40 protein-coding genes, 1 tRNA gene and 1 pseudogene are annotated in these 52258 nt (G+C 67.3%); 24 read left to right on the top strand and 18 right to left on the bottom strand.

The features are described 5' to 3' along the window. Window positions 1–213: 213 nt before the first annotated feature. Window positions 214–4911 (bottom strand): hypothetical protein, encoded by a 4698-nt coding sequence (locus DI605_RS19990; protein WP_293977311.1) that lies wholly within the window; start codon window positions 4909–4911, stop codon window positions 214–216. Window positions 4912–4924: 13 nt separating this feature from the next. Then, window positions 4925–9445, bottom strand: coding sequence for a hypothetical protein (locus DI605_RS19985; RefSeq protein WP_293977309.1), 4521 nt, complete (start codon window positions 9443–9445; stop codon window positions 4925–4927). Between the two features lie 565 nt (window positions 9446–10010). On the opposite strand from DI605_RS19985, the gene DI605_RS19980 reads away from it, so the two are divergent. The 6 genes and pseudogenes from DI605_RS19980 (at window position 10011) to recN (ending at window position 15424) form a co-directional block, all read left to right on the top strand. Beyond that, a complete protein-coding gene (locus tag DI605_RS19980; protein ID WP_293977307.1) occupies window positions 10011–11123 on the top strand; it encodes a sensor histidine kinase in 1113 nt (370 codons plus the stop codon). After that, a pseudogene (locus DI605_RS21525) lies at window positions 11120–11395 on the top strand (LytR/AlgR family response regulator transcription factor); the annotation flags it as partial. The gene DI605_RS19980 and the pseudogene DI605_RS21525, both read left to right, overlap by 4 nt. A 190-nt stretch (window positions 11396–11585) precedes the next feature. Beyond that, window positions 11586–11903, top strand: a complete 318-nt coding sequence (locus DI605_RS19970) for a LytTR family DNA-binding domain-containing protein (RefSeq protein ID WP_293977303.1) — start codon at window positions 11586–11588, stop codon at window positions 11901–11903. Window positions 11904–12044: 141 nt separating this feature from the next. Further along, window positions 12045–12743 carry a PEPxxWA-CTERM sorting domain-containing protein gene (locus tag DI605_RS19965; protein WP_293977301.1) on the top strand — a complete coding sequence of 233 codons (699 nt, stop codon included), beginning with the start codon at window positions 12045–12047 and terminating at the stop codon, window positions 12741–12743. Window positions 12744–12848: 105 nt separating this feature from the next. Beyond that, window positions 12849–13652, top strand: a complete 804-nt coding sequence (locus DI605_RS19960; protein WP_293977299.1) for an outer membrane protein assembly factor BamD — start codon at window positions 12849–12851, stop codon at window positions 13650–13652. A 113-nt stretch (window positions 13653–13765) separates the two neighbouring features. Continuing rightward, on the top strand, window positions 13766–15424 hold the full coding sequence (gene recN / locus DI605_RS19955) for a DNA repair protein RecN (protein WP_293977297.1): 1659 nt from the start codon (window positions 13766–13768) through the stop codon (window positions 15422–15424). 698 nt (window positions 15425–16122) lie between these two features. On the opposite strand, the gene DI605_RS19950 is transcribed toward recN, so the two are convergent. Continuing rightward, window positions 16123–16199, bottom strand: a tRNA-Pro gene (locus tag DI605_RS19950). A gap of 71 nt (window positions 16200–16270) precedes the next feature. Continuing rightward, window positions 16271–16393 (bottom strand): hypothetical protein, encoded by a 123-nt coding sequence (locus DI605_RS19945; protein WP_293977295.1) that lies wholly within the window; start codon window positions 16391–16393, stop codon window positions 16271–16273. Here DI605_RS19945 and yajC point away from each other — a divergent pair. From yajC to secF, 3 genes are read left to right on the top strand one after another with little or no spacing between them, the layout of a single operon-like run. Beyond that, on the top strand, window positions 16392–16733 hold the full coding sequence (gene yajC / locus DI605_RS19940) for a preprotein translocase subunit YajC (RefSeq protein ID WP_293977293.1): 342 nt from the start codon (window positions 16392–16394) through the stop codon (window positions 16731–16733). The genes DI605_RS19945 and yajC overlap by 2 nt on opposite strands. A 16-nt stretch (window positions 16734–16749) precedes the next feature. Then, window positions 16750–18348 carry a protein translocase subunit SecD gene (gene secD / locus DI605_RS19935; RefSeq protein WP_293977291.1) on the top strand — a complete coding sequence of 533 codons (1599 nt, stop codon included), beginning with the start codon at window positions 16750–16752 and terminating at the stop codon, window positions 18346–18348. 16 nt (window positions 18349–18364) lie between these two features. Next, window positions 18365–19327: a protein translocase subunit SecF gene (secF, locus tag DI605_RS19930; protein ID WP_293977289.1), complete on the top strand. Its 963-nt coding sequence runs from the start codon at window positions 18365–18367 to the stop codon at window positions 19325–19327. Window positions 19328–19414: 87 nt separating this feature from the next. Here the strand turns inward: secF and DI605_RS19925 are convergent, their stop codons facing one another. The 4 genes from DI605_RS19925 to DI605_RS19910 all read right to left on the bottom strand — a co-directional run bounded on the left by DI605_RS19925 (window position 19415) and on the right by DI605_RS19910 (window position 26006). Beyond that, a complete protein-coding gene (locus DI605_RS19925; protein ID WP_293977287.1) occupies window positions 19415–22669 on the bottom strand; it encodes a S41 family peptidase in 3255 nt (1084 codons plus the stop codon). Window positions 22670–22786: 117 nt separating this feature from the next. Next, window positions 22787–23632, bottom strand: coding sequence for a dienelactone hydrolase family protein (locus tag DI605_RS19920; protein ID WP_293977286.1), 846 nt, complete (start codon window positions 23630–23632; stop codon window positions 22787–22789). A 62-nt stretch (window positions 23633–23694) separates the two neighbouring features. Continuing rightward, the gene (locus DI605_RS19915) at window positions 23695–24480 is read right to left on the bottom strand and encodes a WecB/TagA/CpsF family glycosyltransferase (RefSeq protein ID WP_293977285.1); all 786 of its coding nucleotides are present in this window, start codon (window positions 24478–24480) and stop codon (window positions 23695–23697) included. Next, window positions 24477–26006, bottom strand: a complete 1530-nt coding sequence (locus tag DI605_RS19910) for a tetratricopeptide repeat protein (RefSeq protein ID WP_293977284.1) — start codon at window positions 26004–26006, stop codon at window positions 24477–24479. The genes DI605_RS19915 and DI605_RS19910 overlap by 4 nt, the downstream gene beginning before the upstream one ends. 218 nt (window positions 26007–26224) lie before the next feature. Between DI605_RS19910 and DI605_RS19905 the strand changes: the two genes are divergently transcribed. From DI605_RS19905 to DI605_RS19880, 6 genes are all read left to right on the top strand, one after another. Continuing rightward, window positions 26225–26884, top strand: coding sequence for a polysaccharide biosynthesis/export family protein (locus DI605_RS19905; protein ID WP_293977317.1), 660 nt, complete (start codon window positions 26225–26227; stop codon window positions 26882–26884). Further along, on the top strand, window positions 26881–28029 hold the full coding sequence (locus tag DI605_RS19900; protein ID WP_293977283.1) for a hypothetical protein: 1149 nt from the start codon (window positions 26881–26883) through the stop codon (window positions 28027–28029). The genes DI605_RS19905 and DI605_RS19900 overlap by 4 nt, the downstream gene beginning before the upstream one ends. Before the next feature lies 1 nt (window position 28030). Continuing rightward, window positions 28031–29467, top strand: a complete 1437-nt coding sequence (locus DI605_RS19895) for a Wzz/FepE/Etk N-terminal domain-containing protein (RefSeq protein ID WP_293977282.1) — start codon at window positions 28031–28033, stop codon at window positions 29465–29467. Further along, the gene (locus DI605_RS19890) at window positions 29464–30279 is read left to right on the top strand and encodes a CpsD/CapB family tyrosine-protein kinase (protein WP_293977281.1); all 816 of its coding nucleotides are present in this window, start codon (window positions 29464–29466) and stop codon (window positions 30277–30279) included. The genes DI605_RS19895 and DI605_RS19890 overlap by 4 nt, the downstream gene beginning before the upstream one ends. Window positions 30280–30356: 77 nt before the next feature. Further along, complete coding sequence (locus DI605_RS19885) at window positions 30357–31277, top strand: DMT family transporter (RefSeq protein WP_293977280.1); 921 nt, start codon at window positions 30357–30359, stop codon at window positions 31275–31277. A 77-nt stretch (window positions 31278–31354) separates the two neighbouring features. Beyond that, window positions 31355–31672 carry a hypothetical protein gene (locus DI605_RS19880; RefSeq protein WP_293977279.1) on the top strand — a complete coding sequence of 106 codons (318 nt, stop codon included), beginning with the start codon at window positions 31355–31357 and terminating at the stop codon, window positions 31670–31672. A 65-nt stretch (window positions 31673–31737) separates the two neighbouring features. Here the strand turns inward: DI605_RS19880 and DI605_RS19875 are convergent, their stop codons facing one another. The 5 genes from DI605_RS19875 to hpnI all read right to left on the bottom strand — a co-directional run bounded on the left by DI605_RS19875 (window position 31738) and on the right by hpnI (window position 37140). After that, entirely contained in the window at window positions 31738–32721 is a 984-nt protein-coding gene (locus DI605_RS19875; protein ID WP_293977315.1) for a lysylphosphatidylglycerol synthase domain-containing protein, read from the bottom strand. A 23-nt stretch (window positions 32722–32744) separates the two neighbouring features. Further along, on the bottom strand, window positions 32745–33635 hold the full coding sequence (locus DI605_RS19870; protein ID WP_293977277.1) for a ferritin-like domain-containing protein: 891 nt from the start codon (window positions 33633–33635) through the stop codon (window positions 32745–32747). Window positions 33636–33648: 13 nt separating this feature from the next. After that, window positions 33649–34485 carry a hopanoid biosynthesis-associated protein HpnK gene (gene hpnK, locus DI605_RS19865; RefSeq protein WP_293977275.1) on the bottom strand — a complete coding sequence of 279 codons (837 nt, stop codon included), beginning with the start codon at window positions 34483–34485 and terminating at the stop codon, window positions 33649–33651. 91 nt (window positions 34486–34576) lie between these two features. Next, window positions 34577–36004: a hopanoid biosynthesis associated radical SAM protein HpnJ gene (gene hpnJ / locus DI605_RS19860; RefSeq protein WP_293977273.1), complete on the bottom strand. Its 1428-nt coding sequence runs from the start codon at window positions 36002–36004 to the stop codon at window positions 34577–34579. Beyond that, window positions 36001–37140, bottom strand: coding sequence for a bacteriohopanetetrol glucosamine biosynthesis glycosyltransferase HpnI (hpnI, locus tag DI605_RS19855; protein ID WP_293977271.1), 1140 nt, complete (start codon window positions 37138–37140; stop codon window positions 36001–36003). The genes hpnJ and hpnI overlap by 4 nt, the downstream gene beginning before the upstream one ends. 90 nt (window positions 37141–37230) lie before the next feature. Here hpnI and hpnA point away from each other — a divergent pair, with 90 nt between their 5' ends. The 7 genes from hpnA to DI605_RS19820 are packed head-to-tail and all read left to right on the top strand — an operon-like array spanning window position 37231 to window position 44898. Continuing rightward, window positions 37231–38220: a hopanoid-associated sugar epimerase gene (gene hpnA / locus DI605_RS19850; RefSeq protein WP_293977269.1), complete on the top strand. Its 990-nt coding sequence runs from the start codon at window positions 37231–37233 to the stop codon at window positions 38218–38220. Further along, entirely contained in the window at window positions 38217–39353 is a 1137-nt protein-coding gene (locus tag DI605_RS19845; RefSeq protein WP_293977267.1) for a glycosyltransferase, read from the top strand. The genes hpnA and DI605_RS19845 overlap by 4 nt, the downstream gene beginning before the upstream one ends. Continuing rightward, window positions 39353–40189, top strand: coding sequence for a squalene synthase HpnC (hpnC, locus tag DI605_RS19840; protein ID WP_293977265.1), 837 nt, complete (start codon window positions 39353–39355; stop codon window positions 40187–40189). The genes DI605_RS19845 and hpnC overlap by 1 nt, the downstream gene beginning before the upstream one ends. Next, the gene (hpnD, locus tag DI605_RS19835; protein WP_293977263.1) at window positions 40186–41025 is read left to right on the top strand and encodes a presqualene diphosphate synthase HpnD; all 840 of its coding nucleotides are present in this window, start codon (window positions 40186–40188) and stop codon (window positions 41023–41025) included. The genes hpnC and hpnD overlap by 4 nt, the downstream gene beginning before the upstream one ends. Beyond that, window positions 41022–42275: a hydroxysqualene dehydroxylase HpnE gene (gene hpnE, locus DI605_RS19830; RefSeq protein WP_293977261.1), complete on the top strand. Its 1254-nt coding sequence runs from the start codon at window positions 41022–41024 to the stop codon at window positions 42273–42275. Before hpnD ends, hpnE begins: the two co-directional genes overlap by 4 nt. 8 nt (window positions 42276–42283) lie before the next feature. Continuing rightward, the gene (gene shc, locus DI605_RS19825) at window positions 42284–44236 is read left to right on the top strand and encodes a squalene--hopene cyclase (RefSeq protein WP_293977259.1); all 1953 of its coding nucleotides are present in this window, start codon (window positions 42284–42286) and stop codon (window positions 44234–44236) included. Continuing rightward, window positions 44233–44898 (top strand): phosphorylase, encoded by a 666-nt coding sequence (locus tag DI605_RS19820; RefSeq protein ID WP_293977258.1) that lies wholly within the window; start codon window positions 44233–44235, stop codon window positions 44896–44898. The genes shc and DI605_RS19820 overlap by 4 nt, the downstream gene beginning before the upstream one ends. 99 nt (window positions 44899–44997) lie before the next feature. Here DI605_RS19820 and hpnH read toward each other — a convergent pair whose 3' ends face one another. Both hpnH and ispH read right to left on the bottom strand, forming a co-directional pair. Further along, window positions 44998–46149 carry an adenosyl-hopene transferase HpnH gene (gene hpnH / locus DI605_RS19815; RefSeq protein ID WP_293977256.1) on the bottom strand — a complete coding sequence of 384 codons (1152 nt, stop codon included), beginning with the start codon at window positions 46147–46149 and terminating at the stop codon, window positions 44998–45000. Between the two features lie 8 nt (window positions 46150–46157). After that, on the bottom strand, window positions 46158–47108 hold the full coding sequence (gene ispH / locus DI605_RS19810; RefSeq protein WP_293977313.1) for a 4-hydroxy-3-methylbut-2-enyl diphosphate reductase: 951 nt from the start codon (window positions 47106–47108) through the stop codon (window positions 46158–46160). A 217-nt stretch (window positions 47109–47325) separates the two neighbouring features. Here ispH and DI605_RS19805 point away from each other — a divergent pair, with 217 nt between their 5' ends. Both DI605_RS19805 and DI605_RS19800 read left to right on the top strand, forming a co-directional pair. Beyond that, complete coding sequence (locus DI605_RS19805; RefSeq protein WP_293977254.1) at window positions 47326–47925, top strand: ABC transporter substrate-binding protein; 600 nt, start codon at window positions 47326–47328, stop codon at window positions 47923–47925. Continuing rightward, entirely contained in the window at window positions 47922–48884 is a 963-nt protein-coding gene (locus DI605_RS19800; RefSeq protein ID WP_293977252.1) for a VacJ family lipoprotein, read from the top strand. Before DI605_RS19805 ends, DI605_RS19800 begins: the two co-directional genes overlap by 4 nt. Here DI605_RS19800 and DI605_RS19795 read toward each other — a convergent pair. The 3 genes from DI605_RS19795 to DI605_RS19785 form a co-directional block, all read right to left on the bottom strand. After that, window positions 48857–51454 carry an MMPL family transporter gene (locus DI605_RS19795; RefSeq protein ID WP_293977250.1) on the bottom strand — a complete coding sequence of 866 codons (2598 nt, stop codon included), beginning with the start codon at window positions 51452–51454 and terminating at the stop codon, window positions 48857–48859. The genes DI605_RS19800 and DI605_RS19795 overlap by 28 nt on opposite strands. Before the next feature lie 6 nt (window positions 51455–51460). After that, window positions 51461–51907 (bottom strand): DUF2141 domain-containing protein, encoded by a 447-nt coding sequence (locus tag DI605_RS19790; protein ID WP_293977248.1) that lies wholly within the window; start codon window positions 51905–51907, stop codon window positions 51461–51463. Beyond that, window positions 51904–52258 (bottom strand): transketolase C-terminal domain-containing protein (locus DI605_RS19785; protein WP_293977246.1); only part of this gene is annotated, 355 nt, incomplete at its 5' end. The genes DI605_RS19785 and DI605_RS19790, both read right to left, overlap by 4 nt.

Here is a 52258-nt window from a genome sequence, read left to right as displayed (position 1 = left end):
CTCCCAAGCACCTTGGGCGGTGAGGTCAGCTACCGATTTAGCGGTGAACCGCGCTCCGACTGGCGAAGCGCCGTTGACGAGGCGCTATCTAGGTGGGGCGATTGCGGTAGTCAACAACAATTCGTCTCAAAAATGTAAGATAGTTCGCCGCCTTCGCGCGGACCGCTCCGCACCCTTCTTCGGCACCCCGCCACGGCCCCGTCTCCCCCGCCATCACAGCGGCACGACGTGGACGAAAACCAGCCTTTCCTCGATCACGTGCCGGTAACGCGTCCTGCCACCCTGGCGTTCGGTCATCACCTCATCGCTGTAGAAGCGCTCGAATTCGCGCAGCATCAGCCGGCGACTCCGCGTGCCCGCCGTCGCCAGAGTCGCGCTCGCTTCCCAGAAGGGCGTGTCGATCAGGATCGGCGGAAGCTGGACGATGTCAGGCAGCCGTCCAAGATCCACCGCCGGCCCGAGCGTCACCGATCCGCCGGCCCGCGTTTCCACGTGCTTCGTGCCTGCGGCGCTCGCGGCCTTGGTCGTCGCCGTCTTGCCCTTGGCCGTCGTCAGGACGGCCGTTTCCGCCACGAGATTGCCGATGCCCGGCACGGTCGGGGGCACCGCGCCCACGACATGATTCGCCAGGATCACGCTATCCTCCCAGCCCAGATCGCTGCCGATCGCCGGATCGCAGGTCTGGAGGACGAGTTCGACCCGGTTGCGCCCCTTTTCCTGCGCATTCTGCGGCGTCGACAGCCCCTGATAATCGCCATCGTTGGAGGCGGTCATCGGCCCGTAAGCGGGATTCGGCCCGCGCAGCGCGGCGGAGACACGCCCGTTCTGGACGCTGATCGTCGCGCGACGGCGCGGCAGCACCTGCGCGAAATCGCTGAGCACCACCCGGGAGATCTTCGCGCCGTCGATCGCATTGGGCTGATAGCGCACCAGCGCCAGCCGCACGAAAGGCATGTAGGTCGAGCCCGGATCCAGCTCGATATCGCAATACCAGAGATGGCGCGCCTCATCCCAGTGGACGCGATGGCCGACCACATGGACGAACGGCGCATTCTGCTCCGGCTTTTCCTGCAACCGCAGCGATTCGGATGTCACGCGAGCGGGAAAGTCGGTGACCCTCGTCTGGGTCTTGGGCAGGGCGCTGTCCCAGAAGGGATCGACGCCCCATTGCGTAACAAGCGTCTGATATTCGCGCGGAATATCCGTGAAGCGCCCGCCATCGTTGAAGATCACGACCCCCAGCAATTCGCCGTCGCCCGACGAGAACCAGGGGCGATCCAGCCACACGCGCAGGCCGTTGCCGTAGCGCACCACATCGCCCGGATCGGGCCGCGCGCCGGTCTGCTGCCAGCGGAACGTCGGCACGATATACAGCAGGCGCGGATCGCGCGGCGGCGCGCTGGCCGGCACGAGCGACTGCTGGTCCGTGCCTGCCGAATCGGTCAGCACCGGGGCACCGGCATCTTCTTCCGCCGGCAGCTTCACCTTCGGCCCCGTCGCCACCGGGCCAAGCCGCGTGACCGCATCCATCTGCGCATAGACGGAAGGCGGCAGATATTCGCGGAAACGCGTCGTCGCGCGCAGGCGATAGCGGATCAGGCGGAAGCGCGTGTCGCCCAGCGCGTGCACGTCGCCGCGCTGCGCCTTGGGATCCACCATCTGTTCGGCCACGGCCTGGGCGAGCGTGAATTCATTGGCGTGATTCTCGCCGAGCTTGATCTCGCCGAGCTGCCCCTTGTGATGGACGCGCTCCGGCCCGGGCTTGGTGAGATCGTCGACCCATTCGTCCCATTCAGCCTCCACCTCGAACTTGCCGGTGGAGGGCCCGTGGAGGCGGATGCCACGCGTGGAGAGGGTCGTATCGTGCGATCCGGCCTTCCGCTGCGGGAAGAGATAGACGAATTCCGGCTCGCAGACCGGCGCCTGCGTGGCGTGGACGAGCGTGAGATCGCGGAAGGGCGTCAGCAGCCAGTTCGCGCCCAACGCCGCCGTTCGATAGACGAAATCGCGCTGCGCGCCGACCGGCGTCCATTGCGGGATGCCGAACGTCTCGAGCAGCCTCTTGTCCGCGAAGCTGGAATAGACGAGCCGCACGATCCAGCCCTTCGATACAAAAAGGGTGAGCGTCCTCTCTTTCTCGTCCCACAAGGGCGCGCCATCGTCGGGGAAGCTTTCCGAACAGGGAAGCGAGGTCACCGTCTGCTTGCGCTCGGCAAGGATGATGCGGAAGCCGTTGCTGTCCGGCCAGGCCTGCCCGTTCCGCACCAGGATCACGAACTGCTCGGTCGGTGTCCTGCGGATCGCGCAGGACGGGCCGAGCACCACCTCCTGCGTCACGCCCGGCAGGGCATGCCCCGGTGCGGCGCGCAGCGCGACGCCGCCCGCCGCGCCATCGGGCAGCCACGGCGTCGTCACCTGCTTCTCGCCGTGGATCACATATTGGCCGCCGGACAGACGATCGCCCCCCGGATTGGTCTCGCTCGGCATGGCCGGCGGTACGGATGTGGTGGTGGCGATCTGGCCCAGCCCCACAGGCGTGATGAGGTGTACGTCCGCGCCGGGCAGCGGATCGTAAAGCGTCCCCTCCTCCCGCGCGGCGATCTCATAGCCTTTCTTGATCTGCTGCCAGTCGCCGAAATAGGGATCGAACAGGCCGTGCGTCTCGCATTGCTGCTGCGAGGATTTGGGCGGCACGAGGTGGCGCTCGTTGATCTCGCCATAGGCGAAATCCTGCGACACAGGCAGGCCGGTGGCGCCCTTGAAGGGCTCGGTCTTCAGATACTCGCCGGCCGAAACGTCGTAATTCGAGCGGATCACCATCCGCTCCAGCGATTCCCCCTCCGATACGCGGGTGCGGTGGACGACGACCGGCGGGTCGATCGGCTCGAACCGCCAGTAGCCGACCGCGTCGCTCGCCTGTTCCAGCTTGCCGAGCGTGGGATCGTCCACGGCGAGGCTGTTGCCCGCCAGATCGACGATGCGCGCGCGGAAGCGATAGAGCTGGCCGAAACGCAGGCGCGGCAGCGTGCCCTTCTGCGCCTTGAAGGTGGCGATCACGCCATTCCCACCCTCGGCATGATCGGTGACGGTGCTGGGCACCTCCGCCTGAATCTGGCTGTCCGCCGCCTGTTCGGATTTGATGACGAGGCCCGGCCGCGGCGTGCACAGGCTCCAGCCCGCCCAGCGGAACATCGATTCGTGCAGATAATGATCGTCGGGATTGTCGGCCCCCTCCCCGCCCGAGGTGGTGGAGGCGCCGGAGACATAGCCCTCGTCGGGCGGCAGATCGATTGCCTCCCCGCTCTTCACCAGCCGATAATCGCCGACGCGCGCGCACAGGGTCCGCCACGGCGCCGCATCGGCCGCATCGGGCACCAGCGCCACATCGACGCGATAGCCCTTGTGCACATCCTCGGCGAACAGCGTCACGTCATTGCCGCCGCCGCCCGCGATCGCGTCATTCTTCAGCGTCGCGGCGGCCGCCGCCGTCGCCACTTCCACGGCGCGGCCGTGGCGGGAGACGCCCAGCCCGCCGCTGCGCAGCGCCGCCACGCCCTGCCGGTCGCCGGTCGTGTAGGTCACCTCCCCATATTTCTGCCTGGGGTTCAGCGACTTGCCGACCAGATTCTGGGCGGTCAGCGTGAAGTTCACCGTCTTCAGCGCGGCGCCGTCGGGATCGACCTGATAGAGATCGAACAGCCCCTCCTTCTTCACGCTGTGGCTGTCGTCCGAATGGAGCAGGCGCAGCAGCCCGCGATCCTGATCGTCCCCGCGCGGGCGGGCGACGAAGCGCTCCTTGTCCGCGAAAAAGGCGGTGTAGGGCGTCACGTCGCCGGTTCTGTCGTGGTTGCGGGCCAGCCCCACGCGCAGGCGCATCCGGCCTTCCGCCTTGCCGCCCCCCGCCGCGATCCGCTCGTCCAGCCACTTGTCGTCCTCGAAGGTGAAATCGAGGACGAGGCCCAGCCGGCGCATCAGCTCGGGATAGTTGGAAAGGGACGAGACGATCCGGTGAAAGTCATAGTCCGGCGCCTTGGGCGGCGCAGGCACGGCTTCGTAGGACGGGCGCCGCATCCTCTTCTCGTCGTCGGTGGGGCGTACGCGCCGATAGAAGCGGTCCGCCTGGTAGAGCATATATTCCTCGGCCGAACGGAACTCGTCCATCAGCTCCGCATCCTTCTGCGCCACCAGCGGGGTGCCGGGGCCGCCGGGGCGGGGATTGTACCAGTCCGGCTCCATCGTCCGCCGCCGCCTGCGCCCGCCCGAGGCCGGGCCGCCCGTATCCTTGGCATCGGCACCCGGCACGTCGCCGTCATAGATTCCGTCCGGCCCGAACACCTGCTTGTCGAGCTTCTGTTCGAAGCCCTTGTCGAAGAAGCGGTCGAAGCCCGGCATCGCCACCTCGATCGTCTCGTGCCCGGTCTGGTATTTGAAAGTGCGCGTGCCCGCGTCGGATACCATCTGCTTCAGATCGGGGTGCGCATCCTTCCACGGCAGCAGGCTGGGATGGTTGGAGGCCGATTGCACGGCGAGCTTGCCGTAATGACGCTTCACATAGCCCAGCATGTTGCGCACCGAATAGCTGCGCAGGTTCGCCTGACTCATATCCTTGTAGACGAAGCCTGCGACGGGCGTCTGCTCGCCGAACAGCCGTTTCCACAGATCGGGATCGGGTTTCGATGCGAGCTTCAGCGCGATCGTCCTGCCGCCGCTCTGCACCGCGAACTTCGCGCCCTTCAGCGCCTCCGGCCAGTTCAGCCACTCGGGAAACTTGCCGAGAATTTGCTCGTTCGCCGCCTCCGGCGTCAGGCGCGGCGACACGACGACGCTCACCCGCCTCCTGCCCGCCCGCGTTCCGGGCTTGCCCGCGAAACCGAAGGGCAAAACGGTCCAGACGATCTGCTGCTTGGCCATGATCTGCCCCCCCTCAGGCGAAAGCCTCGATATGATCGCGCCATGCATAATCGGCGCTCTCGTCGATCTGCTGGAGCTCCTGCGCGAGCGGCACCGCGGGCTCGTAGCCGAGCATCTGGCGCAGCGACGGATCGCCATTCGATCCGGCGAACTTCTTCTCGCAGGTGATGGTGACGCTGCCCGAGAAGATGAACAGCGAGATCTCGATCGTCAGCTCGGCCTTGCCCACGCATTTGCCGGAGCTGAACTCGTAGCGCAGCTCCAGATAGAGTTCGATCGAGGCCGTGATGAGCCCGAGCACGTCGACATGCCCGCCCAGCCGGAAATAACCGGTGAGCGAGGCATCATTGCCCTCCATCCGGTAATAGATGCCGGCCATCACGTGCACGCCGCCGGACGCGACGCCGAAATCGATCGAGAAGGCCGCGCCGAACTCGAACGACGCCTCCAGGATCTGCACGCCGTGCGGATCGATCGTCACACCGAAGAAGCCGCCGCCGCCGAAGATGTAGACGGTCAGCAGGAAAGGCTGGTCGCGCCGGCAGAAATTGAAGCGCACGCTCAGCGGCTGGCCGATGAAGGGCACGGTGAAACCCGCCCCCAGGCTGACATTCGCGATGTTGAGCACGCCGCAGGTGATCGAGGGCAGCGAGACGTCGAAGCCCGCGTCGATGCCCTGCGGCGTGATGTCGAGATAGGGCGGGTCCGAGAAGCCGTCGAGCGGGATCACATCCTTCAGCGTCTCGACGAAGCTCAGCGGGCCGACGAACTTGATGTCCGAAAGCAGCACGTCGACATCCATCTTCGCCGCGCTGTCGATCGAGAATTCGATCTTCTCGAAATTCAGCTCCATGAAGCTGGCCGGCGCGATCAGCACCAGATCGAAATGCTTCAGGCCGCAGACCACGCTGATCTTCGGGCTGGACGATCCGTTCTTCTTCACCTTGGCTTCGACGGCGACCATCAGCCCGCGCTTGTTGTTCGCGCGGAAGATCGGATCGTCCGTGGCCTTGTTCGCCCCCGGCAGCCACCAGCTGGCGATCTCGGGCGTCCAGTCGAACCGGATCGTGAGTTCGTCGCCGGTCAGCATCTCGACCAGCTGGAGCAGATCGTCGACGCCGCCCAGGACCTGCTCCACTGCGGTCAACGCATCCAGCACGGCCTTGCGCGGTGCCCCGTCCAGCAGTTTGAAGCCGGCCAGCGCCGTCTTGAACGGCCCGATCGCGGCGATGAGCGCCTCGATCTTCGCCTTCAGCGCGGCCGGATTGCTGAAGAGGTTGGAGAGGACGGACGGATCGCCGACGATGCCCGAAAGCGCATCCCACAGCCCCTTTCCGGCGGTGATGATCGCCTGGAGCTGCTGGAGATCGACGAGCAGCGCATCCAGCTTGTCCGCCGCGTTGAGCACGGATTGCCGGAAGCCGGAGGGCAGCGACACGCCCCCCACGGAGGCGTTGGCCTTCGCCTTCATGTCCGCGATCGCGGTGCGCGCCTCGCCGATGCTGCCGGGCAGATCCGCCAGCTGAGGCGCGGTGGCGGCCGCGTCGATCGTCTTGGCGATCAGCGCCTGCAGCTTGCCCGCAATCTCCTCGACCTTCGCGATCACATCCTGCGCGGCGGCCACCACCGGCCCCACCTGTGCGGCGGCATAGGTCTTGGCCTGATCGATCAGATCCTCGAGAGTCGCCTTGAAGGCCGCCATCGCCGCATCGGCGATGCCCGCCGGGTTCGAGGCGAGATCGGTCACGAATTCGTAGAGGCGGACGAGGCCGTTCACGAAGCTTTCGATCTTCGTGCTGGCCTCGCTCACGAATTTCGGAACCTTGTCGGGCGATCCCGCCAGATCGGCCACCGCCTCGATCAGTTCGCCGAGCGGAATGCAGCCGAACAGAAGTGGCAGGGGCAGATCGGAAATGGATGTCGGAAAGCCGGCGCCCGCCGGCATCTCGCCGGTGATGAACTTGGCCGGATCGCTCATGATCGGCCCCGCCAGGCGGGAAAGCGCCGCCGGCTTGATGTTGGGCTGCATGAAGCCGCCCGATTTGTCGCCCTGGGACGAGAAATCGAGGTTCGGCCCCGATCCCGCCGCCACATCCACGAACACCTCGCCGCGATTGCCCGAAGGCGCGGGATCGAAGCCCGCCCGCAGGAATTGCTGGTTGAACGTCAGCGAATGCGGCTCCTGGCTGCCGGAGAGATGCGCGATCGGCCCGATCCGCGCCGCCACCTGCACCACCTTGGGAACCCAGATGGGCCGGTTCAGATTGTCGCTGACCGCCTTCAGGCTCGCGCTGTTCTTCTCGACGAAGCCACCAAATTCCACGCGATCGGCCTGGACGGAGGTGTCGCCGGCCTTCAGGCTGGGTGCCAGCGCGATCCGCTGCCAGTCCAGATAGGCGCAATTATAATCGTCGGTCGCATTGCCATAGGCGATGGCGGCCGCGATGCCGGCATCCTCCGCCACGCCGAAATTGGGCACCAGCTTCTTGGTGCTGCTGTTCAGCTTGCGCGGCGCGGCCAGCGTATTGTCGACGAAGATCATCGGCAGGTCGAAGGTCACGCGCCGCCCGTCCAGATCGGTGCCCGCGCACTGGAAGCGGAAGGGTTTGCCGCCGACATGCGGCCAGAACATCTTCTGCCCGCGCCCGCCGATCGAGGAGGGCGCGATGCCGGGATCGTCGAGATCCGGCGTTGTCTCGGTCAGGATCTTGATCCGCGAGAAGGGGAATTGCCTCGCGAGGCGGATGCCGGAACTGGATGTGGCATTGAGGAAGGCCGTGTCGTCATAGGCGCGTTCGCGCTCGCGGATGACGATGAAGAAGCGCTGGCGCAGATAGGCGACATTGCCCGGCATCTGTTCGGCCGTGGCGTTGCCATTGTGGAACTTGCGCTCGCTCACCTTGATCAGCGACACGCGATGGCCGAACGGAAACAGGAAGCCGCGATAGACGACGCGAACATAATGATCGCGCCCCATCGTCGCGCGATGCACCCATTCCTCCACGCTCAGGCCCGGCGGATCCCACGCACCGCGAGAATCCAGCCAGCCGCCCAGCGAGGTCAGCATCATCATGTTCGTGTCGAGCGGCTCGGGCGTGTAGCCGCTCACGCTGAAGTTCGAGCTGAGCTGCGCGATCTGGTAGCGATCGAAATTGTCGAGCGTCGTGCGGAAAGGGTTGGCCGCCGTGGAGGGCAGCTGGTCGCTATCGATCCAGTTGCTCGTCATCGGCTTGTCGGCCGCCTCGCCCCCCTTGCCGGAGAGGGCCCACACCGCGCGCGTCGTGCGCCCCGCATCGGGATAAGGCGGCTCGATCTCGGTGCCGTCCGCGCGCGGCGCCACGAGCCGTGAATGCCATAGCTCCGTCCGCTGCGTGGCGGCGGAGGTCACCGCATCCGGCGAATGGCGCCAGCGCGTGCCGGAATGCGGCGAAAGGATCAGGCGCCACGGCATCTCGATCGCCGTCACCGCGGCGCCGGGCAGCGCCGGCTTGGCGGCGACGATCCGCACGCCGGGCACGGCGGTGATCGATCCGGGCCGGAGGATGTCGATCGAAAAGCCCGCGCCGGCCGAAAGCTGGCGCGCACGCACAGTCGTCACGTCACCCGCCGCCACGCCGATGCGCAGCGTGCTGGCGACAGCACCCGCCATGGCCGCGCGGCGCTTGATCGGAAGCTCGCGCACAGCCTTCAGGTTCAGCAATTCCTCAAAGTGGAAGCGGCTCGGCGGATTGGCGCGGGGCTTGGCGGCGGCCGCCACCCTGGGCTCCAGCGTGCGGGCGGCGGCCAGCACCGCAGCCAGCGAATATTCGATGTCGAACCCGTCCGGCACGGCGAAGGCCAGCCGCGATTCCCCGGCGATGCGCGCGCGCACCGGCGGCGGCTTCAGCGTCTCCGATCCGCCGCCGACCGGCTCGGGCTTCTTCTTCTCGCCGGGCTTCGGCGTATCGTCGGGCTTCGGCGCATCATCCAGCTTGGCCGGCTTGCGCTCGAAGAACGTCTCCTCCGCGAAGGACTGGGGCGGGAAATGCAGGATCAGTGTAGCGGCGCCCCGCGCCGTCTTGCGCAACCGTGGCGGCGTGCCGGGCACGATGGTGAGATTCTGCGTCTCGATCCGCAGCGCCACGAGATCGTCGGCCCGGACGACAGGGCGGCCCGGCCGCGCGCGTTCGAAAATGTTGCGGATATGATCCTGCAGGAAGAGCGGCGGCAACGTCGGCACGATCTCGAAATCCGGCCGCGTCGCCACGGCATCGGTAACCTTCGTTCCCGCCTTGGTCGCCGCCCCAACCTTCGTCGCGCCGCTCGTCTTGGCCGTGCCGGCCGCCTTCGTCGCAGCGGCAAGGTCCGTCGCACCGGTCGCTGCCCTGGCGGTCGTGATCGTCTCGGCGATCTTCGTGCCGGCCTTGGACACCGCGGCGGCGGCCTTCGATCCGGCTACGGCCACCTTCGCGGCCGTGACCTTGGCGGCCGCGGCAACCTTCAAGCGACTCGCGGCATCCGCCTTCGAATCGGAGCCCTTAACGCCCTTCGCCATAGCTCTCTCCCCAAGCCCGGACCGGCATTCGGTTTGGTCTGCTTTTGGACCTTTCGTAACAGTTTGACGACAATTTGAGAAGCTTGCCGTCGCCGCCCCGCCACGATGCCCTCGACGATCCATGTGATAGAACAGGAATGGAAGAATTCGCCGTGAAATCTCCGTCAAAAAATATGGACTGCCCACGAGTCCTCGTTTCACACGGATTCCCGATTTTTCGGGCTCGTTTTACGAGATTTGGGACAGCATATTTGCCCCTTCTTTAATCGATCCGGGATCATCGGCATGAACATGCCGATTTACTGTTATCGATCGTTCACAGTTCGGGCGCCGGGCGAGACCAAAAACACGGCGGCCTTTCGGCTGCGGAGGGCCGCCCCACGCCGATTTCGGGATGGGTGCGCGTCGTTCGTCGAGCGATCCTGATCGTTCGTCGCGGCGCCATTGCCCGGCGGGGCCACGATTGCTTGCCCCCGCACGGGCGCTTCCCGGGGCGTCCGTGTGAAACGGCGGTCGCAGGTGGGAAATCGCAAATGATCGAGACACGATGGTGGGCTCCGGTCACATGAAATCGGCTGACGGCCAGCGCGCCCTGCCGCCCCCGGGCGAAGGGGGGGCCGTGCGGGCCTTCGCCCTGCTGCTGCTGTTTCAGGCCCTGCTGCATGTGATGATCTTCGCGATCAACACGCTGGCGATGCCGGATCCGATGGCCCAGCCCCTGGGCACTCTCGTGATGCTGTTCGTCCGGTCGAGTCTCGCCTGGGACGAACTCGCCTTGATCGCACTGGAACTGCTGATCGGCATGAGCATCTATGCCGCGATGGAGCGGATGGACGAACGCTCGCTCGCGCTGCGCATCGCAGTCGGCGCCGCTGCCACGGTCGCCGCCGCCGCGCTCCTCGCCCTGGCAGCCTGGGGCCAGATCGTCTGGGCGGGCCTTCCCACCAGGCGGCCGCCGCATTTCACGGCGATGCGCACCTTCGTCATGGCCCTGATGCCCGTGGCGCTCTGGACCGTCACGGTGATCGCGCTGCTGCATGGTCGGGCGCTACGCCGTCGGGACAGGATGCTGGCGGAACTGCGCATCGCCACGCAGGCGGCCGAGATGCGGGCGCTGCGCTATCAGCTCAATCCGCATTTCCTCTTCAACAGCCTGAATTCCCTTTCCGCGATGATCTGGGATCGGGATCTGCGCGGGGCGGAGGCGATGGTCCTCGCCTTTTCCGATTTCCTGCGCGAGGTGCTTTCCAGCGACCCCGCCGAAGACGTGCCGCTCTATCGCGAGCTGGAATTGCAGCGGAAATATCTCGCCATCGAGGAAATACGCTTCGCCGATCGGCTGCGCGTCACGATCACGGTCGAGGCGGGGCTGGAAAAAATGGCGGTGCCGAATCTTATCCTGCAGCCGTTGATCGAGAACAGCATCAAGCATGGGGTGGGGCCGAGCGGCCGGCCGGTGGAGGTTCGCATACGCGCCCGGGGGGTGGATGGCGCCGTGGTGCTGGTGGTCGAAAACGGTCGCGATCCGGAGGCAGAGCCCCGGCCGGGCACGGGGCTTGGTCTGCAGAATGTCCGTCACAGGCTGGCCGTCCGGTTCGGTGAAGCAGCGACGCTCGCAACCCGCGAAACCGCCGCCCGGTTCGTCGCCGAGCTTCGCCTGCCGCCGGTGCCGGCATGACGCTGCGTGTCCTGATCGTCGATGACGAGCCCGCCGCGAGGCGAAGGCTCGCCGCGATGCTGCGGACGATCGGGCAGGCGGAAATGGTGGGCGAGGCCGGGGACGTGCATGCGGCGCTGACGCTCGCCGGACAGTCGCATCCGGATCTGATCCTGCTCGATATCGACATGCCCGGCCCAAGCGGGCTCGATCTCGCGCGATGGCTGGGCAAACCGGGCGGGCCGCTGGTGATCTTCGTCACGGCCTTCGCGGATTTCGCGGTCGATGCGTTCGGGATCGCCGCCACCGATTATCTGCTGAAACCCGTGCCGCTGGATCGCCTTTCGGGCGCGCTCGATCGCGTGCGACATGCGCTGGCATCGCGCTCGGCCGGGGAACGCCTGTCGGAAATGGCGTCCGTCATCGATGCCCTGCGCCGGGGGGGTGACGCGCCGGCCGGGCCGCGCGGTCGAGGATTTTTGGGTGCAGTCGGGTGCCAATCGGCTGCGCCTGCCGGTGGAGCATATACGCTGGATCGCGGCGGAGGAGGATTATGTCCGGCTTCATGTCGCGGGCGGCAGCCACCTGATCCGCGATCAGATCGGCCGGATCGAAAGCGTGCTCGATCCCGCCGGCTTTGTCCGCGTCCACCGGTCCACGATCATCCGCCGCGACATGATCGCGGCCGTGCGTTCGGTCGCGCCGGGTATCCAGGCGGTGGTGATGGAGGATGGAGCCTCGTTCCGCGTCGGCCGCAAATATGCCGCCAGCGTGCGCGCGATCCTTCAGGCCGCGCGCTGATGGCCGTTCGTCGCGGCCCGTGGGTCGTTCGTCCCGGCCACGCTTCGTTACCCGCAGGGGCCGGAGCGTTTGCCGCAATGCCGCCGATCGCCTTGCTCCGCGCGCCTAACGCCGCCGCGCTGATGATAAGGAGCAAGACGAATGATGATGATGATGCGGGGCCGCGCCGGATTCCGGCTGGCGATGATGGTGGGAACGATGGCGCTCGGCGCGCTGCCGACCGGCGCGATGGCGGCCACGATCGTAAGCTATACCGGCAGGGCCGTGTTCGACGCGGCAGTGGGCACAAGCCAGATCGAGACGTTCGATTCGCGCGCCGAAAACACGGTGGCCAATTCGATCGATTTCGGCGCTTTCACACTCACCTACCAGCGCACGGCAGGCACGCCCCTGAACAGCTATTTCAGCAGGGGGGCGAACAGTCTGGGCGGCTCGATCGGCGTGTTCGGGCAGACCTATTCGGATAGTCTGCGCGGCTGGTATAGCAGCTACGTGATCGAATTCGACGAGGAGGTCACCTCTTTCGGCGCCAATTTCCGCAGCGGATCCCTGGGCCAGGTCGCCTTCAGCCTGCTGGATACCACGATCACCTCGGGCAATCTGGCCGAGACCGGGGATCTCTTCTTCGGCGTGCAATCGGATACGGCCTTCAAGCGGATCGAGTTCCGGGCGCCGGGCAGCGCCTCCTTCGGATTCGACAATGTGACCTATGCGAGCGCGGCGGCCGCCGTGCCGGAGCCCGTGACCTGGGCAATGATGGTCGTCGGCTTCGGCGCGATCGGCGCCAGCCTGCGTGGCCGGCGTCGCACGATCGCGCACGGGATGGTCGGAGCGAACTGAGCGACGCCGGGATGGGGACGACGGCGCCCGCCGCGGGCGCCGCCGCCCTTCACCCCGCCGCATGCCCCTTCCCGCGCCTCCGTCGCTCGGCTAAGGCCCGCCGTCATGCGCCTGTCTGCCCTTCGCTCCTCCGCCCTTCGCCCGGCCATCCTGATCGGGATCGCGCTCGCCACCCTGCCGCTCGCCGGCTGCGCGGGGCGTTCGAAGAAAGGGCAGGACAGCAATCGCTACGTCGCGCGCGACGTCGATACGCTCTACAATGCGGCCAAGGATGCGCTGGACAAGCGCCAGTATCGGCTGGCCGCCGGCCTGTTCGACGAGGTCGAGCGCCAGCATCCCTATTCGCCCTGGGCGCGCCGGGCCGAGCTGATGAGCGCTTTCTCTTATTATCTGGCGCATTCCTATCCGGAATCGATCCAGGCCTCGCAGCGCTTCCTGTCGATCCACCCCGGCAATCGCGATGCGCCCTATGCGCTCTATCTGATCGCCGTCGACTATTACGAGCAGATCACGGACGTCACGCGCGACCAGAAGATCACCGGTCAGGCGCTGGATGCGATGGGCGAGCTGATCCGTCGCTATCCGGACAGCAAATATGCGGCCGATGCGCGCCTGAAGGTGGATCTCATCAACGATCACCTCGCCGGCAAGGAAATGGAGATTGGCCGCTTCTATCAGCGGCGGGGCGAGTGGCTGGCTTCGGTGATCCGCTTCCGCACCGTGATCGATCAGTATCAGACGTCCAGCCACACGCCCGAAGCGCTGATGCGCCTCACCGAAAGCTATATCGCGCTGGGCGTGGTGGACGAGGCGAAGAAGTCCGCCGCCGTGCTGGGCGCCAATTATCCCGGCACCGAATGGTATAATCACGCCTACGAGCTGATCCAGAAGCGCGAGAAGAAGGGCTGACACTCCTTCGGGCGGCGGCGGAGGAAGGCCGGTTCCGGCGCGTGGAGCGGCGGTTCTGCGGCGCGATCCCGTCCACCTTCCGTTCCGGCTGATCCTCCCGTAGAGAAAGCGCGATGCTGACCCGCCTCGCCATTCGCGATGTCGTGCTGATCGAGGCGCTGGATCTCGATTTCGGGGCCGGCCTGGCGACGCTCACGGGGGAGACGGGCGCGGGCAAATCCATCCTGCTCGTTTCGCTGGGGCTCGCGCTCGGCGCGCGGGCCGATGCCGGGCTGGTTCGCAGCGGTGCCGCGCAGGCCAGCGTTTCCGCCAGCTTCGATCTGCCGGCCGATCATCCCGCCCGCGCGATCCTCGATGAAGGCGGGCTGGAGATCGAGCCGGGCGAGCCGCTGGTGATCCGGCGCCAGCTGCGCGGCGACGGCGGCAGCCGCGCCTTCGTCAACGATCAGCCGGCCTCGGCCGGGCTGCTCCGCGCGCTGGGCGGCACGCTGGTGGAGATACATGGCCAGCATGATGATCGCGGCCTGCTGAATCCGCGCGGCCACCGCGCCCTTCTGGATGCCTTCGCCCGATCGCGGACCGCCCCCGTCGCGGCCGCGCATGCGCGCTGGAAGACGAGCGAGGAGGCGCTCGCGCAGGCGGAGGCGGAGCTGGAAGGCGCCGCGCGCGATCGCGAATGGCTGGAGCATGCCGTCGCGGAACTGCGCAAGGCCGCGCCCGAGCCGGGCGAGGAAGCGAGCCTCGCCGAGGCCCGCGCCGATATGCAGAAGGGCGCCCGCCTGGCCGACGAGCTGGCGGCGGTTTCCGCCCATCTCGATGGCTCCGAAGGGGCGCTCGCCCAGTTGCGGCAGGCGACGCGGCGGCTGGATCGCATCGCATCGGAGGATGAAAGGCTGGCGGAGGTGCTCGCCGCCCTCGATCGGGCGCTGGTGGAGGCAAGCGAGGCCGAGGATCGGTTGGCCGCCGCCGGTGATGCGTTCGCCTTCGATCCGGCCCGGCTGGAGGCGATCGAGACGCGCCTGTTCGATCTGCGCGCGCTGGCCCGCAAGCATCGCGTGGAGCCGGACGATCTCGCCGCGCTGGCGGAGGATCTTGCCGCCCGGCTGGATCGGATCGAGGCCGGCGGCGCCGGCATCGCCGGCCTGAGGCGCGAAGTGGCGCTCGCCCGCGAGGAATATCGCGAGGCGGCCGAGGCGCTCTCCGCCACGCGCATGGCCGCCGCAGCAAGGCTGGACGCCGCCGTCGCGGCCGAACTCGCGCCGCTGAAGCTGGATGCGGCGCGCTTCCGCACCGTGGTGGAGCCGCTGCCCGAAGCGCAATGGGGGCCGGCCGGGCGCGATCGCGTGGAATTCGAAATCGCCACCAATCCCGGCGCGCCCTTCGCGCCCATGATGAAGATCGCCAGCGGCGGCGAGCTTTCGCGCTTCATCCTCGCGCTCAAGGTGGCGTTGGCCGAGGAGGGCGGCGCCGGTACGATGATCTTCGACGAGGTGGATCGCGGCGTTGGCGGCGCCGTGGCCAGCGCGATCGGGGAGCGGCTCGCCCGGCTGGCGGGCGCCACGCAACTGCTGGTCGTCACGCACAGCCCACAGGTGGCGGCGCGCGCGGATCGCCACTGGCTGATCGAGAAGAGATCGGACGGTCTGGTCGCGCGCACCGGCGTCCACGTGCTCGGCGCGGCGGAGCGGCGCGAGGAGATCGCCCGCATGCTCTCCGGCGCGGAAATCACCGACGAGGCACGCGCGCAGGCGGATCGGCTTCTGGCGGCCTGACGCGGATATGGCTGGGCGGCCGGAGAGACCATAATCGCATCTGGATAGGGGCGCGATTACATAGGATGGACGGCGGCTATCGCCCCAATCTCGGTCGCAAGGAGGTGATCGACGGTTGCCACAAAGTCGACGTTAGTTCAGCTTCGGCGAATGGTGTCAGGAAATTACAAGGGTGTGAAGGCTGGCGCGATCGCGTCCGGCTTCTTCGTCGCGGCGACCTCCTTCTTGATGTTCTATTTCATCGCGGTGTTCCTCGTCGTCGCGCCGGAAGGTCGGCCAGACGATGCTAATCGCGCAGGTTTGGCTTTCGACCTCTGCTTGGTCGCGAGTGCGTCGGTCGCCCTATGGCTTGGGTGGCGAACGAAGCGGTATTTCGATCGGCGAGCAGGTCGCCGGTAGGTCCGGCTACAAACTGACTTTGCCCGAAAGTTGCCAGTCCGCTTTCCACCCACTTCCAGCCGTTCCCCTACGCGTGAATGGATGCCGAAAGCGGACACGCTGCAATCGCCCCACTAGCGCCCACGTTTGGCTTTCCCTCCGTTGATGGCCGATTCGGCAAGGGAGCCCCGCTAAGCGCAGCGCCTCGCTGATCCTGGGGTTACAAGGCGTGCGAGTTAGGAATGCGTTAGAACGCACCTAGTGGCGAGCTGGGGAAGCCAAGCCGGACCGCCCTAAGTGACTGGGAGTAAGGGAATTTCTGGTCGGGGCGACAGGATTCGAACCTGCGACCCCCAGACCCCCAGTCTGATGCGCTACCAGGCTGCGCTACGCCCCGACCAAGGCCGAGCCCCCTAGTGGCAGGTTGCGGGCTTGGCAAGCGGTGGCGAACGGATTGCGCACCGCTCATCATATTGTCCGCACGGCGCGGCCATTGCGCCCAAAGTGCCGATCGTGATAGGCGCGCGCCTTCTTCCCGGTGCCGCCCGCCTGCGTGGCCGCGCCCCATTCCGGACGCTTGAGAGACTGCATGTTCGCATCCCCCGCTTTTGCCCAGTCCACAGGCGCCGCAGCCCAGGGCAGCGGCGGCTTCATGCCGCTCCTGCTGCAGATGGCGCCGCTGATCCTGATCTTCGGCATTTTCTATCTGCTCCTCATCCGCCCGCAGCAGAAGCGGATGAAGGAACAGCGCCAGCTGATCGACAGCGCCAAGAAGGGCGATGTCGTCGTCACCGCCGGCGGCCTGATCGGCAAGGTCGTGAAGGTCGATGGCGAGGAAGTGGAGCTGGAGCTGGGCCCGAACGTGAAGGTCCGCGCCGTCAAGTCGACGCTTTCGGATGTCCGCTCGGGCTCCAAGCCCGCCAACGACTGATCGGGAAAGCCGCACCGTGCTCGATTTTCCGCGCTGGAAGGTCTGGGGGATCCTCCTCGTCCTGCTCGCAGGCGTGCTGGTCGCCATTCCCAGCCTCATGCCCGAATCGACCGCGAAGGGCCTCGGCCTGGGCGGGATGCCGCGCATCAATCTCGGCCTCGATCTTTCCGGCGGCAGCCATCTGAAGCTGGAGGCGGACACCGCCGATCTCGCCAAGCAGAATCTGGCGAAGATGGAAGACACGATCCGCACCGAGATGCGGCGCGGCGACACCAAAATCGGCATCGGCGACATTTCCACGGCGAACGGCCGCATCTCCTTTTTCGTGCGCGATATCGCGCAGCTGGATGCGGCGGTGGAACGCGCCCGCCAGCAGACAGCGGCCGTGGGCGTGACCGGCCAGCGCGACTGGAATGTCGCGGTGGTGGATTCCACCCGCATCGTGATGACGCCGACGCAGGCCGGCCTCGACGCCGCCGTAGACAGCGCGATGAACACCGCGACCGAAGTGGTGCGCAAGCGCATCGACGAACTCGGCACGCGCGAGCCGACGATCGTGCGCGAAGGCAAAGATCGCATTCTCGTCCAGGTGCCGGGTCTGGCGGATCCGGCGGGCCTGAAGGCGCTGCTGGGCAAGACCGCCAAGCTGGAATTCAAGCTCGTTGATCTTTCGGCCGATCCCGCATCGGTGGCCGCCGGCCGCGCGCCTCCGGGCAGCCAGATCGTGCCTTATCCGGGCAATCCGGGCGGCACGCCCACGATCGCCGTGCAGCGCCGCGTCATCATTTCGGGTGACGATCTGATCGATGCGCAGGTGGGCAACGACCAGAATCAGCAGCCGATCGTCTCGATCAAGTTCAACGCCGAGGGCGGCCGCAAGTTCGCGCGGGTGACGCAGGAAAATACCGGCAAGCCCTTCGCCATGATCCTCGACGGATCGGTGCTTTCCGCGCCGAACATCAACGAGCCGATCCTGGGCGGCAACGCGCAGATCAGCGGCAGCTTCACCGTCGACAGCGCCAACCAGCTCGCCATCGCGCTGCGATCGGGCAAGCTGCCGGTGGCGCTGAAGGTGATCGAGGAGCGCACGGTGGGCGCGCAGCTGGGCGCGGATTCGATCCATGCGGGCGTGGTCGCCTCGATCATCGCCTCCGTCGCGGTCATCGTGTTCATGCTCGTCACCTATGGCCGCTTCGGCGTCTATGCGAACCTTGCCGTGGTGCTGAACATCTTCGTCATCCTCGCGGTGATGGCGCTGCTGAACGCGACGCTGACGCTGCCGGGCATCGCCGGCTTCGTGCTGACGATCGGCACGGCGGTGGACGCCAACGTGCTGATCAACGAGCGCATCCGCGAGGAAAGGCGGCGCGGCCGCAACGTGATCCAGTCGGTGGAATTGGGCTACAAGGAAGCCAGCCGCACCATCTTCGAGGCGAATACGGTGCACGCCATTTCCGGCCTCATTATGCTCGCTCTGGGCTCCGGCCCGGTGAAGGGCTTCGCGGTCGTGCTGCTGATCGGCATCGCCACCAGCGTGTTTACCGCCGTGCTTTTCACGCGGATGCTGGTCGCGCTCTGGATCCGGCGCGCGCGGCCCACCGAAATCACGATTTGAGCGGCGGGAGAGAGACATGCGCCTTCTGAAGCTCGTTCCCGACAATACCAATATCGGCTTCGTGCGCCTGCGCCACTGGGCGTTCGGGCTCACCATGCTGCTGACGATCGCGGCTGCCGTGCTGGTGGGCGTGCGCGGCCTCAATCTGGGCGTCGATTTCGTCGGCGGCGTGATGATCGAGGCGCATTTCAAGCAGCCGCCCGTTCTGGATCAGTTGCGCGGCGAGGTGGATCATCTGGGCGTGGGCGATGCCGCGCTCCAGCAATTCGGCGCGGCCGATACGGTCTCGATCCGTCTGCCTATGCCCACGAGCACCGACGAGGGGGCGACCAACCGGCTGGTTCGCGCCGTGCAGGATGATCTTTCCAAGCGCTATCCGGGCGTGACCTTCAATCGTGCCGAGACGGTTTCCGGCAAGGTTTCGGGTGAGCTGATCCGCAACGGCCTGATCGCGGTATTCGTCGCGGTGTTCATGATCGCGCTGTTTTCGTGGTTTCGCTACGAATGGCAGTTCGGCGTCTCCACCTTCGTTGCGATCGGGCACGATCTGCTGGTGACGGTGGGCTTCTTCGCGCTTACCCGGCTGGAATTCGATCTCAACATCGTGGCCGCCGTGCTGACGATCATCGGCTATTCGATCAACGACAAGATCGTGATCGACGATCGCATCCGCGAGAATATGCGCAAATATCGCCAGATGGACATGCGCGCGCTGATCGATCTTTCGGTGAATGAGACGCTGCCGCGCACGGTGATGACCTCGGTGACGATCCTGCTGGCGCTGGGCGCGATGCTGGTGTTCGGCGGCCCGGTGCTGCGCGGCTTCACCGCGGCGATGATGCTGGGCGTGATCGTGGGCACCTACAGCTCGATCTACGTTTCCAGCTCGCTGCTCATCTCGCTGGGCCTCAAGCCGCAGCCCTTCGCGGCCACGCCGAAGAAGGGCGGCCCTTCGAGCCGCGCCGAGCGGGTCGGCTAGAGCATCGGCCGCCTCCCGCGAAAGCGGGGGCCGGACATTCGGGTGCATCGTTTGCGGCGCCGGGTTCCCGCCGGCGCCCCGTAATACCTATTCCCCGGTCGCTCCCAGCAACTGCTTCACCGCGGCCTCCAGTTGCGCGTCCGTGCCCGCCGCGGTTTCGCCCAGCGGGCGCTCGACGGGCAGGTCCACCGGCCTCGGATGCATCTCCATATCCTCGCCGGCCGCCGTACGGACGCGCCAGCCGGGCACGCGGACGGTGGATCCGTCGATCAGCGTTTCGGATCGGGTGTAGATGATCCAGCCGGCGGTCGGCTGGCCGACGACCTTGCCGAGCCCCAGCGCGCGATATCCCTCGGTGAAATCCTCCGCGTCGGAAAGCGAGCTTTCGTTGGTCAGCAATACTGTCGGCAGCCCCAGCGCGCGCTGGCCCAGCACCTGCCGCGCCGGGAAGCGATAGAGGCCGCGCGGCTCCAGCGTCAGATAATTGCGGCGCGTAAAGACATCGAGCGCATAGCCGTTGATGAAGCCGCCATTGTTGTTGCGGATATCGATGACGACGCCCTGCTTCGCCTGATTATCCGCGTCCAGATCCAGATAGAGCTGGTCGAGCGAATCGGCGCTCATATCCGCGAGGTGAACATAGCCGAGCCGGTTGCCGGATATCCTGGCCACATAGGCCCGCCTGCGATCCACCCAGCCGCGATAGGCGAGGCCATCGATCGTGGTGAGCGAGACGGGCTTCAGCATCACCTTGCGGGTGCCGGCCGCGCCGGCGATGCCGATGGCGACGCGCTGGCCCACGCGATTTTCCAGCAGCGCATCCAGATTGTCGTGCGGGCCGATCGGCTTGCCATCGACGCTGACGATGCGTTCGCCAGCCACGATCCTGCCTTCGATCGCGGCGGGCGAGAGGGGCACGACCTCGCTGACGACGAGGCCGCGTCCCCCTTCATAGGCGCCGCGATCGAAGCGCAGGCCGAGCATTCCGACCCGCCCCTGCGGCAATGATCCGGGGCCGCGACGCGGGCGGGAAATGCCGGAATGGGAGGCGTCCAGCTCCCCGATCATCAGCCCGATCACGCGGCGCAGCTCGTCCGGCGTGCGGGCTCCGTCGACGAAGGGCTGATAGCGGGCGCGCAGCGCCTTCCAGTCACGGCCGTTGAAGGCGGGATCGAAGAAATAACGATCGAGCACGCTCCACGCCTCGTTGAACAGGATCTGCTTTTCGGTCGCGAAATCCACGTCCATCTCGCCACTGACGGCGATCGCCTTGGGCGCCGGCTTTTCGAGCGGGGTGGAGACGATGCGACCGCCATCAAGATAGACGAGCGTCTTTCCGTCCGCCGTCAGCGCGGCGTCAATCTTGGGGCGGTCGCTCGCGCTGATCTGCTGGGCGACGGGTGTCTCCGTCGCCAACTCGTCGAGATTGTAGCTGTAGAGATTGTCCTGCCCCTTGGCGCTGGCGCGGAAGACGAGTGTCTTGCCGTCCGACGAGATGATCGGCTGCTCCGCCGACAGGCCGAGCGGCAGGATCGTCGCCCGATCGCGCAACCCCTCCCACACGATCTCCACAGGTGGCACGGCGGGCCTGGCGGGCGCAGGCGCGCTCTTGCCGGCCTTCTTCGCGATGGGGAGCGGCCTGGGTGGAGCCTTCGGCGCGTCTGGCGCATCGGGTGCCGGATCGCCGGGCGGCTTGGGCTTGAAGAGATCGCGGAACACATCCTCCTTGTAGCGGGGGACGTGGGGCAGCAGATCGATGCGGACGATGCGGCTCGCCTCGCTGCGCTGCGCGGTATCGATCAGCAGATATTTGCCGTCCGGGCTCCACGCGATCCGGCTCATCTGGCCGTTGCCGAGGAAGCTGACGGGCCGGGCCTCTCCCCCGGCCGCCGGCACGACGTGCACGTTCACGAACGAGCGTCGGTCAAAGAGAGGGAAGGCGATCCAGCGCCCGTCCGGCGACCAGACCGGGCGCAGGCCATCCTCGTCCGTGGCGAGCGTGCCGGTGAACAGGATCCGATCCGTGGCAGGCCTGCCGGGGGTGGCGAGCGTGAGCAGGTGAAGCTCCCGATCATCCTTCACATAGATGATCGATTTCCCGTCCGGCGCATAAGCCGGCGCCGTCGCGATCCCGGCGGTGGTGAGGGGGGTCTCACGTTCGGCCGCCACGTCATATTCGGCGAGGCGGCGATCCAGCCCGCGTTCGCTGACATAGGCGATCCGGCGCGAATCGGGCGACCAGATCACTTCGCGCTCGGCGCCGACGCTTTCGGTGATGCGCTGCGCCGCGCCGCCTTCCTTGGCGGGCGCGGCGAATATCTCGCCATGGCCGATCACCGCCACCTTCTGCCCGTCCGGCGAGACGGAGAGGCGCGTGAAGCTGCCGACTCCCATATGGCGTTTGCCCTCGGTGGCGGGCGCGCCGCGCAACGTGATCGGCACCTCGGCCGCCTTGCCGGTGGCGGGATCGTAGCGCCATACCGCCATGCCGCGTTCGAACAGGATCGCCTTGCCGTCCGCCGCCATCGTCGGAAAGAGCAGCCTGCCATCCGTGAAGCGGGTCAACTGGGTCGGCTCTCCGCCGGCCACCGGCACCTCCCACAGATTTTCCGTGCCCGAACGATCGCTCATGAAGATGATGCCGGCGCCGCCGGGGCGCCACATGGGCCATGCCCGCTTGGCGCCGCCCGCCAGCAATTTGCGATAGGCGCCCGCGCCCGCCAGCGGCTTCAGCCAGATCTCACTCTCGTCGATATGGCTGTGCCCGTTGCGCCACCACTGGCTGAAGCTGATGCCGCGCGCCACGATCGCGATCGTCGCGCCGTCAGGCGAGGGGGCTGCCTGATATTCGGAAAGATAATCCTCCCGGCTCACCTCGATCGGCGTGCCGCCCTCCGCCGAGACGCGATAGATATCCGGCGTGCCGCCGGGATCGTTGGCGGCCGAGGCGAAATAGAGCCATTTGCCGTCCGCCGACCAGCTATCCAGTTCCTCGTTCGCCTCGCCCCATGTCAGCCGGGTGACGGCGCCGCTCGCCAGATCGAGCAGATAGATGTTGGTGCCGCCGCCGCGCGTGGAGGTGAAGGCGATCCGGCGGCCGTCCGGCGAATAGAGCGGCCGCGCCTCGGTGGCGGCATCGGTGACGAGCAGGTGGGCGGGGCCGCCGGTGGCGGCGACCTCCCATATGTCTCCGCCGCTGGCGAAGGCGATCATGCGGCCATCCGGCGAGGCAGCGGGCTGGGTGAAAGCGGGCGTGCCGGCGGCCGGCGGCGTCTGGGCGGGAAGCGCGGCCGAGCCGAGCAGGGCGATGAGCGCCGTCGTGAGCCTGCCCGATAACCGCATATGTCCCCCTTCGCGTCTCTCCCGCCAAGGTGGGCGAAAAGGGCCGGGAAGCGCAAGGCGCCGTGCTCCCCGCTCGTGTGGAGCCCGTGCAGGCGCGGGGAAGGGTGAGAAGCGGGCTCAGCCCACGCCATGCGCCTTCATGAAGGCCAGCAGTTTCGGCCAGGCATCCTTCGCGGCGGGCTCGTCATAGCTGGCGCGATAATCCGCGAGGAAGCCGTGCTGGGCATCCGGATAGACGATGATCTCGTCCTTCCTGCCGGCCGCCTTCAGGGCGCCGCGCATCGCGGCCACGTCTTCCTGCGTGATGCCCTGATCCTTGCCGCCATAGAAGCCGAGCACGGGGGCCTTGAGTTCGGCGGCGCGCAGGCTGACCTTCTTGAGCTGGCCATACCGGGCGACGCCCGCCTTGATCTCCGGATCGATCATCGCCGAGCGCCACACCACCTGGCCGCCCCAGCAGAAGCCGGTGATGCCGATCGCCGCGGGTCTGGCGAAGGGCTGCTTCCTGATCCAGGCGGTGGTGGCGCGTACATCGCCATCCACCTGATCGTCGCTCGCCTGGCTTACCACCGCAAGGATCTCCTTCAGATCCGACTTGGCCGGCAAATCCACGCCCGATCGATAGAAGAAGTCCGGCGCGACGGCGACATAGCCGGCCTGCGCCAGCCGACGGCAAATGTCCTTGATCCATTCGTGGATGCCGAACACCTCGTTGACGACCAGGATCGCCGGATGTCGGCCGCTGACGGCCGGGCGCGCGACGAAGGCGGGCAGCGCTTTCGCGGCGCCGTTGGGGATCGTCGTCCATTCCGTGACGAGGCCATCCGAGGATGTGGTGATCGGCGCGGCCTCTGCGGAGAAGGCCGCCACAGCATAGCCGGCGAAAAGCATGCCGGCGGCGGTGCGGCGCGTGACATGGAAATCCTCGGGCCGGGATCCGTCAGGACGCGTCAGATTTAGCATGGCGACTCTCCTCCCCATCGTTCGATCGGGGGAGTGTAGAGCGCTGTGCCGCGCTGGAAAGATCAGCCCTGCCGGCGCCTGCGCGCCCAATCCCAGATCAGCGGAAAGATGGCCGGGCAATCGACGAGATACCGCTTCGCCATGCGGCGCGGATTGGAGGCGAGGCGCCACGCCCATTCCATGCTGGCCTTCTGCACCCAGCGCGGCGCGCGTTTTTCCTGGCCGACCAGGAAATCGACGCTCGCACCCACGCAGAGCGCCGTGCCGCGCACCCGGCCGGCACGCTGCATCTCGAACGCGATCAGCTCCTGCTGGGGCGATCCCACGGCCAGCAGGGTGACGCGCGCGCGCGCCGCCTCGATCGCGCCGATGGCGGCCGAGCGCGCGGCCGGATCGTGAAGCAGGCCCATGGGAGGCACATGCTGGACGATCGTGAGGCGCGGATAGAGCTCGCCCAGCCGGGAGGCATAGCTCTCTTTGCCGCCGACGAGGCAGACCGTGTCGCCTTCCTCCAGCAGGGATTCGAACAGCGTCTTGGTGAGATCGCTGCCGGGGGCCACCTTGAGCTGCACGCCGGCCAACCGGCCGAGCCGGGCGAGAACCTGACTGTCGCACAGCAGCAGATCGGCTTCCTCATAGGCGCGGCGCAGATCGCGCCCCAGCCGGGGCAGGCGCACCATATGATCGACATTGGGCGTCACGACATAAGCGAGCGGGCTTTCCGCGGATCGCCGGGCGATCCAGTCGAGCGCGCCGGCCGTATCCAGCCCATCGAATTCCAGGCCGAGAAATTCGGTCTTCGCGAGCGTGCCGGGGCCGGGGGTGTCCTGTCCTTCCATCGCGATCATGATGCTCCGTGCGCGCGCGCCTGAAGCAGGCAAATCGGATCGTTGGCGACGCCGCACAGACGGGCATAGAGCGCCCACGCATCGCCATTATTGACCTGTCGCGCGAACAGCCCGGCAACCTGCGCCGCCTCGCCCGCCCGCTTCCGGCTGACCAGCCAGTCGGTGCGCGCCCGCACCACATTGAAGCTGCGCGGGGAGGCCGATTGGGCATCGGCATAAGCGGAGGATGCCAGCAGATCATTGCCCTGGGTGGCATAGATTTGTGCGATCAGCAGGGCGGCCGCCTCGTTCGCATCGTTGGCGACGATCGTCTGGGCATCGGTGAGCGCCTTGTCATATTCCTTCACCGCCAGATGCGCGCGGGCGCGGGTGAGCAGGGCGACATCATTGCCGCCATCGAAGGCGAGCACCTTTTCCGCGCGATCGCGCGCGGCGGCGACCTTGCCCTGCGCCATCAGCAGCGAACTGAGCATGGCATGAAGATCGATGTTGGCGGTCGTGACGCGCTGGGAGGCGACAGGATCGAGCAGGGTGGCGGCCGGGCCGAACACGCCCATGCGGATCAGCCGCGCCGCCAGCGCAGCCCGGGCCGAGCCGCTGGACGTGGCGGTCGCCGCCTGCACGATCCGGCGCGATGCCTCCTCCTTCGGCAGCGCCCGGCTCCAGAAATCCGCGAGCGCCCCCAGCACCGAGGGATTGTTGCGATACCGGCCGAGAATATGGGTCGTCACCCGCTCACGATCTTCGATCGCGCCGCTCGCCTGATACGCGCGCAGGCTTTCCAGCTGATAGCGCGGATCATCCGGACGCAGCGTGGCCAGCCGCACCGAAATGGAGCGCACGCCGGAAAGATCCCCAACGCTGCGATAGAGGGCCAGCAACTGTTCGGCGAGTTCCGGATCGTCGGGCACGACCTTCAGCCGATCTTCCAGGATGCGGGCGCCGGCGGCGGCATCCCCCGTCTTCTCCAGGACATGCGCCTTGAGGAGATAGCCCTCCTTCGAATCGGGGGCGAGCACGATCAACTGATCGGCGATCCTGTCGGCGGCCGGATAACGCTCCTCATAATAAGCGATCGCGCCCGATGCGAGCACGCCGGCAATATCGTTCGGCGAAAGCGAGAGCAGGGGATCGACGACGCGCTTGGCGTCCTGAAACTGGCGGCCCGAAATGTAGAGGACGGCGAGATTCTGCATCGCTTCGATATTGGCGGGATCGAGATCGAAGGCCTGCTGGAAGGCGGTGGCGGCCTGGGTGGGCTGGCCGAGATCGCGCCGCACGCGGCCGAGCTTCACCCATCGGTTCGCATCATCGCTGTCATAGGACAAAGCCTTTTCAAGCGCTTCTGCCGCGCGGACATAGTCCCCACCGGAGATGAGATTATCGGCCTGCGCCTCCGTGGAGATGGCCCGGCTGGTATTGCGGCCGCAGCCGCCGGTGAAGCCGGCGAGCGACAGGGCCAGCGCCAGGCCGATGGCGCGTGGCGCGAATCCGGCAATTCCGTATGATGGCAACAAGCTGTTCATACCCTCGCGCTACAGCGGGCCGGTCGATACGGCGAGATAGCACGCGATAAGACTTCGCATGATATTTTGACGGCGGCCGTTACAATTGTTTGATTCGGGGCGATCGGGGGTCTGTTAATGCGCATGCCGGAATTTGACCCGCTCTGGACATTCCACTCATAAGGCTCGCGTTGACGCGCTTCGCAAGCTTATTCCCGTTCTCGAGAGGTGTTTGTGTGATGATCTTCCGCCCGGTGGCAGCGAGCTTGGGCCTTGCCGCCCTTCTTCCCGCGAGCCTGCTTGCGCAAGCAACCCCGGCTTCCAAGGAAGCCTCCAGCGCGAATGCCTCGCAGATCACGGTGACGGCGCCGAAGGCCGCGGGGCAGGCGACATCCACCTACCGCATCAGCGCCGGCGACCAGATCGAGGTCTATGTGTGGGGCGACGAGCGGCTCCAACGCGGCCTGACGGTGCTGCCCGACGGCACGTTCGGCTTCCCGCTCGCGGGCACCGTGATGGCGGCGGGCAAGACCACCAACGAGGTGGAGAGCGAACTCGCCCGCCTGCTGGCGCCGCAATATAAGGGCGTCGCGCCGGAAGTGACCGTTTCCGTCAAGCAATCGACGGGCATGCAGATTTCGGTGATTGGCAAGGTGAGAGGCCCCGGTTCCTATTCGCCGTCCCGCTATGTGACGGTGCTGGATGCGCTGGCGCTGGCCGGCGGGCCGACGGAGTTTGCGGATCTCGGCAATGTCGTGATCCTGCGCAACAAGAACGGCAAGTCGTCCGTGGTGCGGGCCCGTCTCGGCAACGTGCTGAAGGGCAAGCCGACCGAAAGCGATCTCGCGGGTGACGGCATCCCGCAGCTGATGGCCGGCGATACGGTCGTCGTTCCATGAGGCGTGCTCTGATCCTGGCCGGCCTGCTGGCGAGCGCCGGCGTGGCGGGTGCCGCGAATGCGCAGGAAGTGACGGCCGGCGGCTCGATCGAGGCACGGCTGGGCTTCGGCGACAATCCCTATCTGCGGCTGGGTTCGCTCGGCACCAGCGGGCTGGCGGGTGGAACCCTGACCGGCTGGCTTCGCCGCCGCACGGAAACCTCCGCGACGAGCCTGACCGGCGTGGCGAGCGTCGACCAGAATTTCAGCCATTACGGGCGGCCGGAAAATTATCTGGCCTCGATCGAGCACCAGCAGACGTTCAGCGCCAAGCTCTCCGGCAGCGCGCAGCTGCGCTATCAGGATTCGATCAATCCGCGCGACTTCACTGATCTGGGCGGGACGAACGTCGATCTGCTGTCGATCGGCCAGCGCAGCCGGACGATCGCCGGCTCCGGCACGCTGCAGTGGACGCCCACGAGCCGCGACAGCTTCTATATCGGGCCGCAATATTCGCACACGACCTATCCCAGCGTGGCGCTCAACAATTTCGATCAATATGGCGTGCGCGGCGGATATCTGCGCCAGATCAACAGCAAGCTGCGCGTGGGCGCCGACCTTTCCTATCAGAAGGTGGACAGCCGGAACATCGCGGACAGCGAATCCTATCAGGGCGGCCTGCGGCTGGAATATGATTTCAACGCGATCTGGCGGTTCGACGGCAGCGTCAGCCTGATCCGGCAGCGTTCCGATATCGGTGGCAGCGCGACCACGCCCGGCTTTACGGCGCGCTTCTGCGGCAAATATCCGCGTTACCGTATCTGCGTGGATGGATCGCGCCAGAGCGCCGGTTCGGGCTTCGGCGGCCTGCGGACGGACAATCGCGTCGGCGTGAGCGTGGATTACGAACTGAGCTCGCGTTCGCGCGTCAATCTGACGGGTGTCTATGATATTTCCCAGTCTTCCGGCGTTCTGTCCCTGCCGACCCAGAAGTTCTGGGAAGTTTCGGGCGGCTATGCGCGCACGATCAGCGATCGTCTCTCCGCCGGGTTTAGTGGACGTTATCAGAATCGCGATTATGGTTCGCTGGTCGGGACTGGAAGCAGCTCGGTAACGGGTTATTCCGCGACCTTCGATGTGGTGTACAAGTTCGGGCGTCTTGAGTGATATGAACCCTTATCCCAATCCCGGGCCGCTGGCCCTGATGGCGCAACAGGAAGAGGAAGAGGGCGGCTTCGGCCTCGTCCAGGCGCTCCCCGTCATTCTCTGGGAGAGGCGCTGGTGGCTGATCGCTCCCGCTGTCCTGGGCCTGATCGGCGGTGTCGGCGCGGCCTACACCATCCCGAAAATGTATGAATCGAGCGGCACCGTGCTCATCGAGAGCCAGCAGCTGCCGCTCGACGTGGTCAATTCGCCGGTGACCGACGTGATCGGCCAGCGCATCGCGCGGGCACGCGAACGCGTGCTGAGCCGGCAGGATCTGATCCGGCTGATCCGCACCAACAATCTCTATGCCGAGGAGCAGCAGACGCGGCCCCTTTCGGCGATCGTCGAGAAGATGCGCGACGCCACCACGATCGAGGCGATCGCCGCCGATCCCAACAGCGGTGGCGGCCGGACGATCGCGCTGAAGATCGGCTTCTCCTATGCGGATCCGGTGCGCGCGCAGATCGTGGCGCAGCAATATGTGAACCGCTTCCTGGAAGTGGACGCAAGCGCGCAGACCGATCAGGCGATCGGCGCCTCGAACTTCCTGAACCAGCAGGGATCGCAGCTCCAGGCGCAGATCGCGGCGATCGAAAGCCAGATCACCAAGATCAAGTCGGAAAATGGCCCGCTCCTCGCGCTGCAATCGCAGGCGACCGGAAATCCCATCGCGGATGCCGCGCGCATCGATGCGGAGATTATCGGCCTGCAGGGCGAGAATGCCCGGCTCGCCGCGAGCAACGGATCCAGCAACGGCGCCGTGCAGGCGGCCGAGGCGGCGCTGGCGGCGGCGCGCGCGCGCTTTTCCGATACGCATCCGGACGTGATTGCGGCGCAGAACCAGCTGGACGCCGCGCGCCGGGCATCCAGCTCGTCCGGCAACGAGGCGAGCCCGATGATCGGGGCGAACAATGCCCAGATCGCCTCGCTGCGCGCGGCCAAGGCGATGATCATGTCGCAATCGGGCGAGGTGCGCGCCGCGCAGTCGCGCGGGCCGGCGCTCGCGGCCGAGGTGGACGCGCTGGAGAAGAAGGCGGATTCGCTGCGCGATCAATATCGCGACATCGGATCGAAGGCGCAGTCCGCCCAGCTTTCGGCGCGGATGCAGACCGAGCAGAAGGGCGAGCGGCTGACGCTGGCCGATCCGCCCGTGGTGCCCGATGCGCCCTACAAGCCCAATCGCCCGCTGCTGATGGGTGGCGGCCTGGCGGCGGGCATCGGCCTGGGCCTTGCGATCGTCCTGCTGCTGGAACTGCTGCTGAAGCCGATCCGGGGCACGGAAATGCTGCGCGATGCGGCCGGCGCCGCGCCGCTCGTCATCATCCCGGATTATTCCCGCAAGCCCAATCTGGTTCTTCGCTGGCTGGAGAAGCGCAACCGGAAGCGGGCACGAACATGAGCTATGAGGATGCCGATCGTAATGCGTTCAAACAGGGTCGCGCCGTGACGGCGTCCGATGCCGCGCCGCTTTATGGCGACGAAGCGGAATTTCCCCGCTTCGAGGTGACCGGCGACGAACTGGGCCAGCGCTTCGTCTTCGGTTTTCGCGGCGCGGACCAGCGCGCGCGGCCGTTCAAGCTGCTGCGCACGCGCATCGCCAAGCTGGCCAGTGACGATGGCGTGAAGCTGATCGGGGTGACGTCAGCCGCGCCGAACGTCGGCAAGACCTTCGTCGCGGCCAATCTCGCGGCGGCGCTGTCACGCCTCGTCGACACCCATGTCTGCGCGATCGATCTCGACATGCACCGCCCCGCCATGGGGCCGCGCTTCGGCCTTCCCGAAGGAGACGGCATTCACGATTATCTGGGCGGGGAGCGCCAGGATATTCGGGAGATCGGCTTTCAGGTGAATGAGGAGCGGCTGGTCGTCATCCCCGGCTATCGCCGCAACGTCGCCACCGGCGAATTGCTCTCCAGCCCGCGCGGTGACGCGCTGTTTGCCGGGCTGCGGGCGATGCCGGCCGGCACGATCGTCATCATCGACATGCCGCCCATCTTCGCGGACGACGATGCCGTGATCATCGCCAACCGGGTCGACGGCTATCTGCTGGTGGTGGAAGACGGGCGGACGACCAAGAAGCAGGTGGAGGATACGATCCGCATGCTTTCGCCCGCGCCGATGCTGGGCACCGTGCTCAACCGCTATCATCGTCGCCTCTTCTCCGACGATTATGGCTACGGCGTATCCTACGGTTACGGCGCCTATTACTGACCCCGGCTTGAAGATCGGCGCGCGAGCGGGCAACCGCGGCGGCGCATGATCGGAATCGGGGAAAAGGCGCGCGCCGGATGACAGGAATTCGCCCCGGCGGCCGCATCGTGCCCTTCCTGGCGCTCACGCTTTCGGGCCTGTGCTGGGGCATGGGCTTTCCGCTCGGCAAGCTTGCGCTGCGCGAGGTGGGGCCGGCGCACATGATTCTGCTGCGCTTTGCCATCGCGAGCCTGGTCGCCTTGCCTTTCGCGCTGCGGGCGGAGGCGCGGGCGCTGTTTCGCTCGCCCCCCGTGCTGATCGCCGGCTTCCTCTATGGCGTGGCCTTCCTCATCCAGTTCGAGGGGCTGTCGCAGGTGACGGTGTCTCTGGCGGCGCTGCTGGTGGGCGCGATGCCCGCGCTGGTGGCGGTGGCCGCATGGCTGATGGGCGAGCGCGTCAGCCGTGCCTCGTGGATCGGGGTGGCGGGTGCCACGATCGGCGCGGCGCTGATCGCGGGCAAGCCGGAAGGGGCGGGCACGCCCTATGGCATCGCGCTTTCGCTTTTCTCGCTGCTGATCTTCCTCGGCTGGCTGCTGACGCTGAAACGGGCGCCCGAGACGAAGGATCCGATGGCGGTGCCGGCGGTGACGGTGCTGGTGGCGGTGGCGACGATCCTGCCGATCGCGCTGATCCTCTATGGGCCGCCGCCGCTGGCACTCAGCCCTGTCGCCTGGGCGGGCATCGTGGGGCAGGGCGTGTTCGCCACCTTCGTCGCCACCGCCGCCTGGGCCTATGGCGCGGCGCGCGTGGGCAGCGCGGCGGCCGGCGTGTTCATCAATATCGAGCCGCTGATCGGCGCGCTGATCGGCATCACGCTCTTCGGCGATCCCGCCGGGGTGGGCCTGATCGGCGGCGGCCTGCTCATCATCTGCGGCAGCATCGTGGTGGTGCTGGGAGAGCGCAGCGCGCCCGCCGCTGCGGAGCTTCAGGCTGCGGCGAGAGGGCTTTCGAACGAGTGATCCGCCGGGAGGTGTGGCGGCTATTGGGTGGAGAGCTGCCATTGGCAAATGCCTCGGCTGCCGAGTAGGAAGCCACCATGAGTGATGGCGCGCCACAGTGGGACGAAGCGTTTGGCGACCGCCTCTTGGGAGCCGTTATTCTGGTCGGCATCACGCGGCGCACTGCGGAAGGCGACCAACAAGAACAATTTTTTGGAACGGTCGAACAGGCCGATGCTCGGGGTATTGAACTGCGGCTAGGTGGCTCGCGTTCAGGAGAGAACTACTTCCTACCTCCCGATTCCAACAACATTTTTCCAGCGCAGCTGGGATCTTATAAGCTTCGGCAAACGGGTGAGGTGGTCGAGAACCCCGATTACACCGCAACGTGGACGATTTATCCGCCGGCACACTGAGCGTCCGCTACTGGGGCGAAAGCGGTCAGTCCGCATTTGAGCGGCATCCGGCACAAAGCCTCAGCCTAGCCTATGTCCGCGCGATCGGCCGCAAATCTTCGCTTCCAGATCCGGCGCCCCTCCAGGGCCTGCCACACGATCAGGGTGGGGAGACCTATGGCGATATCCCTCCCCCGCTTGACGAGCGAGAGCGCCAGCGCCGCTTCCACCGGAATACCGAACAGCGGCGCCGCCAGCGCATAGCCCGCCTCCTGCGCGCCGATCGCGCCGGGAAGGATGAAGGCGATGCTGCGAATGGTGTAGATCAGGCTCTCGATCGACAGGACCGACCAGCCGGAGACCGGAACGCCCATGCAGGCCAGTACCAGCCATGCGCCCAGCGCCGTGCCGATCCATCCCGCGAGATTGAGGATGAACGCGATCAGGACATGCCCGCGCCGCGCATAGGCCGCGCCAAGTTCCTCGCGCAGGCCCGCCACGGCAACGGTGGCGGCGGGCGGCAGGAAATGGCCGGATATCTTTTCGGCCAGCAGCATGGCGGGCCGCTGCGCGAGGAAGAACAGCACCGCGACCGCCGCCATGATGCCCGTGCCGCCCAGGATCATCGGGCGCAGCGAGGCCGCGACGCTCGCCTCCATCAGAAGCGACGCCATCATGGCGAGGCCGAATATCGTGAAGATGAGCTGCGCCGCCATCTCGGTCGTCAGGTCCACCACCAGCGATGAATAGACGCGGGCGGCGGCGACGCCCGATTGCATGAGCCAGCGCGTGCCTATGACGATCCCGCCGATCTGCGAGAAGGGCAGCAGATCGGCCACCGCCTCCCGCAGCATCCGCGCCCAGGTGAAGGCGCCCAGGCGGGATGCGCGCTCGCCGGGGCTCGATGCGAGCCAGGCTCCGCCCAGTATCGCGAAGACGGCGACCGAGACCGCGCAATAGAGGAGGAAGGCGAACGGCCCGAGGCGCATCGCCGCGCCGAGCACATTCGCGAAGCCGATCGATCCGAACGCCCAGATCGCCGCGGCGAGGCCGGCGAGCGTGGCGAGCAGGAGACCGGACCGGGCGAAGGCGGTCAGGTCGCGCTCCTCTTCGGCCGCCCCGCGAAGCGCAGCGCCAGCCGCATCATCGCCGGCACGAAGCGGGGACGGATGAGACGCGAATCATAAGGCGCCAGCCTTTTGTCATTCTCCTCCAGGCAGATCCGCGCCAGTTCCGGGAAGGTCACCTCCACGCCCAGCTCCTTGGAGCCGTTCAGCGTGAAATTATTCTCCTGCGCCTTGGTGTTGTCGTCGCCCATGCCGCGCGCCATGCTGATGCGCTCGCCAATCAGGAACATCCACACGATCAGCACCTTCGCCTCGAACAGGGGGCGCCGCCACCACGGCATCGTCCGCCGCCACCAGGCAACCCAGTTCACGAAGAACAGGATGTGGCGCCCTTCCTCGCGCATCACCGGCTCGAACGTGTCGACCAGCTCGGGCGGGAAGAAGCCCGAATCCTTGGCCAGCCGGAACAGGCCGAATCCGAAAAAGCTGTCGATGCACTCGGAATAGCCGGTGCGCATGAACGCGAATTCGGGATCGCGCGGGCGCACATAAGCGGGCTCGGGCGCCAGTTCGATGCCGTAGGCGCCCACCATATCGGCCAGCACGGTCTTGTGGCGCTGCTCCTCGAACGCATTCATCTCCACCGCCTCGCGCAGCAGGGGATCGGTGAGGCATTCGGCATAGGTCTTCACGTTCATGCCCGCCCGGCCTTCGGTGGCAACGGCGATGTCCCAGATGGGCAGCGAGACGATCCGGTTGCGCGTCACCTCGTCCAGCGTCGGCCAGTCGATCAGGGCCGGCCGATAGGGATCATGCGTTTCCAGCAGGGTCCGGCAGAAGAGCGCCTTGTGCGCCTCGCTGCCGAGGGCCACGGTCTCGCCGCCTCCGGCGCGGATCGAGGGCGGGACATAGTTCATCGGCAGGCCACCTTCAGGCAAGATCGGCGAAGCGCATCAGACGGGCGCGCTCATGTGCCGAGGCGATTACGTCCGGATCCACCAGCGCCGCAAGCTCGCCGGCATAATCATAGCCCGGCGCCGCCCCTTCCCAGCCTCCGTCCGTCGCGGGATGAAGATAGAGTTCGCTGATGCCCTCCGGCAGTCGCTCCACGATCCCGCGCACCCGCGCCGCCGTCATCGCGCCCGTCCAGGCGAGGCCGAACACCTGATCCGGCACGCGCAGGCCCGCCCGCGCAAGCCGGCGCGCAGTCGATCGCGCCCAGAAGGCGGCCGGATCGCGCCGTGGCGGCCGATCCATCTCGATCGAAGCGAGGATCGCGCGCGGCTCCACCGGCGCCCGCATCGCCCGCAGCCCGTGCCGCCGGCCAGCGGAAAGGATGGCGGATGCGATCATCGGATGAAGGTGGAAATGCTTGTGCGTGTTCACATGATCCAGCGGCAGCCCCGTCGCCGCGAAGGCCGCGAACTGCGCCTCGATCTCGGCATGAAGCTGGCGCCGGACGCCCGGCTTCAGCGCGATCCGGAATGCGGTGCCGACCATATCCTCCCGGAAGCGGCCGGATGCATCCACCAGATCCGGCACCTGCGCGGGCGGCAGGACCGGCCGCCCTTCGACCAGCACGACATGCAGGCCGACGCCGAGCCCCGGCATCGCCTTTGCCCGCGCGATCGCGTCATCGGCGGCCTGGCCCGCCACCATCAGGCTCGCGGCGGTGAGGATGCCGTGCCGATGCGCCCGCTCGACGGCTTCGTTGACGGCGTGCGACGCGCCGAAATCGTCGGCGGTGACGATCAGCGAGCGCCGCATCGGGCTTCTCCCGCGGAATGCGGGCAGCGCCGCCGCCCGCCCGCCTCATGCCACGCATGCCCTCCCCCGTCGCGCCGGGGAGGGAGGCGGATCACGCCGCCTGCTTCCGCCGCCTCAGGAAATCGAAGAATTCGACGCCTTCGCGCAGGCGCCGCTTCATCATGTCCCAATCGCGCACCATTTCCCACACGATCGATCCGATCTTGGACGGGCGGAAATAGAAGCGCCGGTAAAATTCCTCGACCTTGTCGAAGATCAGGCTTGCCGGGAGATGCGGATAGCTCAGCTGCGCGATCTGGGTGCCACCGTCCGTCAACAGATGATCGCTGCCGTCGAACCAGCCATTCTCGGTCGCCTGCTTGTACAGGAACGTGCCCGGATAGGGCGCCGCGAGGCTGACCTGGATCGTGTGCGGATCGATCTCCTTGGCATAGTTGATCGTCTCCTCGATCGTCTCCTCCGTCTCGCCGGGCAGGCCGAGAATGAAGGTGCCATGGATGACGATGCCCAGATCGTGGCAATCCTTGGTGAATTGCCGCGCGACATCCACGCGCAGGCCCTTCTTGATATTGTGCAGGATCTTCTGATTGCCGCTCTCATAGCCGACGAGCAGCAGGCGGCAGCCGCCCTTCTTCATGATTTCCAGCGTCTTGCGTGGCACGTTCGCCTTGGCGTTGCACGACCAGACGACGCCCAGCCTGCCCAGTTCCACCGACAATTCCTCAATGCGGGGCAGATTGTCGGTCAGCGTGTCGTCGTCGAAGAAGATCTCCTTCACCTCCGGCATCTCGCGCTGGACGTATTTCACCTCCTCGATCACGTGGGCGATCGATCGGGTGCGATAATTGTGGCCGCCCACCGTCTGCGGCCACAGGCAGAAGGTGCAGCGGCTCTTGCAGCCCCGGCCCGTATAAAAGGACACATAGGGGTGGAGCAGATAGCCCCCGAAATACTTCTTGATGGTCAAATCGCGTTTGTAGATCGGGCTGACGAAGGGCAGCGAATCCATGTCCTCGATCACGGCGCGATCGCGATTGTGGACGATCTCGCCAGCCGCATCGCGATAGCTGATCCCGTCGATTCCACCCAGCGGCAGGCCATCCGCCACATCCTTGACCGTGAAGTCGAATTCGTTGCGGCAGACGAAATCGATCGCGGGCGATGCCTCCAGCGCCACGGTCGGCTCCACCGCCACCTTCGCGCCGATCAGGCCGATCGTCAGCTTCGGGTTGCGCGCCTTCAGCAACTCCGCCGTGCGGATATCCTGCCGGAAGGAGGGGGTCGAGGTGTGGAGGATCACGAGATCGCGATCATCCGCCTCATGCTTGATATCATCCCACGAAAGATCGTGCGCCGGCGCGTCGATCAGCTTGGATCCCTCCACCAACGCCGCCGGCTGGGCCAGCCAGGTGGGATACCAGAAGGACTTCACCTCACGCTTCATCTGGTAGCGCGCGCCCGCGCCGCCATCATAACCGTCGAAAGAGGGAGCCTGCAAAAACAGGGTGCGCAACGTCATCGAACCGGCATCTCCGAAGGCCGTACGATCCGGCCATGTTGCTCCATTTTAAGCCTCTCGCCCCGCCAATCAACCGATCGGACGAGGAAGGAGGCGACGAATACGACGAACGATAGGATATCCCGTACGGGCAGCATCCAGGAAGGCGCCGAGGCGGCTCCCGCAATCGCATCGAAGCGGATCTTGAACAGCAGGCGCGCGGCGAGCGCCGCCACCGCCATCCCGGCGCCCGTTGCGGGGGCAAATGGCAGGGCCAGCAGGGCCAGCGGCAGGGGATGCGTCAGGATCGTGCCGGCATAGCCGCCCCGATCGATCGTGCGGATCGTCGCCGCCCAGCGCAATTCGTGCCGCCACACGTCGCCAAGGCTGCGCTCGGCACAGCCGTGGACCAGCAGGATCGGCGGCACCACCACCGAAAGCCCCAGCCCGCGCACCGCCGCGCACAGCTCATAATCGTCCGCCAGCGAGTCGGCGAAGCGGCGGAAGCCGCCGATCGCGTCCAGCGTGGCGCGCCGCAGCGCGATGGTGGAGCCCATTCCCGGCCGCGCGAGACCGATGCCGAGGCCGATCGCGAGCTGGGGGATGAACTGATAGCTGATCCCGGCAGCCGCGATCACGGACCACGCGCCCCCGTCTCCCCGGCCGCGATACAGGCAGGTCGCCGCGCCCACGCCTGGCGCGGCGAGCGCGGTGGCGAGCGTGGCGAGATAATTTGGAGGCACGGCCATGTCGCTGTCGCTCAGCACGATCAGGTCGTGGCGCGCGGCGGGCGCCATGTTCAGGAGATTGGCCACCTTGGCATTAGCGCCGTGGCGCGTGGAATCGACGATCAGATCGATTTCGCGCCGGTCCATGCCGGCCACGATCGCGATGGCGGGATCGTCCTGCCGCTGGACGCCGGCCACCATCTGCACCGGGACATCCCAATCCTGATCAAGAAACGTCGCGAGATTCGCCGCCAGCCTCGGCTCCGCGCCGTACAGCGGCTTCAGCAGGGAAACCGCCTCCGCTTTCGCCGGACCGCTGGAGAAGGGGCGAAACAGGCGCCCGAGCAGGGATGCGGCGACGAGGGTATAGAGAATGCCGATCCCCGCCAGGCCGACGAGGATCCAGCCGATGCCGTGAAGAAAAGGCATGCGTGCGCCTTAGGCCCGATCTTGCCTCCATCCAACCGATTTGCGTGATGGCGAGGTGACGCCCGCCCGATCAGCCGCTAGGCGGCGGCGATGGACGACGTGACGCTCGTAACCGGCGTATCGGGCTTCATCGGATCGGCCGTTGCCCGCGCGCTCGCGCAGGAAGGCCGGGCCGTGCGGGGCATCGCCCGTGCCTCCAGCCCCCGGGGCAATCTCGTCGATTTTCCGGGCGAGCTGGTGGAAGCCGATCTGCGCGACGAGGCCGCAGTGACCACGGCGATGCGGGGCGTGCGCCACCTGATCCACGTCGCCGCCGATTATCGGCTGTGGGCGCCCGATCCCGAATCGATCGTCCGCAACAATCGCGAGACGACCCGGATCGTGATGGAGGCCGCACTGCGCGCGGGCGTCGAGCGGATCGTCTATACCAGCAGCGTGGCGACATTGCTGCCGGATCCGGCCGGTGCCGCGGACGAAACCCGCCCCGGGCGCGAGGATCAGGTGATCGGGGCCTATAAAAGGAGCAAGGTCGCAGCGGAGCGCCTCGTCGAGGCCATGATCGCGGCCGGGCTTCCGGCGGTGATAGTCAATCCGTCGACGCCGATCGGCCCGCGCGACGTACGCCCCACGCCCACCGGGCGGATCGTGGTTGAGGCCGCCAACGGGCGCATGCCGGCCTTCGTGGAAAGCGGGCTGAACCTTGTCCATGTCGACGATGTCGCGCGCGGGCACATCCTCGCGCTGGATCGCGGCCGCATCGGCGAGCGCTATGTTCTCGGCGGCACGGACGTCACGCTCGCCGCGATGCTCGCCACGATCGCGCGTCTGGTCGGCCGCCGCCCGCCCGTCATACGCCTGCCCGCAGCCCCCCTCCTCCCGCTCGCCTGGCTCAACGAACAGCGCGCACGGCTCACAGGCAAAGAGCCCTTCCTCACGCTGGATGGGCTTCGCATGTCGAAACACGCGATGTTCTACAGTTCGGCCAAGGCCATGCGCGAGCTGGGCTATTCCGCCCGCCCCTGTGAACAGGCGCTGGCCGAGGCGATCGACTGGTTCCGCGACAAAGGGATGGTGCGATGATGGTGGCCATCCTCGCCATCGCCTCGCTCTCGCTCGCCATCTGGCTGGGCCTGCTGTTCGCCAATGGCGGCTTCTGGCTGGCCGCCGAGCGCGATACCGCCGGAACCGCGGCCGAGCCCGCGAACTGGCCCGATGTCGTGGCGGTGGTGCCCGCCCGCGACGAGGCGGATGTGATCGCCCGATCGATCGGCAGTCTCGTCGCGCAGGACTATCCCGGCCGCTTCCGCATCATCCTCGTCGACGATGGCAGCAGCGACGGCACGGGCGCGATCGCGCGGCGGACCTGCGCGGACGAAGGGCTGGCGATCATGACCGGCGCGCCTCTACCGGCGGGCTGGACGGGCAAATTGTGGGCCGTCGACCAGGGCGTCGCCGCCGCCGACCAGCCGCGCTATCTGTGGCTCACCGATGCCGACATCGCCCACGCGCCGGATACGCTGCGGATGCTCGTCACCCGCGCCGAGGCGGGCCAGTTGTCGCTGGTGTCGCTGATGGCGAAGCTGCGCTGCGAGACGCTGGCAGAGCGGATGCTGGTGCCCGCCTTCGTCTTCTTCTTCCAGATGCTCTATCCGTTCGCGCGCGTGAACCGTCCGGGCGGGATCGGTGCCGCGGCGGGCGGCTGCATGCTGGTGCGCAGCGAATCCCTGCGCGCGGCAGGCGGCATCGCCGCGATCCGATCCGCGCTGATCGACGATTGCGCGCTCGGCGCCGCGCTCAAGCGGCAGGGCCCGATCTGGCTGGGGCTCACCGATCGCTCCGTGAGCATCCGCCCCTATGAAGGATTTGGGCCGGTGGCGGCGATGATCGCGCGGTCCGCCTATGCCCAGCTGCGCTATTCCCCGCTGCTGCTGGCGGGCACGGTCGCCGGTCTCGCGCTGGTCTATGCCGCCCCGCCGCTGCTCGCCCTGTTCGCTCATGGGCCGGCGCGCTGGCTGGGGCTCGCGGCATGGGCGCTGATGGCGATATCCTTCCAGCCCATGCTCCATTTCTATCGCCGCTCCTCCCTCTGGGGCTTTGCCCTGCCGGCGATCGCTGCCTTTTATGCCGGATGCACGCTGCAATCGGCCTGGGCGCATGCGCGTGGTCGCGGCGGCTTCTGGAAAGGCCGCGCACAGGCTATGGACGGCCGCTGATGGCTACGGCGGCACCCTCTTCCGGCAAGGGCCATCGGGACGAGAATTTCCCGGTGGCAAGCGCGATCATCAGGCGCGCGCATCGGGCGCCGATCATGGCCTTCTATCGCTTCGCCCGCGCCGCCGATGATATCGCCGACGATTCCGGCACCCGGCCGGACGAGAAGCTCCGCCTTCTGGGCGGCATGCGCGCCGGGCTGGACGGCACCGGCCGCACCGAACAGGCGCTCGCGCTGCGCCGCGTACTGATCGATCACGATCTCTCGCCGATCCATGCGCAGGAACTGATCTCCGCGTTCGAACAGGATGTGACGGTGAATCGCTATGCGGACTGGGGCGAGCTGATCGCCTATTGCCGCCTCTCGGCGATGCCGGTCGGCCGCTATGTCCTCGATGTCCATGGCGAGGATCGGCGCTGCTGGCCCGCTTCTGATGCCTTGTGCGCCGCGCTCCAGATCATCAATCACCTCCAGGATTGCGCCAAGGATTATCGCGCGATCGGCCGTGTCTATATCCCCGCCGACATGCTCGCCGCATCCGGCGCCCGGATCGAGGATCTCGCCGCACCGGCCGCATCCCCGGCCCTGCGCGCCACGATCGCCGCCGCCGCCCGCAAGACGCAGGCGCTGCTCGCCGAAAGCGCCGGCTTCGCGACGATGATCCGCGATCGGCGGCTTTCGGCGGAAGTCGCCATCATCCAGCGCCTGGCCGAAAGCCTGGCGCGGCGCCTCGTCTCGCGCGATCCGCTGTCCGAACGCGTTCACCATAATGGCGTGGAGGCCGTTTCGCTGGCGGGCGTCGCGATTCTCCGCAATCTCTTCCGGCAAAAGGCATGACGAGCAACGCAATCTCGAACGACCTGCACGCGCAGGTGGCGGGCAGTTCCTTCTATACGGGGATGCGCGTGCTGCCGCGCCGCGAGCGGCACGCAATGTATGCGATCTACGCCTTCTGCCGCGCCGTGGACGACATTGCCGACGATCAGAGGGGTGCGCGCGACGAGCGCACGGCGGCGCTCGATGCGTGGCGCCGGGGGATCGATGCGCTCTATGCCGGCGGCGATTCCGGTCCGGCAGCCTATCTGGCCGATGCGGTTCGTGATTTCCGCCTGGCGCGCGAGGATTTCCATGCCGTGATCGATGGCATGCAGATGGACGTCGATGCCGACATATGCTGGCCCACGGCGGCCGTGCTGGATCTCTATTGCGATCGCGTCGCCTCGGCCGTGGGGCGGCTGTCCGTGCGGGTCTTCGGCATGGACGAGGCGCCCGGCAAGGCGCTCTCCTTCCATCTCGGCCGCGCTCTGCAACTCACCAACATCCTGCGCGATATCGATGAGGATGCCGCGATCGGCCGCGTCTATCTTCCCCGGGAAGAGCTGGTCGCGGCCGGGATCGCGCTGGACAGCCCCGCCGGGGTCGCCGCCCGGCCCGGCATCGATCGCGTCGCGCGCGTTCTGGCGCGGGATGCACACGGCCATTTCACCAAGGCCCAGGCGATCCTCGCCGGCCGGCCGCGCGGCCACCTGATCGCGCCGCGCCTGATGGCGGCCGCCTATTCGCAGCTCCTTGCGCGCATGGAGGCGATCGGCTGGGGCATGCCGCGCCGGCGCGTGCGCGTTTCCAAGCTCGCCTTGCTCTGGACGATGCTGCGGCTGAGCCTCCGGCGTTGAGCTTCGGCAGGGCGACAATCGCGGGTGCCGGCCTCGCCGGCCTGTCCGCCGCCGTCTGGCTGCGCCGGGCGGGCCTGTCGGTCACGATCGCGGATGCCGCCCCGCAGGCCGGTGGCAGATGCCGCTCCTATCATGATCCCCAGCTTGGGCTGACGATCGACAATGGCAATCATCTGGTCCTGTCGGGCAATCCGGCGGTCGCGCGGTTTCGCGCCGCCATCGGCGCGACCGCGCCGCTCGCCGGGCCGGCCCATGCCGATTTCCCCTTTTTCGACAGGGCGGACGGCGCGCGCTGGGCGGTGCGGATCAATGATGGTCGGGTGCCGTGGTGGACGCTGCGCGCATCGCGGCGCGTGCCTGGCACGCGCGCCACGGACTATCTTTCGCTCGCCCGCCTGCTCCGCCCGCGCGGCGGCCGGATCGATGCGCTCGTTCACCCCGCAGGCCCGGTCTGGTCGAAGCTGATCGAGCCGGTGCTGCTGGCCGCGCTCAACACCGCGCCCGCGGAATCCTCGGATCGGCTAGCCGCCGCCGTGCTGCGCGAGACGATCGCCAGGGGTGGTCTCGCCACGCGCCCGCGCATCGCCCGGCCGGATCTCTCCGCCGCCTTCATCGATCCCGCGCTGGTGTGGCTCGCCGGGCAGGGAAGCCCGGTCACGCTCGGCCGGCGCCTCCGCGCGATCCGGCTGGAAGGAGACAGGGCCACCGCCCTCGATTGGGGGGATGGCCCGCAATCCGTCGCGCCGGACGAGGCGATCGTGCTCGCCGTGCCGCCCTGGGTGGCGACCGCGCTTCTACCGGAGATCGACGCGCCGGACATGTTCCGCTCGATCGTGAACGGTCACTTCGCGCTGCCTCCGCCCGATGGCGCGCCCGCCATGCTGGGTCTGCTTGGCGGGACGGCGGAATGGCTGTTCGCGTTTCCGGATCGGCTCTCCGTCACGGTGAGCGCCGCCGATCGCCTGCTCGGCATGGATCGGGAGGCGCTGGCCCGGATCTTCTGGGCGGATATCTGCCACGCGCTGGATATCAGCGCGCCGATGCCCGCCTGGCAGATCGTGAAGGAAAAGCGCGCCACCTTCGCCGCGACCCCCGATCAGGATCGGCGCCGGCCGCCGGCCGCCACCCGCTGGCGCAACCTGTTCCTCGCCGGCGACTGGACGGATACCGGCCTGCCCGCCACGATCGAGGGCGCCCTGCGATCGGGCGAGGCCGCAGCCCGCTTGGCGGGCGGACGCGAAGCGCGCTAGCAGCGGCCATGGTCACTTTCCTCCGCCATCCCGCCCCATCGCAGACCACCCCCCATGCGCTGGAGCAGGCCGTCGATCGCGCCACCGCCGCGCTGGCCGCGCAGCAGCGCGAGGACGGCCATTGGGTGTTCGAGCTGGAGGCCGATGCCACCATTCCCGCCGAATATGTGTTGCTGCGCCATTATCTGGGCGAGCCCGTCGATGCCGGGCTGGAGGCGCGCATCGGCCGCTATCTGCGCCGCATCCAATCGCCGGAGCATCGTGGCTGGGGCCTGTTTCACGGCGGCGCCTTCGATGTGAGCGCGACGGTGAAGGCTTATTATGCGCTCAAGATGATCGGCGATTCCGTGGATGCGCCGCACATGGCCGATGCCCGCGCCGCGATCCTGACGGCAGGTGGCGCCGCGGCGGCCAACGTCTTCACGCGGATCCAGCTCGCCCTGTTCGGTGCCGGCCCATGGGGCGCCGTGCCGACCATGCCGCCGGAGATCATCCTCCTGCCGCGCCGATTCCCGATCCATCTGTCGAAAATGTCCTATTGGGCGCGCACGGTCGTGGTGCCACTCCTCGTTCTGGGGGCGCTCAAGCCGATCGCCCGCAATCCGCGCGGCATCCGGGTCGATGAGCTTTATACCGGGCGCGCCGTGCGGCCGGGCACCAAGGTGGCCGATCCGAAATGGCTGTGGACCACATTCTTCAACGGGCTCGATCGCGGGCTGAAGCTGTGCGACGGGCTGTGGCCGAAGCGGCTGCGCGCCAGGGCGATCGCGGCGTGCGAGGCCTTCGTGCTCGAACGCCTCAATGGCGAGGATGGGCTGGGCGCCATCTACCCGGCGATGGCGAACAGCGTGATGATGTTCGATGCGCTGGGCTATGCCGAGGATCATCCCGCGCGCAAGATCGCGCGCACTTCGGTGGAAAAGCTGCTCGTCCACCGCGAGGATGAAACCTATTGCCAGCCCTGCGTCTCGCCCGTCTGGGATACGGCGCTGGCCGCGCACGCCATGCTGGAGGCGGGCGGCGAGGATGCCGAGGCGCGCGCGGGCCGCGCGCTCGATTGGCTCACGCCGCTTCAGGTTCTGGATGTGGAGGGCGACTGGATCGGCGAGCGCCCGGGCCTGCGCCCCGGCGGCTGGGCCTTCCAGTATAACAATGCGCATTATCCCGATCTGGACGATACCGCCGTGGTGGCGATGGCGATGGACCGAGCCCATGTCGCGGATCGCATGCCGATCGATCGCGCCGTGGAATGGACGGTGGGCATGCAGAGCCGGAATGGCGGCTGGGGCGCGTTCGATGCGGACAACAGCCATGATTATCTGAATAACCTGCCCTTCGCGGATCATGGCGCGCTGCTGGATCCGCCGACCGTGGACGTGAGCGCGCGCTGCGTTTCGCTGCTGGCGCAACTGGGAGAGACGCCGGAGACGAGCCCGCGCATGGCCCGCGCGCTGGCTTATCTGGAGAAGGAGCAGGAGGCGGACGGCAGCTGGTTTGGCCGCTGGGGCGTCAATTATGTCTACGGCACCTGGTCGGCCTTGTGCGCGCTCAACGCGGTCGGCCTGCCGTTCGATCATCCGGTGGTGGCCCGGGGCGCGGGCTGGCTGAAACGGGTCCAGAATCCGGACGGCGGCTGGGGCGAGGATTGCGAGAGCTATGCGCTGGATTATGCCGGTTACACGCCGGCTCCCTCCACCGCCTCGCAGACGGCATGGGCGCTGCTCGGCCTGATGGCGGCGGGGGAAACGCAATCGGAAAGCGTGGAACGCGGCATCGACTGGCTGATCGCCCATCAGGACCCCGATGGCCTGTGGGGGCAGGAATATTATACGGGCGGCGGCTTCCCGCGCGTCTTCTACCTGCGATATCACGGCTATCCGAAATATTTCCCGCTCTGGGCGATCGCGCGCTATCGCAACCTCCAGCGCTCCAACAGCACACGCGTCGGATACGGGATGTGAGCCATGTCATCGCGGCCACAGGCTTCAATCGTGAGGCCGCGCTCATCCGGCAGCCGGGGGTGGTCACCGTCGCCGGTGGCGGCGATGCCGCCGGCCTCGCCATCGCGCTGGATGCGGCCGCCGTCGGCGCGATCGGCATCATCAGCTTCGGCCTCACCGGCGCGCTGGCCGATGGCCTCGCGATCGGGGACTGGGTGGTGGGTGATCGCATCGCGGGCGGCTTCGATCTCGCCTGCGATCCGGCCTGGCGCGATGCGCTGGTGGCCCGGCTGCCGGCGGCCCGCATCGGCGGCTTCTTCGCCGATGGCCGCATGATCGATACGGTGGCGGAAAAGCGGGCGCTGGGCACGAAGCACGGGGCGCTCGCCGTCGATATGGAAAGCCATGTCGCCGCGCGCATCGCGGCCGCGCATGGCCTGCCCTTCACGATCCTGCGCTGCATCTCGGACGGTGTGGATCATCTCCTGCCCCACGCCATCACCGTCTGCATGAAGCCGGATGGCACGATGGATGGCGCCGCGATGCTCCGCTCGCTCGCCGCCCGCCCCACGCAGATCCCCGATTTCACGCGAACGATGGCGGGCTTCGCCAAGGCATTTCGCGCGCTGGGCCACGGCGCCGCTCTGGTCGGGCCGCGCATGGGCTTTCCCGGCGCCATCTGAGAGGCGCCTTGCCAACGCGCGGAAGAGCGCATTGGCGGCGCACGGAGAGCGCATCGGCGGGGCGTCGCTGGCCCGCTCTCCTCCCGCCGGCAGGCGGGATCAGGCCTTGATGACGTCCACCACCCGCTTGCCGGCCTTGGGATTGGCGATCCGGATCTTCTCGAGCTCCTTTTCGACATGGGTCGAATGGACATGCTCGGCCGGGCGCTGGCGCGAAAGATCGATGTCGGGCTGGAGCGGCCCTTCGGTGCGGACACCCTTCATCGCGATCTTCAGCAGCTTCAGGGGATGCCGGATCGAATCGGTCGCCGCCGTCCCCTCGAAGCCGCAATGCACCATGCAATCGGCGCATTTCTCATATTTGCCGACGCCGTAATCGTCCCAGTCCGTGCCTTCCATCAGCTCGCGGAACGTATCGACATAGCCCTCGCCCACCAGATAGCAGGGCTTCTGCCAGCCGAAGACGGTGCGCAGCGGCATCGACCAGGGCGTGCACTCATAGGTCTGGTTACCCGCGAGGAAATCGAGGAACAGGGGCGAATTGGTGAAGGTCCAGGCCTTGCCGCCCTTGCCGCGCGCGAAGACATCCCGGAAGAAATTCTTGGTCCGCTCGCGATTCAGGAAATGCTCCTGATCGGGCGCGCGCTCATAGGCATAGCCGGGCGAGATGGTGATCTCCACGCCGCTCGCCTCCATATCGTCGAAGAAGGCCGCCACCCGCTCCGGATCGGCGCCGTCGAACACGGTGCAGTTGATCTGCACGCGGAATCCCTTCGCCTTGGCGAGCGCGATCGCCTCCTTGGCGGCATCATACACGCCGTCCTGGCACACCGCCTTGTCGTGCATGGCCTGATCGCCATCCAGATGGATCGACCAGGTGAAGAACGGCGAAGGCTCGTAATCGTCGATCTTCTTCTTCAGCAGCAGCGCGTTCGTGCAAAGGATCACGAATTTCTTCTTCGCGATATAGCCTTTCACGATCCGGGGCATGTCACGATGCAGCAGGGGTTCGCCCCCGGCGATCGAGACGGCCGGCGCGCCGCAATCGTCGATCGCCTCCATGCACTGCTCATAGCTGAGCCGCTGGTTCAGGATCGCGTCCGGATAGTCGATCTTTCCGCAACCCTTGCAGGCGAGGTTGCAGCGGAGCAGCGGCTCCAGCATCAGCACCAGCGGGTAACGCCCGCCCTTGATATGCTGGCGGAGCGTATAGGCGCCGAGGCGGGCGATCTGGCTGAGGGGCAACGTCATACGAAAACCTACTCGACGGATTCTGGGGTGGCGACGGGGTGCCGCAATTCGGGCGGGAGGCTGAACTCCACCTTTTCTTCCACGCCGTCCAGTGTGCGCACCTCGACGGGGCGGATCCGGCCGAGCGCCGCGATCACGCTCTGCACCAGTTCGTCGGGCGCCGAGGCACCCGCCGTGAGGCCGACAGTGGAGACACCCTCCAGCCATGCCGGATCGACGCCGTCGCCATCGTCGACGAGATAGCTCGGCACGCCCATCTCGTCGCCGATTTCGCGCAGGCGGCTGGAATTGGAACTGTTGCGCGCACCGACGACGATCAGCAGATCGCTGGTCCGCGCCAGCGCGCGCACGGCCGTCTGCCGGTTCTGTGTGGCATAGCAGATTTCGGAGACGTCCGGCCCCTCGACATCGCTGAAGCGCGCATGGAGCGCGGCGATGATCGATCGCGTATCGTCCACGCTCAGCGTGGTCTGGGTGATGTAGGCGATCGGCTTGTCGGGATCGATCGGCAGCCCTTCCACATCCTCGACGGTGGAGACGAGATGGATCGGCGCATCGATCTGCCCCATCGTGCCGACCACCTCGGCATGGCCGGCATGGCCCACCAGCACCAGATCCCGCCCGCCCTTCGCATAGCGGCGGCCCTGGACATGGACCTTAGTGACGAGCGGGCAGGTCGCATCCAGGGTCGGCAGCTGGCGCAGCTTCGCCTCTTCCTGCACGGACCGCGCGACGCCATGCGCGCTGAAAATGGTGACCGAGCCGGCCGGGATCTCCGAAAGATCCTCGACGAAGACTGCGCCCTTGCCGCGCAGCCGATCGACGACATGGCGGTTATGGACGATCTCATGCCGGACGTAGACGGGCGCCTGATAGCGATCCAGCGCCTTCTCCACGATATCGATCGCGCGGACCACCCCGGCGCAGAAACCGCGCGGCTGGGCCAGAAGGATTTGCAGTCTATCGCTGTTCGGATCGGGAGAGGGGGAGCTTAAGGAACCGGTCACGCGACCTCCATCGCAGTCATTCACCGCGCCTGCGCCCCCTGCTCAGGCCGGTTATCCTAATTAGCGCGAGGTTGTGCGTGGCAAAAGCATTATGTTGCACCGCACGCCGATGGACCTGTCTGTCTGGCGGCGCTATCGCGGCCGCCAGCGAAGCGAACGAGTATTTTCGATGCGTCATTCGATGATCGGCATGGCCTTGGCCTGCCTGATATCCCCCCTGGCCCCGGCCCTTTCGCAGGCCCCGGCCAGCGCCCCCGTACAGGCGCTCAGCGATGGCCTGATCGCTACAATGAAGGCCGGCAAGGGCGCCGGCCAGCGCGGGCGGGAGGCGATCATCGGCCCGATCGTGGATCGCAGCTTCGATCTGCCGCTGATGACCAGGCTGGTGGTGGGAAGCGCGTGGCCGGGCCTTTCGCCCCAGGATCAGGCGGCCCTGCTCGCCGCGTTTCGGAAGATGACGATCGCCCAATATGCCGACAATTTCGATAGCTGGTCCGGCGAGCGCATCATCGTCGATCCGAACGATCAGGCGCGCGGCACCGATCGGCTGGTGCGGACCAGCCTCGTCGCGTCCGGCGGCAAGCCCACGGCGATCGCCTATCGCCTGCGCCAGTCGGCCGGCGGCTGGAAGATCATCGACGTCTTCTATCGCGACGCGATCAGCCAGCTCGCCACGCGCCGCGCCGATTTCGCCACCGTGCTGCAACGCGGCGGCGCCAAGGCGCTGATCCAGCATATCGAGGCCCTGAACGCGAAGACCAGCGGGTGAGGGGCCCCGCGCGGATCATCGCCCTGTGTCTGGTGATCGCGCCGGTCGCCACGCTGCCGGCCCAGCCGCCCCAGCCGACCGGGCAAGCCCGCCCCGCCCGGCCGCAACATGCCCCCGGCGATCCGTGGGAAGGGTTCAACCGGACGATGTTCCGTGTGTTCCAGAAGCTGGACAAGGCGGTGCTGCGCCCGGTGGCGCTGGGCTATCGCCATGTCGTGCCCAGGGTCGTCCGCTCGGGCATCCGCAACGTGTTCAGCAATCTCGGCGAGCCGATCGTGTTCGTGAACGACGTGCTCCAGCTGCGTCCCGGCCGCGCGATGCGCACGTTCGGCCGCTTCGCGATCAATTCCACGCTGGGCGTGGGCGGCCTGATCGACGTGGCCACGCCGGAAAAGCTGCCGCACAGGCCGAACGGCTTCGGCGATACGCTGGGCTATTATGGCGTGAAGCCCGGCCCCTTCATCTTCGTGCCCGTCCTGGGGCCAAGCACGCTGCGCGATCTGATCGGTGGAACGGGTGACGGGCTGGTTCTGCCCCTCGCCGTCGGCTCACCCTTCGATCGCACGGATTATCAGGTCGCAAAGGGCGTGCTCACCGGACTGGATCAGCGGGCCGAGGCGGATGACGAGCTGAACGCCCTCTATCGCACCGCGCTGGATCCCTATGCCACGCTGCGCTCAGCCTATCTCCAGACGCGCGCCTCCGAAATCGCCGGCCTCAAGGCCAAGGGGCGCAATCTGCCCGGCGAGGCGGCCGACCTCGGCGATCCGATGCTCGATCCCGATCCCATGATCGATCCGGCGGGAGCCCCGGAAAGCGGGCAGGCCCCATCGCCAGCGACGCCCCTCGATCCCCTCGCCGATCCGGCGGCGCCCCCCGCGCCCGCCACCGATCCCGCCAACGTGCAGCCTCCCGCCGACGTAGCTCCGCCTCAGCCGGAAGCGCCGCCCTCGCGCTGACGAGGCGGCCCCAGCAGGGCCGGCTCGAAGATCAGCGCGCAGATCAGCGTCCAGACGAGCGAGATCATCAGGATCTTGCCCATGCTCGCCGTGCCGGGATGCCGCGACAGCCACAGGCTGCCAAATGCCGTGCCGGTCGCCAGCGCGCTGAACAGGATCGCGCGCGCCAGGCTCGATTGCAGCAGCGCCGTCTCGCCCCGCCGCCACGCCATGACGAAATAGATGTGAAAGGCCACGCCGATCCCGAACAAGAGCGGGAAGGCGACGATATTGGCGAAATTGATCGGCTGGCCGATGAGCACGCACGTTCCCAGCGTCAGAAAGATCGAAAGGATGATCGGCGCAAGCGTGAACGCCACTTCGCGCACGTCGCGCAGCACCGCGAACAGCAGCAGGCTGACAAGCGCGAAGGCGATGATGCCGGCCTGCACGAAGGCACCCGCCACCGTTCCCGCTGCGGCCTGCGTCGCCACAGGCAGGCCGGAAATGGCGGGTGTCACCGTGGCGACCGCCGCGCGGAACCGGCGCAGGGTGCGATTGTCGCCGGCATCGCCGCTCGGAAAGAGCTGGAGCCGCGCATGGCCGTCCGGCGCCACCCAGTCGCGCCGCAGATCGGCCGGAAGGTCGGCCGCCGTCACCGGCCCGGCCTGGAGCGTGGCGCGGATCTGATCGAGCATCACGTTCAGCGGAGGCACCACCGCCGCGCCGAACCGCGCCCGGCCCGGCGCATCCCCGTCAGCCAGCCGCGCGAACGCATTGGCCAGCCGGATCGCATCAGCCCCCGTCCGCCCGCCGGACGCCCCGGCCCGCTTCAGCCTGCCCGCCACGTCGCGCAGCGCCGAAGCCACGTCCGCGTCGCCCGGCGCCGGCGCCACATCCAGCGGATTGACGACCAGATCCAGCAGCATCGCCGCATCGGAAAGCATGGCGAGCTTGGCAGGCTGGTCTTCCGGCACGAAGCTGTCGAGCGAAACCACCTGCCGCACGTCCGGCAGAGCGGACAGGCGCCTCGCCAGAGCCGCCGCCTCGGCCGGGCTTTTCGCCAGCACGTCGATCACGTTCGGCGTGCGATCCGGATCGCGGGTCAGGTCCAGCAACGCGCGCATGGCCGGCGCGCCCGGATCGCGCAGGTGAAGCGGGTTGAAATCGAACGCCACCCACGGAAGCGCCGCGATGCTTGCCACCATCGACAGGCCGAACGCGCCGAGGATCGCGCCCCGTCGCCGCGCCAGCATCCGATCCAGCGGGGCCAGCCGCGCGAAGCCCATCTCCCGCGTGGGCGGCGGGGGACGAAGCAGCAGGATCAGCGCCGGCAGCAGCGTCAGGCTGAAGGCGAGCGCGATGATCATGCCCAGCCCCGCGATCACGCCCAGTTCGGCGATGCCCACGTAAGCGGTGGGCAGGAAAGCGCAGAAGCCCAGCGCGATGGCGCCTGCCGCCAGCAGCAGGGGCGTGCCGAGCGCTTCGGCGGCGCGGGCCATCGCATCGGCGAAGGGCGCGCCCTCGATCCGCTCGGCGTTGAACCGCACGCAGATCTGGATGCCGAAATCGACGCCCAGCCCCACGAACAGCGGGATGAAGGCCACGGAGATCAGGTTGAGCCGGCCGACGACGACCAGGCCCGCCGCCATCGTCGCGATCAGCCCCACCACGATCGTGGCGAGGATCGCCGCCACCAGCCGCACCGAACGCGTCGCCAGCCACAAGGTGAGCAGCATCGCCGCCAGCATCACCGCCGCCACGAAGCCGATATTCTCCTGCAGCGTGGCGAATTCCTCGTCCGCCAGCGGCACTTCGCCCGTCAGGCCGATATGCACGCCGCTCGCCGCATCCAGCCCCAGCGCGCGCGCCTCGGCCGCCACCGCCGCGCTCGCCGCTTCTCCCGGCATCAGCGCGCCATGATCCAGCGCCGGCTGGACGAGGATCAGCCGGCGCGTCGGCGGGCGGGTCGCGCCGCCCTTCTCCGCGAGCAGCGTCTGCCAGGAGAAGAAAGCGGGCTTGCCGGCCAGCGCGGCTTCCGCGGAGGTCGCCAGCGCGCGCATCGCCGGATCGATCCGGTCGAGCGACGCGGCGCCCGTTTCGACACCGTCGAGCATCGTCGAAAGCGCGCCGGCAATCCCGCGCAGGCTGGGATCGGCGGCGAGCGGCGCCAGCAGGGGCTGGGCCTCCACCAGGGCCGCCGTCGTGGCGCGTATCTCTTCGGGCGAGGAGAAAAGCAGCCCCTCGCGGGCGAAGAAATCGCCGCCGTCCGGGCGCGACACGCGATGGAAATGCGTGCGATCCGCGCCCAGCCGCGCGGCGAGGCGGGCGGCCGCGCTCTCCGCCAGTTCGGGCGTGGCGCCATCCACCACGATCAGCATATTGTCGCGCAGTTGCGGAAAGGCGGTCTCCATCGCCCGTTCCTGGCGCCGCCAGTCGACATCGCTCGAAATCAGCGCCGCCGTATCGGTCGTCATCGCGAAGCGATGGGCGGTGAGCATGCCGGAAAGGATCGCGATCCCCAGGCAGAGGAGGCTCGTCAGCCATGGCCGGCGGACGCTGGCCATCACCAGATTCTGCACCCAGCCCATGATGGCCTATTTCCGCTCTGGCGGGCCGGATGGGCCGGTGAAATAGCGCATCCGCACCGAAATGGTCTGCGGACCGCCCGGAACCGCAAACACCGCATCGGCGAAACGCGGCGGCGCGAGCCGGATCGGTGCGTCGTTGGAAAAGCCCACGCCTTCGGTCGGGATACCGAACAGGCCCCGATCGGTCCTGTCGTTGCCATTCTCGTCGTGGAACAGTTGCGCGGCGTAGCGCCCTTCGGGAACGCCCTCGATCCGCACGATCACAGTTCCCGCTTCGGCGGCCGCGCTGCCGGAATAGGGGCAATCATCCTTGAGAAATTTCGCCTCCGGGCAGATGTCGACATGGATGCGCCCCCTCGCGTTACGCACGTTGGTGACGCGCACGGAGAGCGTGCCCGTGGCGGCTGACGCGGCATCAGCAACCATGACGAGCCCGAAGACCCAAGCCTTCAAGCGATCTGCCCGCGCGACATCGCCGCCGAATTGGATCGGAGAGCGGTGAGGACGGTTTCGACCATGGCGTCTGCGTCGAGGCGGGCCTCGGCATATTGGCGATCGGGCTTGTCGTGGTCCTGGAATGTATCGGGCAGGCGCAGGGTGCGCAGCTTGAGGCCGGCATCGATCAGGCCCTCGTCGGAGGCGAGCGTCAGCACATGCGCGCCGAGGCCGCCGACCGCGCCCTCCTCCACCGTGATCGCCACTTCATGCGTGGCCAGCAGCCGGCGGATCAGATCGCTGTCCAGCGGCTTGGCGAAGCGCAGGTCCGCCACCGTCGTCGAAAGCCCCTGCGCCTCCAGCCTGTCC

It is taken from the genome of Sphingomonas sp. (assembly GCF_003248515.1).
Taxonomy (GTDB): Bacteria; Pseudomonadota; Alphaproteobacteria; order Sphingomonadales; family Sphingomonadaceae; genus Sphingomonas_I.
This window is presented reverse-complemented; position numbering and strand designations above follow the sequence as displayed.

What these genes read in the sequence shown, in the direction of transcription:
- DI605_RS19945 (WP_293977295.1), bottom strand. Translation starts at nt 16,393, where the DNA reads ATGCAGTCTCTCAAGCGTCCGGAATGGGGCGCGGCCACGCAGGCGGGC.
- DI605_RS19885 (WP_293977280.1), top strand. Translation starts at nt 30,357, where the DNA reads ATGACAGGAATTCGCCCCGGCGGCCGCATCGTGCCCTTCCTGGCGCTC.
- DI605_RS19960 (WP_293977299.1), top strand. Translation starts at nt 12,849, where the DNA reads ATGCGCCTGTCTGCCCTTCGCTCCTCCGCCCTTCGCCCGGCCATCCTG.
- DI605_RS19845 (WP_293977267.1), top strand. Translation starts at nt 38,217, where the DNA reads ATGATGGTGGCCATCCTCGCCATCGCCTCGCTCTCGCTCGCCATCTGG.
- DI605_RS19905 (WP_293977317.1), top strand. Translation starts at nt 26,225, where the DNA reads ATGATCTTCCGCCCGGTGGCAGCGAGCTTGGGCCTTGCCGCCCTTCTT.
- DI605_RS19880 (WP_293977279.1), top strand. Translation starts at nt 31,355, where the DNA reads ATGAGTGATGGCGCGCCACAGTGGGACGAAGCGTTTGGCGACCGCCTC.
- DI605_RS19900 (WP_293977283.1), top strand. Translation starts at nt 26,881, where the DNA reads ATGAGGCGTGCTCTGATCCTGGCCGGCCTGCTGGCGAGCGCCGGCGTG.
- recN (WP_293977297.1), top strand. Translation starts at nt 13,766, where the DNA reads ATGCTGACCCGCCTCGCCATTCGCGATGTCGTGCTGATCGAGGCGCTG.
- hpnJ (WP_293977273.1), bottom strand. Translation starts at nt 36,004, where the DNA reads ATGACGTTGCGCACCCTGTTTTTGCAGGCTCCCTCTTTCGACGGTTAT.
- DI605_RS19795 (WP_293977250.1), bottom strand. Translation starts at nt 51,454, where the DNA reads ATGGGCTGGGTGCAGAATCTGGTGATGGCCAGCGTCCGCCGGCCATGG.
- shc (WP_293977259.1), top strand. Translation starts at nt 42,284, where the DNA reads ATGGTCACTTTCCTCCGCCATCCCGCCCCATCGCAGACCACCCCCCAT.
- hpnC (WP_293977265.1), top strand. Translation starts at nt 39,353, where the DNA reads ATGGCTACGGCGGCACCCTCTTCCGGCAAGGGCCATCGGGACGAGAAT.
- DI605_RS19910 (WP_293977284.1), bottom strand. Translation starts at nt 26,006, where the DNA reads ATGAACAGCTTGTTGCCATCATACGGAATTGCCGGATTCGCGCCACGC.
- DI605_RS19990 (WP_293977311.1), bottom strand. Translation starts at nt 4,911, where the DNA reads ATGGCCAAGCAGCAGATCGTCTGGACCGTTTTGCCCTTCGGTTTCGCG.
- hpnD (WP_293977263.1), top strand. Translation starts at nt 40,186, where the DNA reads ATGACGAGCAACGCAATCTCGAACGACCTGCACGCGCAGGTGGCGGGC.
- DI605_RS19985 (WP_293977309.1), bottom strand. Translation starts at nt 9,445, where the DNA reads ATGGCGAAGGGCGTTAAGGGCTCCGATTCGAAGGCGGATGCCGCGAGT.
- hpnI (WP_293977271.1), bottom strand. Translation starts at nt 37,140, where the DNA reads ATGCCTTTTCTTCACGGCATCGGCTGGATCCTCGTCGGCCTGGCGGGG.
- DI605_RS19965 (WP_293977301.1), top strand. Translation starts at nt 12,045, where the DNA reads ATGATGATGATGATGCGGGGCCGCGCCGGATTCCGGCTGGCGATGATG.
- DI605_RS19980 (WP_293977307.1), top strand. Translation starts at nt 10,011, where the DNA reads ATGAAATCGGCTGACGGCCAGCGCGCCCTGCCGCCCCCGGGCGAAGGG.
- DI605_RS19890 (WP_293977281.1), top strand. Translation starts at nt 29,464, where the DNA reads ATGAGCTATGAGGATGCCGATCGTAATGCGTTCAAACAGGGTCGCGCC.
- DI605_RS19895 (WP_293977282.1), top strand. Translation starts at nt 28,031, where the DNA reads ATGAACCCTTATCCCAATCCCGGGCCGCTGGCCCTGATGGCGCAACAG.
- secF (WP_293977289.1), top strand. Translation starts at nt 18,365, where the DNA reads ATGCGCCTTCTGAAGCTCGTTCCCGACAATACCAATATCGGCTTCGTG.
- hpnK (WP_293977275.1), bottom strand. Translation starts at nt 34,485, where the DNA reads ATGCGGCGCTCGCTGATCGTCACCGCCGACGATTTCGGCGCGTCGCAC.
- DI605_RS19805 (WP_293977254.1), top strand. Translation starts at nt 47,326, where the DNA reads ATGCGTCATTCGATGATCGGCATGGCCTTGGCCTGCCTGATATCCCCC.
- DI605_RS19915 (WP_293977285.1), bottom strand. Translation starts at nt 24,480, where the DNA reads ATGATCGCGATGGAAGGACAGGACACCCCCGGCCCCGGCACGCTCGCG.
- DI605_RS19920 (WP_293977286.1), bottom strand. Translation starts at nt 23,632, where the DNA reads ATGCTAAATCTGACGCGTCCTGACGGATCCCGGCCCGAGGATTTCCAT.
- yajC (WP_293977293.1), top strand. Translation starts at nt 16,392, where the DNA reads ATGTTCGCATCCCCCGCTTTTGCCCAGTCCACAGGCGCCGCAGCCCAG.
- DI605_RS19870 (WP_293977277.1), bottom strand. Translation starts at nt 33,635, where the DNA reads ATGAACTATGTCCCGCCCTCGATCCGCGCCGGAGGCGGCGAGACCGTG.
- hpnH (WP_293977256.1), bottom strand. Translation starts at nt 46,149, where the DNA reads ATGACGTTGCCCCTCAGCCAGATCGCCCGCCTCGGCGCCTATACGCTC.
- DI605_RS19925 (WP_293977287.1), bottom strand. Translation starts at nt 22,669, where the DNA reads ATGCGGTTATCGGGCAGGCTCACGACGGCGCTCATCGCCCTGCTCGGC.
- hpnA (WP_293977269.1), top strand. Translation starts at nt 37,231, where the DNA reads ATGGACGACGTGACGCTCGTAACCGGCGTATCGGGCTTCATCGGATCG.